The sequence below is a fragment of the Novibacillus thermophilus genome (assembly GCF_002005165.1).
GTDB lineage: Bacteria > Bacillota > Bacilli > Thermoactinomycetales > Novibacillaceae > Novibacillus > Novibacillus thermophilus.
In genome coordinates, this window is record NZ_CP019699.1 from 1,094,397 (window position 1) to 1,152,067 (window position 57,671).

Here is a 57,671-nt window from a genome sequence, read left to right on the forward strand (position 1 = left end):
GAACGCGAGGGGTTTTGGACAAAAGTCAACCGCACGTTTGAAAAGCTGGTGTTCATGTGGATGGATTTACGCGGTATTAAACGCTGGGAGGAATGATGTTGTCGAAAGAGACACGGTATTGTGCCGGGTGTGGTGTTCCGATTCAGACGGAAGACCCGCAACGTTCAGGCTATGTCCCGCCAGAAGCGCTTGAGCGTGAGCATTTAGTTTGCAGGCGCTGTCACCGTATCCGCCATTACAACGAGGTTGGGAAAACTGAGCGGACGGCGGACGATTTTCGTACAGTGCTACAGGAACTCACGACGCAGGAAGCTCTCGTGGTACACATTGTGGACATCTTTGATTTAGAGGGTAGCTGGATTCCTGAATTGTCCCGGTACATCGGCGACAATCCGCTACTCCTTGTGGCGAACAAAGTGGACTTGCTTCCCCAGTCAGTGAGGCCGGAAAAAATCGAGAGGTGGCTTGCACAATTTGTTAAAGGGCGGAAAACAGATCCGGTCGACATCGTCCTGTGCAGTGTTAAGATGAACCTGAATGTCGAACGAGTGGTGGAGAAAATAGAGGAATACCGGAACGGACGGGACGTGTACATCGTCGGGGCCACCAATGTCGGAAAATCATCGTTCATCAACCGGTTGCTGCAACAGTACGGAGACGGTGAAGGGGATGAAATCACGACGTCGTACTACCCCGGGACAACACTCGACGCGATACGCATTCCTTTGGACGACAACCGGGAAATTGTCGATACGCCGGGCATTGTCAACGAAGACCGCTTGAGCGAACGGGTGTCACCTGACGAACTGCGTCTGATCGTGCCGAAAACGGTCATTCACCCGAAAGTGTACCAGCTTAATGACGGACAGACGCTTTTTTTTGGCGGCTTAGGCCGGCTTGACTTCAAACGGGGGCCCAGGCAGCCGTTTGTCTGTTACATGGCGAAAGACTTGTACATACACCGGACCAAAACGGAACGGGCCGATTCGCTTTATGCGGAACACGTGGGGAAGATGTTGTCACCCCCTTTTGAAAAAGGCACACTTCCGCCGATGTGGAAGCAGTCTTTCCATGTGAGAGGGGAGAAGACGGACATCGTCATTTCCGGCCTCGGCTGGGTGACATGTCGGGGAGATGCGGCCGAACTGGACGTTTACGCCCCGAAGGGGATCACAGTCTCGCTGCGACCGGCGTTGATATGAGGACGTCGCGAAAAAGAATGTTCTTATCGAGGGGAGAACTTAAATGGAAATCGGAACACACACGCGCCTTTTGGGTGTCATGGGACATCCTGTTGCCCACTCGAAATCGCCACTCATGCACAACAGGGCGTTAGAAAGTCAAAAGCTCCCGTATACGTACTTGGCGTTTGATGTGCGCCCGGAAGAGCTACCGCAGGCGGTAAACGGAATGCGCGCCCTCGGCGCTCGAGGGTGGAACGTGACGATACCTCACAAAGTGGCCATCATGGCCCTATTGGATGAAGTGAACGATGAGGCCCGTCGAATCGGGGCGGTCAATACGGTTGTGAATGACGGCGGCAAACTGATCGGGATGAATACTGACGGGGCCGGGTATTTGAGATCACTCGAAGTAGAAACAGGTCTTCGTCTGGAAGAACAGCGCGTGCTCATTCTCGGGGCGGGAGGCGCCGCAAGGGGCGTTGCCTACGCGTTGGCGCAGTCAGGCGTTCAGAGTGTCGTCATCGCCAATCGGACTGTGGCAAAAGCCGAACAGCTCCGTTCACTCCTGCAACACCTGACGGACGTCAAAGCGGTTCCTTTGGCAGAGATTGAGAAGTGGATAGATGATCGGACGTTGATCGTCAACACCACATCGGTCGGGATGCATCCCCACGTCGAGGAGACACCTATCCCAGGAGAGTTGTTGCCGGAAGGGGCCATCGTCAGTGATTTAATCTACAATCCGATGAAAACGACGTTACTGAGACAGGCAGAAGGCCGGGGCTGTGTCATACACAACGGATTCGGCATGTTTGTCCACCAAGGGGCGCTAGCTTACGAACAGTGGACAGGGGTTCAACCTCCGCTGGACGTCATGCGCCAGGCGGTATCTACGTAGACAAGGAGTATGAAGATGCGGATCGGAATTATGGGAGGAACGTTTGACCCCATTCACTTCGGCCACTTAATTGCGGCAGAGCGAGTGAGAGACGAACTACCCTTAGATTACGTGTGGTTCATGCCGGCAGCAGAGCCGCCTCACAAACACAGCCGCACCGTTGCAGACCCGATTCACAGGTTGAGGATGGTGGAGAAGGCAGTGGTCGATCATCCGAAATTTTGCGTGTCGAAACTGGAGTTCGAGCGGCAAGGTACATCGTACACCGCTGAGACGATGTCCATTTTGCAGAAGCGCTACCCCGAGCATGAATTCTACTTTATCGTCGGTGCTGATATGGTTCACGACCTTCCAAATTGGTATCGTATCCAACAGTTGATCCAAGACGTGCAGTTTGTCGGATTAAACCGTCCAGGCTACGGCAGACCCGAACTTCCTGATGCCATTGCCAAGCGGGTTCGTTACGTCTCAATGCCGTCGATCGGGATTACGTCGACTGACATTCGCAGGAAAAGGGCGGCAGGGAAATCTGTGAGGTATCTCGTTCCCGAGGGCGTGCGGGAATATATGGAGGCTAATCGGTTGTATGAAACGTGAAAAACTGTTGACCATTGTAAAAAGTGAATTAGATGAGAGCCGGTACCGGCATACGCTTCGCGTGGCAGAAACGGCCGTTCAGCTGGCTCACCGTTTCGGGGCCGATCCAGAGAAGGCTGACGTGGCAGCCCTTTTACACGATTACAGTAAGTGCTGGCCGACAGACAAGCAGCGCCAGTGGATCGTGGAACACAAGATAGGGTATGATTTATTGCAGCACAGTCCAGCCTTGTGGCACGCTTTTGTCGGTGCGGAAGCCGTTCGTGAGCATTTGGGCGTAGAAGATGAGGATATTCTCAACGCCATCCGCTATCACACGTCCGGGCGTCCGAATATGTCCGTACTGGAAAAGGTGGTCTGTTTAGCCGATTATATCGAACCTGGGCGCGATTTTCCAGGAGTTCAGGAAGTGAGGGAACTGGCAGACCATGATCTGGACGGCGCCCTTTACCGTTCGCTGAATAACACGTTGATGCTGCTGATAAAAAATAACCGTAAACTGTACCCGTTGACGGTTGAGGCGAGGAACGATTTGTTAAAGGAGGAGTCGTGACGTTGGATTTAGTGGAAGTGGCGAAGTTGGCTGTACAAGCTGCGGAAGAAAAAAAGGCCGTTCGGCCCGTCATTTTAGACATTCAAGGTCTTTCCGTCATCGCAGACTACTTTGTCATTGCAAGCGGACATTCGGAAAAACAAGTTCAATCTATTGCCACTGGTGTGAAAGACAGTTTAGAGGAAGCAGGCGTACACGTGAGAGGGGTCGAAGGTTATGACCAGGGGCGCTGGGTGTTGATCGATGCCGGCGATGTCGTGATTCACATCTTTCACCGTGACGAGCGCGATTTCTACGATTTGGAACGTCTGTGGGGCGACGCCAAAACGGTTGGAGTTCAATGAGGCGATGGGACGTGAAAACTATCGGCATTTGGCCAGTGTATACGATCGGCTGATGGAAAGCGCTCCGTACGACAGGTGGCTGCAGTGGACGGAAGCACAGTGGAGTCGAATGGGGGTACAACCAAGGACAGTGGTGGACTTGGCCTGCGGTACGGGTACGCTGACGTGGAGGTTGGTCAAAACAGGCCGGACTGTCATCGGGGTGGACCGCTCCGCAGACATGCTGGCCGTCGCCGCTGGTAAAGAGGGACTGCGTCACGGCGCTGGATCGGCTGTCCAGTGGCTGGAACAAGACATGCGCGAACTCATCCTCCCCAGACAGGCAGATGCTGTCGTCTGTTTTTGCGACAGCCTCAACTATTTGTTGACGGAAGAAGACTGGAAAAGAGCGTTTGAGGCAGTGCATAAGGGGCTCGCTCCGAAGGGTGTTTTTTTGTTTGACATTCACAGCCCCTACAAAATCGCGGACGTGTTGGGTGACCAGCTGTTTGCGTGGGAAGAGGCGGACGTGTACTGTGTCTTGAACAATCAGTTCGACCACGAATGCGGCATCGTCAACCAAGCGTTGACGTTCTTTGTTGAACAAAGGGACGGCAAATATGATCGGTTTGACGAGTGGCACCGGCAGAGGACGTTCCCTGTACACACAGTCGTAAAGTGGCTGGAGGAAACCGGATTTTCCGTTCAATCAGTCAGCGCTGACTTTGAAATAGAGGGCGAACCGAAAGAGAACAGTGAGCGGCTGTTTTTCGCGGCGCAAAAGCGCTGAGGGATACTTGTTATAAGAGGGGGCTCCTAGTATCTCACACTCGGATCGGAAAAAAGAGTTGACACAGCCAGGGCCGTTTGCATATAATCAGTATGAAATACGCGGAAAAGTGTTATCGACGATGCCGGGGAGCAGTAGGTTGTATTAAATGTTCAGAGAGTCGGCGGTGGCTGCAAGCCGACGTTGCACACAATCGAACTCGCCCCGTAAGTCGCAGAGGGGAACCGAGTACCTTCTGCCGTTCTGATCCCCGTTACCGGATATTTGAGTGAGTATCTGTTAAAGCTGGTACTAAATAGGGTGGTACCGCGGGAGAATGGTCAACAACCTCTCGTCCCTAGTGATGACACTTGGGGTGGGAGGTTTCATATTTGGGAGTAATTTTTCATTACGTGCAGTTCCAAGGAGGAATGGGTCATGACTCAAGGGTACAATCCACACCAAATTGAACACAAATGGCAGCAGATCTGGGGCGAGCGCCACATCTACCGAACGGTCGAAGAAAGTGACAAACCGAAATTTTACACATTAGAACAATTTCCCTATCCGTCAGGAAAACTGCACATGGGACACATGCGCGTCTACTCCATCGGGGATGTAATCGCCCGCTTTAAACGGATGAACGGCTACAGGGTCTTGCACCCGATGGGGTGGGATGCGTTCGGACTGCCGGCAGAAAACGCAGCGATCAAAAACAACGTACACCCGGCGAAATGGACGATGGACAACATTGCGCACATGAAGGAGCAGCAAAACCAGCTGGGTGTCAGTTACGACTGGGACCGTGAAGTGACGACGTGCCAACCTGACTACTACCGGTTCACCCAGTGGCTGTTTTTACTCTTTTACGAGCGCGGTTTGGCTTACCGGAAAAAGGCGGCAGTCAATTGGTGTCCGGGCTGCCAGACTGTGTTAGCCAACGAACAGGTGGAAGATGGGCGCTGCTGGCGATGCGATACAGTGGTGGAGAAGAAAGAGCTTGAGCAGTGGTTTTTTCGCATTACCGAGTATGCCGACCGCTTGCTGCATGACCTCGACAAGCTCGACGAGTGGCCGGAAAAAGTGAAAACCATGCAGCGCAACTGGATCGGCCGCAGTGAAGGGACGAACGTCACGTTCACAATCCCGGAATTGAATGATGCTCCCGTAACGGTATTTACCACCCGACCCGACACACTGTTCGGCGTCACGTACATGGTGTTGGCACCGGAACATCCCCTCGTCGAACAAGTGATTCGCGGAAAGGCGCAAGAGAGACAGATCCGGGAATTTATCGCGCGCATGCGGAACGAATCGGAAATGTCCCGAACGTCCGCTGATGCCGAAAAAGTTGGTTACTTTACAGGCGCGTATGCGAAGCACCCGCTGACGGGAGAAGAAGTGCCGATTTGGGTGGCCAATTACGTGTTGATGGATTACGGAACAGGTGCCGTCATGGGGGTCCCGGCTCACGACGAACGCGACTTTGCCTTTGCGAAGAAGTACCACCTGCCGATTCGCAAAGTGATCGACCGCCCTGGGGATCCACTCGGTGAGCCGTTGTCCGAAGCGTACGTCGAAGACGGTGTCCTCGTCAATTCCGGCCAGTTTAACGGTATGCCGAACCGCAAAGCGATTGTGGAAATCAGCAAAGCGTTGGAAAGTCAAGGCAAAGGAGAGCGTACTGTCACGTACAAGTTGCGGGACTGGCTCATATCCCGGCAGCGTTACTGGGGAGCCCCGATTCCAATCATCTACTGTGACGCGTGTGGCACAGTCCCTGTACCGAAAGAACAGTTGCCCGTTCTGTTGCCGGAAGATGTCACTTTTGACGGACGCAGCAACCCGCTGACAACGTCCCCTTCTTTTGTTGACACAACGTGTCCCCGCTGCGGTCAGCCGGCACGGCGGGAGACGGACACGATGGATACGTTCATCGATTCCTCTTGGTACTACTTGCGCTATACAGACCCACACAATGAAGAAAAGCCGTTTTCCAAGGAAATGGCGGACAAGTGGATGCAAGTGGACGAGTACATCGGCGGGATTGAACACGCCATTTTGCACCTCTTGTACTCGCGGTTCTTTACCAAAGTCCTGTACGACGCCGGGATGGTGTCGACGGACGAGCCGTTTAAAAGTTTGCTGACGCAAGGCATGGTGTTGAAAGACGGCGCCAAAATGTCGAAATCGAAGGGAAATGTCGTCAGTCCCGATGAGATAATCGAGCAGTACGGTGCGGACACAGGGCGACTGTTCATTCTGTTTGCCGCTCCGCCGGATCGCGATTTGGAGTGGAGTGATTCCGGCGTGGAAGGCAGCTACCGGTTTTTAAACCGCGTGTGGCGGGTCGTGGGTGAACACAAACACATATTTGAAGACAGGCCCCAGGCTGAACCAGACGTTGACAAAGAGAGCAAGGCGCTCAACCGAACTTTGCACTACACGATCAAGAAAGTGACGGAAGATGTCGGGACGCGCTACAACTTTAACACGGCGATCAGTGCGATCATGGAGCTCGTCAACGCAGTACAAAGTTATCCGCAGACGGCCGATCGGGGGACTTTGGCCGATGCAATTGAACATATCGTATTGCTGTTGGCGCCGTTTACGCCACACATCGCCGAGGAACTGTGGCAACAGATCGGCCATAGGGACAGCGTACACGAGCAGGCGTGGCCGACTTTTGACGAAGCGGCCCTCGCCCTGGACGAGGTCGAGCTCGCTGTACAGGTAAACGGCAAAGTGCGCGACAAGCTTACTGTGCCGGCAGGCGCTGACAATAAAGAAGTGGAAGAGATGGCACTGGCGCGGTCCAAAGTACAGCAGCAGTTAAACGGCAAAACGGTGCACAAAGTCATTGTCGTCCCGAAGAAGCTGGTGAACATTGTGGCGAAGTAAGGTGAATTACCATCACTGAAGCCCCCCTTTTCGCGAACGAAAGTCGCGAAAAGGGGTTTTTTTGCCGATATACAATCGTAGAGAGGTTTATTCAGTGGCTTTTAGGTGTGCTCGTAAAACATGCGCTGCACGTGTTGCAAGTCTTTTTCGTGTTTGTGTTGGGTCATGTGAAATAACTGTTGAAAAACGGTCCCCAACTCCTGATCTAGTACGTTTAAACCGTCACGAGTCACACCTCCCGGAACCGCGACGCGCTCCTGTAATGATTCCAGGCTAAACCCGCCTTCTGTCAACAGTTTCCCAACGCCGAGAATCATTTCGTTCACGAGGGAAACGGCGGTTTCTCGTGGGATGCCGGCCACGTCACTGGCTGATTCGGCAAAGCGCTGCATGAGTAAGCAGAGAAAGGCGGGGGCACAACTGGCGAGATCCGAGGAAACGCGTACGTGGGCTTCATTGATTTCAATGGGACGGCTGATGTGGCGAAACAAACGGAAAAGCGTTTTCCGATCGTCTGACGTGAGGCGGGAACCGAACATGACCAAAGCCGCTCCACAAAGCACTGAGTTTGTAATACTGGGGACGACTTTCGCAACTTTTGCCGGAATGCGCTCTTCTATGTCGCGGATCAAGACCGGACTGGTGATGGAGATGACGAGGTGCTCCGGCTGGACCACATCCTGGATGTCGTCCAGGACGTTTCCGTATTCAAGCGGTTTGACACAGATCAATATGATCTCGCTGTTTTCGACGAGGGTCCTATTGTTTGGGGCAATGTGTATGCCCGGATGTCGTGCTGCCAGTTGACGCGCTTTTGCATGGGTACGGTTGTAAATGAAGATGTCGTCCGTTCCCAAGGCACCAGCTTTTAGAAATGCTTCGATCAGGATTTGTCCCATGTTTCCGGTCCCGATAAATCCAATTTTCGCCAAGCGAAATCCCTCCAGTCGTCAACGTGTCATTTATTTAGCCTATGACGGAGGTGAGGCAAATACGACAGAGGATAAACATTCAGTTTTTGGAGGCGGAGGAGTTTGGCAAATTGACGGGAAAGAGGGGGAAGATCGTTGTTTCAAACGTGGTCGAACAGGGAGATAAAACTGATGGCAGTCGCGCTCGTTTGCGTGATTTTGCTTCTCAGCACACTCATGTACTTTCTGTTTACAGACCGGGCTGAAAGTACGGAGGAAATTCCGTTAGGCGACGACCTGCCAGACGGTGGATTCGTGGAAAAGAAAGAGGAGGCGGCAGATGAACCTACGGAAATCGTCGTCGATGTCAAAGGAGCGGTGAAGCAACCGGGGATTTACCGTTTGCCTCCTGACTCCCGCCTTTATCAAGCCATCGAAGCTGCCGGAGGAGCCACTGACGAAGCGAACACGGACCAACTCAATCTGGCTGACTTTTTGATAGACGGAATGGCGGTCATCGTTCCCCGCGAGGGCGAGGAGCTGCATGACACGACACAGGGAACGGGAGGGGAACCTCACACAGGAACCGGGAAAGTGAACATTAACCGGGCCTCTGAAGCGGAGTTGCAGACGTTGAGCGGTATAGGGCCGACCAAGGCGGCCGCCATTGTAAAGGACCGGGAGGAGAACGGGCCTTTTAAAACGGTGGACGATCTGACACGCGTAAGCGGGATCGGAGATAAAACGTTGGAAAACATAAAAGACGACATAACCGTTCGCTAGAAGAAGGGAGCGAGCTTCGTTATACTGGAGATATCTGTCGCTTTGGGTGGGCAAGTCACCCACACGTGCTTGGAAAAATAAAAATGGTGGACAGGGGGTGGGGAGTTGAAGAAGCGCCCGTTCTCTTACGGCAAGATTGTTGCCATCGGCAGCGGTTTTTTTGCGCTGACACTCGTGTGGACTGTGTACAATACGTACATGCCGCTCATTCTAGGTGAGTTTATCGAAAGTCGCGCGATTCGCGGCTCGATTATGGGATTAGACAATTTACTGGCCGTTGTGTTGATTCCCCTCATCGGAGTGTGGTCCGACCGGCTGGATACTCGATACGGCGGACGGCTTCCGTTTCTCATTGTCGGAATGCCGATGGCCGCCTTGTTTTTTGTCCTCATTCCGTTCCTCGGTCGCGGCGCACTCTGGATGCTGTTGTGCGTCGATATCGCATTTCTTCTGGCCATGACGGTTTACCGTGCACCCGTGATTTCGCTCATGCCAGACCATACGCCAGTGGAAAAGCGGTCGACGGCAAACGGTGTCATCAATTTGATGGGCGGGGTGGGGGGACTGCTTGCGTTGTTTGCCCTCGCACCGCTCTACGACCTCTCCCGCTCCTACCCGTTCGTCATCGGCGGGATGATCCTGTGTGCCTCGTTTGCTCTACTTTTCTTCACCGTTGAGCGGCATCCGCCGTACGCTCGTGTCAATATCCAAGACAGCGCTGAAACAGTGCCCCTTCGATCGTTGCGCTCGAATGTAGCCAGGCTTGCTGAACCAACCTTTCGCGGCCATTTTCTCATCCTTTCTGCCATTTTTTTGTACTTTGTCGGCTACAGCGGGGTGGAGGCCCAGTTCAGTGTGTACGCGACTGAACATCTCGGGGCAAGCGGGGGCGAAGCTGGGTTGACCCTCGGTTTCTTCAGCTTGTCCTTTGTACTGTTCGCCCTTCCGGCTGGAATGGTCGGAAGTCGGTTCGGGAAATCGGAAACGATGCTCGCCGGACTGATCGGCTTGCCGGCCCTCTTCCTCATCATGCCGTGGATCACTTCCTTGGCACTGTTGAAAGTGTTACTTTTCGCGGGCGGTATGGCCTGGGCTCTCGTCAACGTACAGGCTTATCCGCTCGTGGCCGATTTAGGGGGCACGAAGAGAATCGGTTTTTTCACGGGGATGTACTACCTGTTCTCCATGGCCTCGTCAGTGGTCGCTCCAGCCGCATTAGGATTTTCGATGGACGTTTTCGGCCACCCCTCCCTTTTTTACACTGCCGCCGCGAGCTTTGCTTTCGCTTTTTTTCTGTTAAGAAAAGGGACGGACCTCGTCAAATCAAAAAAAGTATTTGACGGATCAGAATCAATGCCTATATAATAAATAACAACCTGTACAGGGAACTGAATATTTTGGAGCCTTATCAAGAGTGGTGGAGGGACTGGCCCAATGAAACCCGGCAACCGGTCTTCGCCTTTAGGAGATGCGGTGCCAATTCCTGCAGGACGTTTTCCTGAAAGATAAGGGGAGATTTAGTCTTTTGGTATGAAGCTCTTCCTTATCGGAAGAGTTTTTTATTTATATGTTTGAGGAGGAACCTGACGATGAGTGACGAAAAGCAATACCAGTTTGACACACTGTCCGTCCACGCCGGACAGCAACCCGACGAGGCGACGAATGCCCGAGCGGTCCCGATTTACCAGACGACTTCATATGTCTTCAACGACACGGATCATGCGGCTAACTTGTTCGCCTTAAAAGAGTTTGGCAACATTTACTCCCGGATCATGAATCCGACGAATGACGCCTTTGAACAGCGCGTGGCCGCTTTGGAGGGCGGGGTTGGCGCGCTGGCCACGGCGTCTGGACAAGCGGCTATTACGTACGCGATCTTAAACATTGCCAAGTCCGGAGATGAAATCGTGTCGGCCAGCAGTCTGTACGGTGGAACGTACAATCTGTTTTCCCACACGTTGCCAAAGTTGGGGATACGCGTTCACTTCGTCGATCCGTCCGATCCGGACAATTTTCGTCAAGCGATCAATGAAAAGACCCGCCTCGTCTTTGCTGAGTCCATTGGCAATCCGAAAAATGACGTGTTGGATGTGGAAGCGGTGGCCGCTATTGCCCACGAGAACGGAATTCCGTTAATTGTGGACAATACGTTCCCCACGCCGTATTTGCTGAGGCCCATCGAATTCGGAGCTGATATCGTTGTCCACTCTGCAACGAAATTTATTGGCGGACACGGGACGTCCATCGGCGGCGTCATTGTCGATTCCGGCAAGTTTGACTGGACGAACGGGAAGTTTCCCGAACTGACGGAGCCAGATCCGAGTTATCACGGAGTGGTGTACACAGAAGCACTTGGCCCTATCGCTTACATTACGAAGGCCAGAGTGCAGTTGTTGCGGGATACTGGAGCCGCGCTCTCTCCTTTTAACGCCTTCCTGTTTTTACAAGGGCTGGAGACGTTGCACTTGCGCATGGAACGTCACAGCGAGAACGCGTTGAAGGTGGCTCAGTTCTTACAACAGCACGATGCGGTAGAGTGGGTGAATTACCCCGGCTTAAAAGGCCATCCGTCCTACGAAAAAGCGCAAAAGTATTTGCCGAAAGGACAGGGAGCGATTTTGTCATTCGGGATCAAAGGAGGTCTTGAAGCCGGGAAGAAATTGATCAACAATGTGAAGTTGTTCTCTCACTTAGCCAATGTCGGCGACGCCAAGTCACTGATCATTCACCCGGCCAGCACGACGCACCAACAGTTGACACCGGAAGAACAGCTTTCCACCGGGGTATCGCCGGAATTGGTCCGCCTCTCTGTCGGAATCGAGAGCGCAGACGACATTATAGCCGACCTGGATCAAGCTTTGAACAGAAGTCACGCCTAACGGCAAGGGACCATAAAAACATTTTGATCGCGGAGGCAGCGAAAGCTGCCTCTCTTTACTTGCTAGGCTGTTCATAAAACGTTGCATTTTTTAAAAAAAAGGAGAAACGGGAAAACGGTATAATAGAGAATGGAAGTGAACAGTTGACAGGAGCAGAAGGAGTCGAGACACGTGAAGAAAAGTGTTGTGATGGTAGCGGCTGTTGTTATCATCGGGGTGCTCGCGTTCTTCATGTTTTTGAAAATTTACGGAGACCCGACGGCTTACACGGAGTTAGAACAACGGGTCGAACAGTACTTAACGGAAGAACAGGGCGATGATCCCGATCGGATCGAAAGGATTGAAGTCTTCCGACAAGCGATGAAGCGACCGGGTTATTATGTAGAAGTCGTGTTTAAAGACGAACCTGAGACGGTATATGTTTACTGTGACGAGGGAGGACAAATCGTCCAGTGCGGCAAAAAAGAGACGGGTGCGGACGGAAAGGAGTCCAGTGTCACGCAACGCGAAAATTGAGCGCCGGTTCTATCATACTAGGACAAAGTGTTGTAAAATAGAGCTATTGATTTACCAGTTGGGGGTGGAGATCACGTGACGATTAAATCGGACAAATGGATTCGCAAGATGGCGACTGAGCACAAGATGATCGAGCCGTTCGTCGACCGCAACGTCGGCAAGGGAGAAGCCGTCAGTTTTGGCCTCAGCAGTTACGGCTACGATCTGCGCGTTGCGGATGAGTTCAAAATTTTTCACAACGCGTTAAATCCAGTCATCGATCCGAAAGAAATCAATCTGGACTCTTTTGTTGATTTTAAAGGGGACGTGGCGATCATTCCGCCCAATTCTTTCGCCCTTGCTCGTTCGGTTGAATACTTTCGCATTCCGACGAACGTTCTCGCCATCTGTGTCGGCAAATCGACTTACGCCCGCTGCGGCATTATTACGAACGTCACGCCGTTTGAACCGGGGTGGGAAGGGCATGTCACGTTAGAAATTTCCAACACGACGCCGCTTCCGGCGAAAATTTATGCCCATGAAGGGTTGTGCCAAGTGTTGTTTCTGGAAAGCGATGAAGAGTGTGAAGTGTCTTACCGGGACAAGAAAGGAAAATATCAGCATCAACAAGGTATTACACTACCGCGTATTTAGTTGACAAAAGAGGAATATTGGCAAAAAATGTCGAATACCCACACATCTGGAAAGGGTGTGTGGGTGTTTGCGTTGGTCTGTTTATTGGGTCACTGGATGGGTGACCGGGCTGTGGGTCGGCAGTCTAGGGTGGCTGCCTTTTACCATGTGGTGTTTGTCGCTGGCCGCTGTGTCCGTCGTTGGGGTGTGGCAGCTGTACAGGAGATGGCACGGCTTCCGCCCATTTGTGGCTGCAGTCGCTTTTTTGTCGGCTGCCGCTTACATGACCTGGACCGATGACCACAACCGCTCGGTCTGGCCGGAACACGCCCGCGAGTGGAAAGGCAGCATCACGGGCCGGCTCCTGGAACCTCCTGTGGTGGACGGGAACAGGGTGGACATCATGTTGCGGAGTGAGATGTGGCACCAGGGAGACGACACGTTTTCCACTGGGGGAGAAAAAGTGCTCGTCCGGCTCTATTTAGAAACTTTGGCGGAGCGAGATTACATTTACACGTTCCGGCGCGGCGACTGGGTGCGGGTTGACGTTAAACTGGAGAGGCCAGACGTTGCCCGGAATCCCGGAGGCTTTGATTACCGCCAACATCTGTACAGGCAACACGTGCACTGGATTGGGCGTGCCCAAGACGCCGGTGCTGTGGAACGCCTCACGTCTTCTCGACACGGGCTGGAGTTACTGGATCGTTTTCGGACCTATTTGGGCCAGCGGATCGATTCTGTTTATGAACATCCTGCCGCCGGTCTCGTGCGGGGGATGATTCTCGGTGAGCGGGAAACAGTAGATTTACAAGTCGAACGTCAATTCGCCACCCTCGGCCTGCTTCACTTGCTGGCCATTTCCGGCCTGCACGTGGGAATCGTCCTCGCCATCTTCTACGGGGGTTTAAAGTGGATGGGGGTGACCCGGGAGAGAGCTGCCGCTTTCGCTTTGCTCTTTTTGCCGTTTTACGCGCTGTTGACCGGGGCGAACCCTCCCGTTATTCGCGCCGCCATCGTCGGAGGGCTTGTCCTTCTCGCCGTCATCTACCGCCGCTGGAAAAACAGTGTCCACTTTCTCGCCTTGGCGGCGTCTCTTATGTTGCTCTTCAACCCGTACTGGCTCTTCAGCGCGAGCTTTCAGCTGTCTTTTACCGTAACCGTCGGCATCGTGGTCGGTGTCCCGCTCTTATGCAAGCGAATGCCGAAGCTCCCCGCTTTTCTGAGGGAGACCGTTGCCGTGACCGTTGTGGCGCAACTGTGTTCGTTTCCTCTCATCATTTACTATTTTAATCAGTTTTCTCTCTTGTCCGGTTTGGCCAATTTAATCGTCGTACCCTTCGTCAGTTTCATCGTCATTCCGTTAGGGTTTGCCACTGTTCTGCTAGCAGGCATTGCAGTTCCGCTGGCGACGTTGCCTGCCAAAGTGAACGAATGGGCCGTAGATGTGGTCTTGACAGTGGCCGAGATGTTGACGGACTGGGAGCCGTTTCATCTCGTATGGCCGACCCCGCCCATTCCGTGGGTGTTCGTTTACTACGCCTTGTTGGGAGCGATCGGCAAGTTTTGGCTGTGCAGCGATGTACGCGTTCCCCGGCGGAGGCGTGTCGGCTTGTCGTTAGCCTTTGTCTTCGTCGTCATCTTCGCTCACTCTCCTTTCCCGTGGTGGAACCGCCCGCTCACTGTCACGTTTCTAGACGTCGGACAAGGGGATGCCATCGTCGTGGAGACGCCGCAGCGCCAGACGATAGTAGTAGATGCAGGGGGCACGGGTTTTTTTGAACGAGAGCCCTGGCAAGTCCAGAGAGATCCGTTTGACGTCGGGGAAGACATTGTTCTCCCTTTTTTGCGGCACAAGGGAGTTGCCCGAATCGACTATCTCGTCATGACTCACGGCGATGCCGACCACATCGGCGGCATGAAAGCGTTAGTGGAGAACCTCCCCGTCCGCTACTTTGTGCGCGGGGCGGACACACACAACCCTTCAGAACTGGAGCGAGAGCTCCTGTCTTCTCTTGAAGCTGCCGACGTTCCCGTTTACCGGGTGACGAGTGGAAGCGGATGGCAATTAGAGGACGGGCTCTACTGGCAGTTTGTCCAGCCCGAGCCGGAGGACGTGCCGTCAGACGAGCGCAACGCCCAGTCGGTCGTAGTCCTTCTTTCGTATCAAGGGCGGTCCTTTTTGCTGACGGGGGACGCCGATCAAGAGGTGGAAGAACACATTGTGAACACGTGGGACATCCCGCCCGTAGACGTACTCAAAGCCGGACACCACGGGAGCGATACGTCGACGGGGGATGTGTTGTTACAAACCGTCCGTCCGAAAGTGACCGTGTTGTCTGTCGGAGAGAACAACCGGTACAACCACCCTCACCCTGACGTCATCGAAAGGTTACATCAGGCGGGAAGCTCTATTTTCCGCACTGACCGGCACGGCGGCATTACGGTCCGCGTCCACCGCGACGGTCACCTGTCAGTTGAACAGAGTATCGTTGATTAATGTCCTGTTTCAGATTACTCTTTCCATGTAACTGATTCGATAGTTGTGCCTATTAGTAGTTCACGTAGAGAGGGTTGGAGCAGTGACTGGAAAGCTGTGACGATTATCTTATGCGTAGTGGGATTCCCGTCAATAGCGGTTGATTCACACCAAACGGAGAACGAGGCTGTGTCTAGTGCATCAGCTTTTACTGACTTTCTAGACAGCTGAACGAAGATCGCCAAGGGTATCCTAGTCTCCCCAGACTTCGGGATTAATGAGATTCGGCGGTTTAATTCCGTTTAAACCCGCTTCAAGATTTTTGGCTGCTAGCTGAGACATTTTCAATTCCGTTTCATGTGTAGAAGAGCCGATGTGGGGTGTTGTGACCACATTTTGCATCTTTAAGAGCGGATTGAGCGGATCAACGGGTTCTTGTTTGTATACGTCTAATCCAGCAGCAAGTATTTCTCCTTTTTCTAAAGCATCGATTAAATCTTCCTCGACAACCGTTCTGCCGCGTGAACCGTTAATGAATATGGCCGATTTTTTCATCAATTTAAACTCCCTTTTCCCGATAAGCCCTTCTGTTTCAGGAGTAAGGGGAGTTATGAGACAAACAAAATCGGAATGAGCGAGTAACGCGTCAAGCGTACAAAATGTCGCGCGATACTTTGTGTCAACTTCAGGTTTTCTCGTACGTGAGTGATACAGTATCTCCATGTCGAACCCAAAGTGAGCCCTTTGTGCGATGGCTTGTCCTATTCTCCCCATTCCGATAATCCCTAATTTTTTATGGTGAACATCAACCCCGAATTGTTCCGGCACTAAAAACTCCGACCATTGGCCGCGTTTTACGAAATGGTCTAGCTCGGGGATGCGTCTGGCTGTTGCGATGAGGATACCGAAAATAGCGTCAGCAACCGTGTCTGTCAGGACATCCGGTGTGTTTGTTGCCATAATGCCCCTTTTCGTCAACGCTGTAACGTCTAAATTGTCGTAACCGACGGATACGTTGCTGACAATTTTTAGGTGAGGAGCGCGGTCTAACAGCATTTTATCTACTTTTAACTCTAAGCCGATAATTCCTTCGACTTGATGTAAATATTGCAAAAATCGCTCATCGTTCCTCGTATCGACGTGCTTAAAAAATTCGACCTCATATTTTTGCTGAAGGTCGTGTAGGACAGGCTCAGATACCCGGTTGTATGCAAGGATCTTCTTTTTTGTCATGTCATCATATTCCTTCCGTGCTTATTTTTTGTCGACAATCGACAATATCGTTAACTATAAAATATCGGGAACATAATCAGATGTCAATAAGTAGGTTCACAAAAATTAAAATTAAAAAATGCTTGACAATAAAAAATAAAGCGTATATGCTAAATTTAGTCGATTGTCGACAATCGACGTATTACCGTATAAGCGTACGACTTGTACAGATGAGGGGAAGAAATTCGATGGATCAACCGCTTGTCCACAAATCTCTCAGCCAATTTATTGCCGACCAATTACGCCGCGGTATATGGAACCGGGACATTCAGTTTGGTGAGCGTTTGCTTGAAAGTGAGTTGGCTGAAAGGTTTGAAGTCAGTCGCAGTTCAGTAAGAGAAGCGCTCATGATTCTCGAGCATGAAGGTCTCGTTAAGAGCAAGACGAGAAAGGGAACTTACGTCACCGAGTTTTCTGCTGAGGATCGACAAGAAATTTTGGAACTGAGGACATTGCTGGAGACCTATGCGTTTAAACGTGCGTTGCCTCGGTTAGAGGAAAAACACATAGAAGACCTTGAAAAAATACTTGAACGCATGAAAGTGAAGACAACAGAAAAAAATTGGAGTGACCTGTTTGATCTCGACATGCAATTTCACCACTACATTGTAAAAGTTTGCGGAAACTCACGACTTATCAGTATATACGACTCCATCCATGTCCAAATTAGAACATTTCTCGCCCACCTTGATCAGTATTACTCGAGTCACGAGTCGTTTTACGAAGAGCACAGGGAGTTGTTGGACGCCCTCTTAACACGGGATTCCAACATCATTGACAAAGCGGTTCGACAGCACATTGAGTATGTCGAAGAACAACTGCTCAACTTGTAAACAAGATCAAACTAATCAAGATCAGTATTGGAAGAGTTGACAGCGGTTATTTTCCTTCTGCCGTGCCGGATAGGGCGATCATTGAAGAATGGAGAATGCCCGTGGAACTTTCCGGCTGCCATGCTCACGCGCAAAATGGGACCAGCCCTTGCGGCGGGGTGTACGGTTGTTGTTAAACCTTCGAGTGAAAGCCCTTTAACAGCCGTTAAACTGTTAGAACTGTGTGAGCAAGCTGGTTTCCCCAAGGGCGTCGTCAATCTTGTGACGGGATCCTCCTCTAAGATTGGGAAAGCCATCATGGAAAACAGAAAAGTCCGTAAAATTACGTTTACTGGTTCGACTGAAGTTGGGAAAACATTGATCAGACAGAGTGCTGATCAAGTCAAGCGGTTGTCCCTGGAACTCGGTGGGCACGCCCCGATGATTGTCTTTGATGATGCTAATTTAGATGTTGCTGTAAAAGCTGTCATCGCTTCGAAGTTTAGAAATACCGGACAAACGTGCATTTGTGGTAACCGCATATATGTTCAGTCGGGGATATACGAAGCATTTTTGGAGAAATTTGCCGATCGTGTGAATCAGTTGAACGCGCGTCATTGAACAACTGGACTTTGGCATCGTTGGTTGGAATGACGGGACTCCTTCTGCCGCCCAAATTCCATTCGGAGGGATGAAGGAGAGCGGTATCGGCAGAGAAGGGGGACATGAGGGGATTGAGGCGTTCCTGGAAACTCAGTATGTATCAATAGGGATTTAAGAAAAAAAAACGGGAGGAACAACGGCATGAAGAAAACGTAGGAGTACATTTTCTAAATTCCACGTATTTCCCCAGTTTGGGGAAATAGCGAATTGAGAACTCGTGAATGGAAAGGGGGATAGTATGAGCCAGGAAAAGAGTTGGATACTTTCGAACGATTGACTTAATGTTCATTCTTCATATACAAGCTTAACTAAATAAACCTTGAAAAGAAAATGTTGTAGGGGTCCAAAAATTAGAGATTTTTACTCGTAGCATAGGGGGGATAATATGGCAGCTTATATAAAAACAGAGTGGACGGATCCTGTCACAAACGCAAAAGGTTACTTGGTAATTGATACATTAAAAGGCGGCATCGCTAGTGGCGGAACTCGTATGAGAAAAGGACTAACACAAAAAGAGGTGGCACGTCTGGCTCATACGATGACACTTAAAATGTCTACATTAGACTATCCAATTGGCGGAGCAAAAGCAGGGATTGATTATTCTCCGTCTAATCCAGACAGTTATGGAGTATTAAAAAGGTTTTTGGAGGCCCACAAACCTTATTTAGAGCAAGTGTGGATCACAAGTGATGATTTAGGCACGAGATTGGAAGACATCGCGAGAGCATTGAATGAAATAGGTTTAAAAACGGCTAACGCCTATTTAAATCAATATCCTGAAGCTGAGAATCTAATCGAGAATTTAAATAAAGCATTAAAATTAACGGTTAACAGTGTACCGCTTATTCACATGATTACTGGCTACGGTGTTGGAGTAACGACGCAGAAAGCTTTGGAATGGTTAGGGAGAGAAGTGACAGGGGCGACTGTTTCCATCCAAGGATTTGGAAGTGTTGGTGCGAGCGCGGCGTCATATTTTTCAAATGCAGGAGCAAAGGTTGTAGCGATTGCAGATATAGAAGGGACTGTTTTCTGTGAAGACGGTTTAGATATACCGCTACTCCTAAAGGCAAAAGACGAATATGGTTATATCGATCGATCTAGATTACCAAAAGCTTATTTAAACTTAACGAACACTGACTGTCTCACGTTGAATGTCGATGTGCTTGTTCCAGCTGCCGTTGCAGACGTTATTAATAAAGAAAACGCGCAAGATATTAAGGCGAAGCTAGTCGTCGAAGGAGCAAATATTCCGATAACAACTGAAGGGGAGAAAATTTTAACTAATAAAGGGATTTACGTTATTCCTGACTTCATTGCAAATGTGGGCGGGCTTGGTATGTTTGGAGCTATATTGTTTAAAAATTTGCCTCCAAATGCAGAAAAGATTTTAGACTATTTAAAAGAATCCCTAGAAAGAGCAACCATACATGCTCTTTCTCAAGCGAATGAGGAGGGAATTTCCCCAAGGGAAGCAGCCTACAGATCCTATAAGACAGAACCTATAAGATCATAGAAACTAGATAATTCCAATTATTAGAGGAGGAATTTTCATTATGGAACGTCTAATCGATTATATTGTCGCTGTATCTGATTGGATTTGGGGGCCACCCATGATTATATTGTTGTTTTTAAGTGGGATTTTTTTAACGATCCGTTTAGGTTTTTTCCAGTTCAGATATGCCTTTTATATAATTAAACAGACAATCGGAAGGGTTTTCAAAAAAACAAATGGGGAGGGGACGATATCGCCTTTCCAAGCCCTCACATCGGCTCTTGCCTGTACTATTGGTGCTGGGAACATTGTAGGTGTACCAGCCGCCATCATGTTTGGGGGCCCTGGGGCTATTTTTTGGATGTGGATGATTGCTTTGCTAGCGAGTGCTATTAAGTTCTCCGAAGTCGTGTTAGCTTTAAAATATAGGGAGAAAAATGCGAGGGGCGAGTTTGTTGGAGGGCCCGTCTACTACATGGCCAAAGGGTTGAATATGAGGTGGCTTGGCGTTTGGTTTGCGATAGCTTTAATGATTGAAGTTATTCCGAGTGTCATGGTACAAGGCAATTCCTTAGCCGCAACTGTTCAGGAAACGTTTAATGTGAATCCGGTCATGACGGGGATTGTATCGATGTTAATTGTCGGATTTGTCATTATCGGTGGAATCAAAAGAATTGGAAAGTTTACAGAGAAATTTGTCCCACTTATGGTTGGTTTGTATTTGTTTGGGGCTTTGATAATAGTGATAATGAATTTTTAACATGGTGGGGGAAGTTCTTTCATTAATTTTCACATATGCGTTTCAGCCGATGGCGGCGGTAGGAGGATTTGGTGGAGCAGCTATAGCACAAGCCATTCGCTGGGGATTTGCCCGCGGAGTGTACTCCAATGAAGCTGGAGTAGGAACCGCTCCAATCGCTCACGCATCCGCAACAACAGATCATCCAGTCAGACAGGGTTTATGGGCGGTAATGGAAGTTGTCATCGACACGGTAATTGTTTGTACAGCAACTGCATTTGTTGTGTTGTCTACCGGGGTTTGGAAAAATGAAGGGGCAGGCGGGAATCCTTCCGCACTGACAACAGAAGCGTTTTCTGTAGCTTTAGGTCAAACAGGTGGACTAATAGTTACCATTGCTCTCGTGTTTTTTGTCATATCTACTGTAATCGTTTTATCTTACTACGGCGAAAGACAAGCGGAGTATTTATTTGGGTTGAAAGGCGGAAAAATTATGAAGTTTGTATATGTATTGTCCGTTTTTGTTGGGGCGATCGGCGGTGCGCAAACAATTTGGAGCCTTCTGGACATCAGTTTGGCTGCCATGGCTATTCCAAATATTATCGCCCTAGTGTTGCTTAGCAAAGAGGTTGTCGAAATGAAGCGGGAATTTTTTGCGTCTGAAAAATATTATTTGCTAGATATTAAAAATCAAAACAAAGGTATTTCTTCATAAATAAATATTTGCTGCGTTGATAGAAAAGAAATTTTGGATCTCACAATGCTCAAGACGACGAATAAAATTAATCCTCCTACGACAGTGACGTCAGTAACGACCGATAAACGTGAGTTTAAAGGGGAATGTATTGTGAATAAAATACTGTTTAACGATCGAATCATTGAAAGAGAAAACGTCATCGATATAGAGGATCGAGGATATCAATTTGGAGACGGAGTTTATGAAGTCATTGGTGTATATGGCGGCAAGATGTTTATGTTAGACGAGCATATGGAGCGTTTAAAACGTAGCGCAGATGAAATTCAGTTAAAAATCCCTTTAATAATAAATGATTTAAAAAATAAGCTAAGGGAATTAGTGCTGATTAATAACTTGGAAGAAGGAATAATTTATTTACAGATTACCCGTGGAGTTGCCCCTAGATGGCACACATTTCCGGACGAAACGGTGTCACCCGTCACGATTGCTTACGTTCGATCGCTGAAGCGAATGACTGACTTAGAGAAAAACGGTGTTTCCGCAATTCTTACAGAGGATATTCGGTGGTTGAGATGTGATATTAAAACACTTAATCTGCTTCCAAACGTTTTGTCTAAGCAAAAAGCGGTGGAAAATAGCGCTTTTGAAGCTATTATGCACAGAAAAAATATTGTGACTGAAGCCAGTTCTTCAAACGTATTTATTGTAAAAAATGAAGAATTGTTTACTCATCCGGCAAACAATTTTATTTTAAACGGCATAACCAGAAAAAAGGTCATTCAATTGTGTGAGGAATTAAACCTCAAAGTGAATGAGGAAACTTTTACAGTTGACACTTTACTACAGGCCGACGAAGTGTTTATAACGGCAACGAAATTAGACATTATACCGGTCGTAAAGGTTAATAATCAACCCATTGGAACAGGCAAACCTGGAAATGTTACAAAAAAAATACTACACAAGTTTCAATCCCTCATTCAACCAGCCACGCAGACATAGGAGTACGGCAACGTGTGTGAGCATGCAAGCGAATAAGGTCGGCAAGCAGATAAGTATTCCGTACAAATAGACATGGAGATCTCACAAAAACCTAAAAAAACACCGCCTTCAGTGACGTCTCTGCCTATTAAGCCTTGACGCGCACGTGGAACTTCAGGATAAGGTCAATTCAACCAAAGTTTGATAGAATGGGATGTATCGAACGCATTGCCGATTGGGGGAACGGTCCTTGTATAGGGAGATCGCGAAACAAATTCAACAGGGAAAATGGCGCCCTTTTTACGTGCTGTGCGGCACGGAGACGTTTCTGATGGAGGAAATGATCGCCCACATGAAAACACACGCCTTGCGTGATGCGGATGACACATACAACTACAGCGCTCTCGACTTGGAACAGGTACCGGTGGAATCATTGGTGCAGGAGGCGGAGACGTTGCCGTTTATCGGAGAGAAGCGCCTCGTCGTCGGCCGTAACGCCTGGTTTCTCACAGGTTCGACAGGGAGGGCTGAAGTGAAGCACGATGTGGACGCCCTTCTGGCATACGCCCAATCCCCCCTCGACAGTTCGATCGTCGTCCTTACGGTTCCGCACGCTAAGCTGGACGAACGAAAAAAAGTGGTAAAGCAGCTAAAAAAATGGGCGACTGTCGTCCGATTCACCCCGCTGGAGAGGGGGGAGCTAAGGGCGTGGATCAAACGCAAAGTGTCGCAGTTTGGGGCCCGTATTGAAGCAGATGCGGTAGAAAGGCTGATTCAACTCGTTGGAACTGAATTGCGGCTCATCTATCAGGAATGCATCAAGCTGGCGACATATGTGGGCGAAGGAGGGGTGGTGACTTCACGGCACATAGACGACATCGTGCCGCGTTCACTGGAAGAAGACATTTTTAAGCTGGTCGATTGCATCGGAAGAACAGATATTGAAGGGGCCCTCGGGGTATTTTACGATTTGCTAAAAAAGCGGGAAGAGCCGCTGAAAATACTGTCTCTCATCGCCAGGCAGTTTCGGATCATGTTGCAAGTGAAAGAGCTCTCCTCACGGGGATTTTCGCAAAAACAAGTGGCCTCGATGCTCGGGTTGCACCCTTACCCGGTTAAAATCGCTTCCCAGCAGGGAAAGTTGTTTTCCGAGCAAGCACTGAGGGCGTTGTTGCTGGAAGCGAATCACGCGGATTACGCCATTAAGTCAGGCTACAAAGACAAAACGCTCGCCGTGGAGTGGTACATCATGCGTGTGAACCGTTGGGTGAAGGCTTAACGGCCTCATCTGTAGTTTCAAATTTTCTCCATTACAGGAATACTCCTTTTCTAACTAAGCTAATCATGTTAAGATCGAAAAGAACACATCGCTTCTTAGAAGAAAAAGGAGGGATAAGTTTTAGCTTGTCTTCTTCCTAGAAGACTTTCAATTTCACTTGTAAATTACTAAGTTTGAAAGCGCTCCCCGTACTTTTCGAGAGGGAATCAACGCATATTATTCCTTTCAAAGAATCATTGTTAAACGCGCTTTTACGACTATACACTGGGAGGAGAATACAGTGGACGAAGCAATGTTTGCCCATTACCCTCAGCAGCCTCACGGCGGCAAGCTCGTGAACAGAGTTTTAACCGGGAGGGAAAGGGACGAGGAACTGGCCAGAGCCAAAGAGTTGCCTATGATCGTCGTTGATTTAGAAGCGGTGATCACCATCGAAATGATTACAACCGGTGTCCTATCCCCAAATGAAGGTTTTATGAATGAATCGGACTATAAGTCCGTCCTTCAAAACGGCCGCCTGAGTAACGGCCTCATTTGGCCTGTACCATTAAGTTTTGCTCCAATAGGAAAGCGCAATCAAGAAGTCATTCAATCGCTGGCGGTCGGAGACGAAGTGGCCCTTGCCGATGAGACGAAGGAGCCCGTTGCCATCCTTAAAATTGAAGATATTTTTGCCTATGATAAAGAAGAACGCGCCCGCCATCTCTTTGGGACGAACGATCGCAATCACCCCGGTGTCGATTCAATTTACAGACGCATGGGAGAGTATGCGCTGGGTGGACCGTTAAAACTGTTGCGCCGAGCGCATTGGGGCCCTTTTGAAAAACTGCGCATGGAGCCGAAAGATACGTGGCGTCTATTTTACGAAGAAAAGAAATTTCGTTCCGTCGCCGGGTTTATTACGGGGGCGAACCCACTGCACCGGGGACATGAATATATTCACAGAAATGCCCTCGAAGAAATTGACGGTTTACTGCTTCAGCCTCTCGTAGAAATGGCGAAGCGCGAATACACCCGCCACGAATTTCGCATGCTGGCTTATCGAAGTGTACTTGAGACGTATTATCCGAAAGAGAGGGCCATTCTCTCTCCTCTACGGGTGACGTACATTTTTGCCGGTCCTCGCGAAGCCGTGTTGCATGCGCTGATCATGAAAAATTACGGTTGCACCCATGCACTCATCGGCCGGGACCATGCGGGTATTGGTGATTATTACGACAAGTACGCCAGCCATTCCATATTTGATGAATTCACCCCGGAAGAAATGGGCATCGACATTCGACTGTTCCATGAAGTGTTTTACTGCCTGCGCTGTGACAGTCTGGCGACCGTGCAAACGTGCCGCCACGATGACAGTCTGAGAATTAACATCTCGGGAACCAATATTCGGGAAATGCTCCGCCACGGCATTTTACCGCCAAAAGAGATCGTACGGCCAGAGTCTGCTCGCATCGCCATGCAGGGAATTCAGCCTAAAGGTGTTGACGAAAACAGACAATCGATCTCCCCTGTTGGAAAAATTATTAAAGGAACCTTCCCCTTCTATCTGGAAAGAACGAGACTCGGCGGTCCGAAGCGCGATGTTCCGTTAAAGCCTGAAGAGCTTAACATCCGTGACTTGGAAGCTGTGGTGATGGATGTCCGACACAATGCTGATCGAGTCTACCGTGATGTGTTTGACGAATTCAGCTCGATTGGAGATACGAATCGCGACTTGCATCCAGAATGGAGGAAGCAGGCCCGCGATGCCATGAGATCCCAACAAAAAATGGTCGTAGAGGATTTGGAAGAAAAAGTGAAACAAGCGCCTGCCGTTGCCTCAGATGAATTCATGTACCAAGACAAGGAAGAAGCGCAACGGGAGCTCGCAGCGGCGAAAAAGATTCTCGATGAAATTCCGTCGACACTTCGCAATGAAGATTTAGAGTACCGGACGTGGAATCCGTTGCCGTACGCGCGTTACAGAGGCAGCGATGAACCAGCCAAAAAGAAAGAAAGTGTAAAACCGTAAGATTTAATATTAAGGACTTGCCGCTCGTAGAGCAGCAAGTCCTTTAAACGGGATGCTGTGACACTGTCATTTCTGTAAAGCAAATATAGGATAGAACCTGTAAGTGAGCAGAAAAGAACGGAAACGTATCAACGTTATTGATCGCCGGATTCAAGGTTCTATCACACGAGTGAAAGTTGAGATTGACAGTGCATTTTTTATCGCCATACTGTTGACAAGTCAACGATATTGTAATACAATGCGTATGAAGTTGATTAGTCAACTATAAGAGCGGCTTAGATTTGAAAAGTGGAAAGGAGTATCCCATGATTCACAATCTGTCACGAGAGGAAAAAGGTGTTATCTTAATGCGCCTGATGATGTTCACGGTCACGCTGTCATCGCTCAACGCCCTCACGTTTAATGTGGTCATTCCAGAAATTAGTGAGGAGTTCAATCTGACCCTGGCGCAAGTGAGTTGGCTGTCATCCGCATATACGCTTATTTATGCGTTTGGAACAGTGACGTATGGCAAGCTTTCCGATCGAATTCAATTGAAAAGTCTGCTGACATTCGGACTGTCTGTGTTTGCAGCGGGTTCGCTGATTGGATTCATTTCTCAGACTTTTTGGGTTGCACTGCTTGGCAGGTGTTTGCAATCTGTAGGGGCTGCGGCTGTACCGGCAATCGCATTGATCATTCCGGTGAGATATTTCACACCTGGAAAGAGAGGAACTGCCTTGAGCATGACTGCTGTCGGTGTCGCACTTGGGGGCGCTTTGGCACCTGTCGTTTCTGCGCTTGTCGTCAGCTTTGCGAACTGGAGATGGCTATTTCTCCCCTCTTTACTGTTATTGCTGTTGCTTCCGCTATATCGTCAATATTTGGAACATGAACCGAAAAAAGATTCGCCCACACTATTCGATTGGCTTGGCGGCGGCTTGCTCGCTGCATCTATTTCCCTGCTGTTACTCGGGGTGACGAATCAAGTCTGGTCCTATCTTCCCTTTGGGTTCATCACTTTAATTCTTTTCATTGTGCGAATCCGCGCTGTAAAAGAAGCATTTGTCCAGCCACAGTTGTTTCGAAACAAACAGTATGCCGTCGCGCTGTTCATGTCCTTCACCATTAGCAGCATGGGGATATCTTTATATTTTTTAACGCCGATTTTGCTGTCAGACGTGTATCGTCTCAGTTCCAGTTGGATCGGTTTTGCCATGGTTCCTGCGGCGGTCACCGCTGCCATACTCGGGAGAAAGGGTGGCAAACTGGCGGATCGGAAAGGCAACCGTTATTTGTTCTCCGTTGCTTCAAGTTGTTTAATGACGTGTTTTGTCTTACTGTCCACCTTTACCGGGGCTTCGCCGTTTTTGATCCCTTTCTTCTTGATTTTCGGAAATGTCGGCCAGTCTTTCATTCAAATTGCGATGTCCAATTCCATCTCAAGAACGTTATCCAAAGAGCAGATCGGTGTAGGGATGGGATTTTTTTCTATGGTCAATTTTATTGCCCAAGGAATGGCGGCAGGAATCTATGGGATGATCGCGGAACAGGGGGCATCCTTCCACTGGAATCCATTGCACGTCGCTCAACAAGGCGGTCTTTTCAGCAATATTTACCTTACGCTTGCTGTGTTACATTTAGCGATATTGTTGATGTATCGCGCGTATCTCCACCCCAGGAATTCAAGGTATTCAGCCGAACTATCAAACAACTGATGGGAAATGAAAGAGGCGTTGTAAGGAGGTGAACCTACGTGACAACGATGAACCAGATCATTACTGAACAACTTTTGAAGTGGCCAAATGTAACCCTTAAACCTCACCGGTTTGGCGGGGTCGCCTTCCTCTATAAAGGAAAGGAAATCGGACATCTGCATGGAAATGTTCTGGTCGATATCCTGATGCCAAGGTCGCTTCGCGACCCATTCATTGCGTCAGGACGTGTTCATCCCCACCACATATATCCATCTTCCAGCTGGGTCTCAATCTATTTGAGATCAGAAGAGGATGCAGCCAATGCCGTAGAAGCTCTTCGAGCGAAGTACGAATATTTACTGGAGAACAGCTGACATGTCAACACTTTATATGATAAAATGCTTTCCAGTCGCAGGCAACATGGATTGAGGGGTAAAACAAGTGGAAAGTATTGCGAAATGGATATCGGTGCTGCACCGTCAATTCCAAATTTATTTAAACAGGGAACTGAGGGACTACGACATTAACTCCTCAGAGTATATTTTTCTCGTGAACCTTTATGAAGAAGACGGCGTATCACAAGAAAAGCTTTCCGCAAGTTTGTTTATCGACAAAGCTGCCACGGCACGGGCAATGCGCAGACTGGAACAGCTGGGCTACGTGAATCGAAAGCGCGACCCAAACGACAGCAGGAGCAATCTTGTAACCCTTACGAGCAAAGGAATGGAAATGAAAAAATTTATAAAATCAAAGTTAACCTACTGGACACAAACCATTTCCGAGGGACTTACAGATGAAGAGACAGAAGAAATGGTTAAAAAAATCAAACACATGTCCAGAAATGCACTCATCGAAACAAATCGAAATGACAGCATCAAAGACTGACACGTCTATTTTTCGTTCGCCGTGCACCATCAAAGTGTGACGCTGAATGGAACAGACGCTGTATGTTCACTGGCGCTTGACAATTGTTTTATGGCTTTTATGGCATCTTGCAAATGCTTGAGGAGCGTGATAGACTATTCGTGTTGTTCTTTGAGCGCATTGAACAATCCGGGAGGTGAAATGGATGCCGAACATTAAATCCGCCGTGAAACGGGCGAAGACGAGCGAGAAGCGCCGTGCGTTAAGAGCTTCGCAAAAGTCGGCTCTCCGTACAGCGATCAAAAAATTTGAACAAACTGTTGCCAACGCGAGCAGCGAGGAAGCGCAGGCGGCCTACAGCCAAGTGCAGAAAAAGCTGGACAAAGCCGTGACGAAAGGCCTGTTGCACAAAAATGCAGCTCGACGCCAAAAGTCTCGCCTGGCGAAAAAGATACACAACGCATAAAAAAACGACCCGCGGTGGGTCGCTTTTATTTTGGCTCAGGACAATCCCATCTTCTCTTTTACATCTTGCAGTGTCTGATGCGCAATTTCCTTTGCCCTCTCCGCGCCTTCCGCCAGAATGGCTTCCACTTCGCCGCTGTTGCGAATGTCCTCATACCGTTTTTGGATCGGTTCGAATTCGCCCACGACGACGTCGACGAGGTCTTTTTTCAGACGGCCGTACCCTTCACCCCTGTACATGCGTTCCAGCTCTTTGATCGACTTCCCCGCGAGTAAACTGTAAATCGTCAGCAAATTGCTCACGCCTGGCTTGCGTTCGGGATCATACCGTATCTCGTTCTCCGAATCTGTCACCGCCCGCATCAATTTCTTCTGGATGACAGAAGGGGGATCCAGAACTGCGATGTTGTTCCACTCTGTTTTTGCACTTTTGCTCATCTTTTTCGTCGGGTTGTCGAGGGCCATAATGCGGGCGCCGACTTTTTCGATTTTCGGCTCCGGCACTTTAAACGTTTCCCCGAAGCGCTGGTTGAAGCGGTTGGCCAGATCGCGGGTCAGTTCGAGGTGTTGTTTCTGGTCTTCGCCGACGGGGACATAGTCAGTTTGGTAGAGCAAGATGTCGGCCGCCATTAATACAGGGTAGGTGAACAGACCGACTGACACAGAGTCCTTCCCTTCGCTTTTTTCTTTAAACTGGGTCATCCGGTTGGCTTCTCCCATGTATGTGACACATTGCAACATCCAAGCGAGTTCCGCGTGGGCCGGGACATCAGATTGGACAAACAGAACCGATTTCTTCGGGTCGAGCCCGATGGCCAGGTACAGAGCCGCCAATTCCAACGTCTTTTCCCGCAGTTCTTGAGGATCGTGGGGAACGGTCATGGCGTGGAGGTTGACGACACAGTAAAACGCTTCGTTCTCCTCTTGGAACTGTTTAAAGCGCTGCAAGGCCCCGATGTAGTTACCGAGGTGGATGCGTCCAGATGGTTGCACACCCGAAAAAACGCGTTTCATGTCTCACCACTCCTTGATCGTGTACTGTGCGTTTCGGTATGGACAAAAAAACTTTCCCGTCCATCCAAGGGACGAGAAAGTTGCTCGCGGTACCACCCTCGTTCGTTTCGTTGGAAACGCCCTCACTCATAACGGCGTCCGCCGTCCCTCTCCTGTGTCACACACGGGAAAGGAATGCTCCCGAATCCCAGTTCCCGCGGGGGCCGGACCGGCTTCCCAGCTTCCGCCGGCTCTCTTCACGCGGCTGAATCCCGCAGTACTTCCATCCGTTCGACGCATTTTCCGTATTCAGGTTGCATCTTAGTTTACTTTGTCCTCCCCCTGTTGTCAACCGTGACTGAATAAAGGGACGGCATGTTTGGAATAAATAGGAGTAGCCAATATGGGCATACAGGGGGGCTGTGTGATGCCAAACGGTCAATTGGATCTCAGTCAGTATACCGTTCGAACGGATTTAGCACTGGAAGCACACGAAATGGCGGCACAAAAGCATGGTGACAAGCGTGACATTCCCGGTGTGCACATTGATGAAACTGAAGAAGACGGCATTACTGTCAGCTGGATTACGGTCGAGGACGATCAAGGCGGCGAGGAGCTCGGAAAGCAGCCCGGAACGTATTTAACGCTTGAAGCACCGGGTCTCAGGAGTAAGGACTCCAATTTGCAAAACCGCGTGGCGGCTAAGTTTGCCGAGCAGTTTGAACGCTATCTGAAGCTGATACATATTGATGACAGCGCCAAAATACTCATAATCGGTCTCGGCAACCAGCGTGTGACCGCTGATGCGTTAGGACCTTCTGTCGTGAACAACCTCCTCGTCACGCGTCACTTGTTTGAGCTAATGCCTGATCAGGTAGAAGACGGGTACCGGCCCGTGAGTGCCGTGTCTCCAGGGGTTCTCGGGACGACGGGCATCGAAACGAGTGAAATCGTGTTTGGCATCGTCGAACGTACACATCCAGATGTGGTCATTGCCATTGACTCTCTTGCGTCTAGGGCGTTGCAACGGGTCAACACGACCATCCAGGTTGCTGACACGGGCATTCACCCTGGCTCTGGCATCGGGAATAAGCGCAAAGCCTTGACCAAAGAAACGATAGGCGTTCCCGTTATCGCCATCGGCGTACCTACGGTTGTGGATGCGGCGACCATCGCCCACGACACGATCGACTTCGTATTGGCGAATGTCAACCGGGAGATGACCCAAGAGAAACCGAGTAACCCCCTCGATCCGTTCAACCGTCCGAATGTAAAAGAGTTGCAGTCTCAAGACGTGCCGGAAGAAACGCGTTCGAAAATGATGGGGATGATCGGAACGTTAAACGACGAAGAAAAACGCCGGCTCATCCACGAAGTGCTCAGCCCCCTTGGACAAAATTTAATCGTTACGCCGAAAGAAGTCGATGCCTTCATCGAAGACATAGGGAATCTGTTGGCCAACGGGTTGAACAGCGCCTTGCATCAATCGGTCAACTTAAAAAACGTGGAGGCGTACACCCATTAATTGATGGACAGCGGTTCTACTCTCTCTCGTCTTTTCATATAGGTGAGATAGACAAGCTCGAGAGAGGATGAGCCTTGATGCGCCGGACGTTTCGAGTCGTAACGTTAAATGTGACCGGCCCTGCCATGCGCCGCACATTTGTCATGTTGTGTTTAGGAACGGCCATCATGTTCGTGTTTACCGGAGTGATCGCCATGTTCCAGGCAGAGCGCGAAGCGAGTCCGGGCTCTGAATGGCGCAAGTGGACGTCTGGATTAACGGTCGGAACACTGTTAAGTGTCGTGGGACAAGAAGTCCCCTTTTTGTCCTCAAGTGTACAAGCTTCCGAACCCGTTTCGGTTTCCGGCATACTGTTCCAAATGACGACGAGCATCAACCCGGAGGATCCGCGCAGTTTTCTCGGCAGAGAACTGCCGGGATTCGAGTTGTTTGATGGCGACTTTCTCGTAAAGGGCGACGGGATCGACTATACCGATGCGCCGGTGGAATCTCCTCCCCCTCCACCGGACATGGAGCCGCCAGAGGTGAAACAAGGTGCTGAGAAAGAGGACAAGCCTGAAGAAGGGGAACAAAAGGCGTCTGATGCACCTGAACAGACGACGGATGGAAAAAAACGCGTCTTTATTTACCACACACACTGGAATGAATCGTTTTTGCCCCACTTAAAAACAGACGATAAAAATCTCGCCTTTCATCCAGAAGAAAACATAACGAAAGTAGGGAAGAAGTTAGCGGAAGAGTTGGAGAAAGTGGGAATTGGGGCGGAAGTTTCGGACAAAAGCTATGAAGACCGGACGACAGCGTACTCCGAATCGGGAAAAACGGTGCAGGCAGCGATGGCCAGAGATGATAATTTACAGTACTTCTTTGATATTCACCGCGATGCACAGCCATTGGATAAAACGTCAATTGAAATTGACGGACAAGAGTATGCCCGCGTGATGTTCGTGATCGGCAAAGAAAACAAAAACTATGAAAAAAACTACAAGTTGGCGAAAAAGTTTCACGACACGTTGCAAGAGATGTATCCAGGATTGTCCCGCGGCATTTATTCACCGAAAGGAGAGGGGGTGAACGGCGTGTACAACCAAGACATTTCTCCCCGGGCCCTCCTCATTGAGATCGGCGGTGTAGAGAACACGTTTGAGCAATTGAACCGCACGGCGAGAGCACTGGCTAAAGCGTTTGCCGAAATATACTGGGAGGCCGAACCCGTGGATGCCTCGGCAGATGAATGAAAAATTTAACGGGAGGAAAGACGTCATGCGCTGGATGATCCAACTGTCGATCCTCTGCCTAGCCTTGTTGATCGGCGTGTTCATCGGGATCGACCGGGCAGAACACAACATGCAGGAAATACAAGGGGCAGAAGGGGCGGGGAAGGTATTTGAAGTGTCTATCCCTGAAGAAGGAACGATGGAGATCTCCGTCTTAGGCGAAGAGTACGAAACAGTGCAGCCGATCAGCGAGGAACGCGTTGAAGAGAGCAAGAATGTCCTCGCACACCTTGGAAACAAGGCCGGGGAAGCGTTGGAGTGGGGAGCACGCAAAATTTTGGAGAGAATCTCCGAAATTGTAGACAAATTGACGTCGTAGGGCGTGTTACAGTTTTAAACCGCTGCGACTTTTAAACCGCCTGAGCAGGACGTGGCTTTCCACCCGCGTAATGCCCTGCACCGAATACAATTCCTCGTTAATGAAAGTTTCCAGCTTTCCGAAGTCCTCCACGAGCACGTGCATGTGTAGCGTACTCGGCCCCGTCATTTGGTAAATGCTCGCCACGTTGGGGTTGTTCGCTAAGTTTTGAGCGACTTCGACCAACTGTTTCGGTTCAACGTCAACCTCGAAGAACGCTGACACCTGTTTCCCAACTTTTTCGGAGTTGATCACTGCCGTAAATTTCTCGATCACCCCCCTCTCCATCAACTGGTCCACACGGTCGCGCACCGCTACGCGCGACAAGTTGACGCGTTTCCCCAACTCCACGTACGACAGACGCCCATTCTCCACAAGCAGTTCAATGATTTTGCGGTCGATATCGTCGAGCTTCATTCTTTCACATCCTTGTCAGTGATTTGACAGCTAACCGTATCATACGACATAATTGAACATATAGAAAGTATTATATTTAAAGTTCTTTATTAATGAAAGTCATTATGTCCAATTTTGTACATAATGATAAGAAAACTACCGGGGGGGAGAAACGCATGCGGCACCTTGATCCTTTGTTCCAACCTTATCCGATGGCGATAATGCCTGTTTACGCGAAAAAAGGGATGGTGGCCACTTCCCAGCCCCTTGCCGCCCAGGCCGGTCTGGATATGTTGAAACAGGGGGGCAATGCGATTGACGCCGCCATTGCCACGGCTGCCTGTTTAACAGTTGTGGAACCTGTGTCCAACGGGATCGGAGGGGATGCTTTTGCCCTCGTGTGGACCGGCGGCAAACTCTACGGTCTCAATGCGAGCGGCCCCGCACCGCAAAATATCACGATTGACAAAGTGAAACAGAGAGGGTACGACGCCATGCCCAGTTACGGGGTGTTACCGGTAAACGTTCCCGGCGCCCCGGCGGCGTGGGCGGCGCTGTCCGAGCGGTTTGGCAAACTGCCCTTTTCTAAGTTGTTAAAACCGGCGATTCAGTACGCCGTAGAGGGCTACCCGATCTCCCCTGTTCTGGGGACATGTGGCGCCGTGCGGCAGATGTGTTCCGAAAAAAACTGCGGGGGGAAGAATTTTCCCACTGGTTTGACACGTTTACTCCCGGGGGAGAATGTCCGCACATCGGTGACATGTGGCGTTCTCCCCGACACGCAGAAACGTTGCAGTCCATCGCGGACACACGAGGGGACTCGTTTTACCGCGGAGAGTTGGCGGAGAGAATCGACCGGTTTTTCCGGCAACATGGCGGGTTTTTAAGGGCCGAAGACTTGGAGCGTTACACTCCGGAGTGGGTGGAGCCGATTCACATCCGCTACCGCGGTTACGACGTGTGGGAAATGCCGCCCAACGGACAGGGACTAGTGGCGTTAATGGCGCTCAACATATTAAAAGGGTTTGATTTTGCAGACCGGGACACCCTCGATACGTTCCATAAGCAAATTGAGGCGATCAAGCTCGCATTTGCCGACGGCCAAACGCATATTACAGAGCCCGGCAAAATGGCCGTTTCTGTCGACGACTTGCTATCTGACGCGTACGCTGAGGAAAGGAGAAAACAGATAGGCGAATCGGCTTTGGAACCGCTACCCGGGAAGCCGTTAAGCGGTGGTACCGTGTATGTGGCGACGGCGGATGCGGAGGGAAATATGGTGTCCTTCATTCAAAGCAATTACGAAGGATTCGGGTCTGGATTAGTCGTGCCGGATACGGGAATCAGTCTGCACAACCGCGGACGGAATTTTTTGCTGGACGTAAACCACGTCAACCGGCTTGAGCCCGGAAAGCGACCGTACCATACGATTATTCCTGGGTTTCTCAGCAAGGGGAGTGAGCCAGTCGGCCCCTTTGGGGTGATGGGCGGTTTCATGCAGCCCCAGGGACACGTCCAAGTGGTCATGAATACGATCGACTTTCATTTGAATCCGCAAGCGGCTCTCAACGCCCCCAGATGGAAGTGGGTAGGAGGGAAGAGGGTAGAAGTGGAACCGGCTTTTCCGCACCATCTGGCTTTGTCTCTTGCTGCAAAAGGACACGACGTAAAAGTTGCCTTAGATGCGACAGGATTTGGCCGGGGACAAATCATATGGAGAGATGCGTCGTCCGGAGTTCTCGTCGGAGGAAGCGAAGCGCGCACAGACGGAACGGCAGCCGTGTGGTGAATGGCGTGATGATGAAACACTGGCACTTGTTTTTAGCTTTTTTTCGCGTCGGGATCTTGGGATACGGCGGGGGCCCCTCTTCTATCCCCCTCGTGCAAAAAGAAGCCGTTGGCAGGTACAGATGGCTCAATGACGAAGAATTCGGGGACATTCTGGCACTGGGAAACACCTTGCCCGGCCCGATTGCGACCAAAATGGCAGGTTACATCGGGTACCGCGTGGCAGGTGTTTTCGGCGCTGTGACGGCAACGTTCGCGACAGTGTTGCCGACGGTGTGTTTGATGGTGGTACTGTTGACGGTTTTTACCTCGTTTAAGGACCTGACGTGGGTCGCGGGGGCGACGAAGGGAGTGACGCCTGTCGTCGGGGTCATGCTGGCCATGCTCGCCTTCGACTTTTTTAATAAAGCCCGTACTGGCGGACTAGGCTTGAGAAATACTGTCATCCTCTTGCTGGCAAGTTTTGTCGCCCTGACAGTGTTGCGTGTTCACCCGGGCGCACTCATCGCAGGGTTACTGCTGTTGGCCATCGTTCAACCTGATAAAGAGAAATAAGTCATCCAACGAGCGAGGAGTCTAACAGATGATTTACTGGCACATTTTTTCCGCTTTTTTTATTGCCAATATTCTCGGTTACGGCGGCGGACCGGCGACGATTCCCCTTGTGCAACGTGAAGTCGTCAACCGTTACGGTTGGATGAACACTGAAGAGTTCGGAGAAGTTTTAGCTTTGGGAAACGCGCTGCCGGGCCCCATTGCAACCAAGATGGCAGGTTACATCGGGTTTGAGCAGGCCGGCCTGTTGGGAGCAGTCGTCGCGTTGTTTGCCACAGTAGCGCCGTCCCTTATGATCATGATCGCCTTCTTGCAGATTCTCCACCGTTTTAAAGACTCGCCGAAAGTACAGCGGATGTCGTTGTGGATTCGTCCGACGATCGCCATCCTTCTAGGCTGGATGGCTTACGATTTTTTTTACAGCGCGTACACGGATATAGGCTGGGTGCACACACTCGTTTTACTGATCATGAGTTTTTACTTGTTGGAGCGAAAGAAAGTTCATCCGGCCTTTGTCATCGTCGGCGCTTTAGGGTACGGCGCTGTCTTTTTAGGAGGGTGAGAGGGTGAGTGATAAGTGATCGATGTCGACAGCTCGTATTTTTGTTTCCGATGCGGTACGTCAACATGAGGCTGAACTTGTGCATGCCCAACATGAGCACTCCCCCCATGAGCTGGTCCAGTTCCCTGCTCCACGGAAAAGGAAGAAGAGAGCTTGGGTGTGTTTGTTGTGGAGGCAGGCAAAGTTCAGTTGTCAGCTGTGAAAGGTAAGGGTTGTTCAAACCGCCCATCAAGGCGCCTGCGATAAGGAGGAGGCAGGCCGGCATCAAGATCAGTCCGCTCAGAATGGCGTACCGCTTTTTCTCCCTTTTGCCCAAGGGTGCTGCTGGATCTGGTGCCGCCACCGGGTTCCACATGGGAAAAGCCAAGGCGAACATGGACACGAGATACCACCGGTGAAGCGGGGGGTGTTGGATGAGAAGGGTTAAGACGAACGGTATGTGATAGCACAAGAACAGAACGGAAAATGAGCCCAGGGCAAAGGTTGACGTGTGTACGCCCCGACAACGCCCCTGCCCATCCGTCCCATTCTGCAGGCGTTTTGGAAAAAAAGGGGCGCCGACTGTCCTGGCCGTTTTTCCCAAGTGTTGACGTAATGGGCGGGGAATCCCTGCTAAAATTAAGGGAGGCACGATAAAGTAAAGGACACTCATGTGAATCATGTGCGAACTAAACGTGAGGTGACTGACGGATGACAACGGGCTGCCCGCCGTTAAGTACAGTAAGCCTAACCCGAGGAGAAAGGGAAAGGACTGCCTTTGAAAAAAGCCCACATTCGTCCAGCACTTGACGAGATAGACGTACAGAGCGGCTGTACACAGCAGAGCGACGAGCAGTGGCACGTTCCACACCAACTGCCCTTCGAATCTCAAAATGTCCAGTAACATCTCTGTCCCCGCCTTTCAAGCGTACATTGTCATCCCTACATAATTACGTTGGGGGTCTGGATTTATCACCAGATGTTGCAAAAGGCCATTTCGTGTGCGGCCCTCGTGGAACGGGGTATACGGCCGGCCGAGTGCAATTGATGGCGTCTGACCGGACTGGTATAATATATAGCTGTTACTGGTTGGAACGGAGCAGCGGGAGGTTCGACATGGACGAGAAGAGGCAGCACAACATACGCAACTTTTCTATTATCGCCCACATCGATCACGGAAAGTCGACCTTGGCGGATCGACTTTTGGAGTACACGGGGGCGTTGACAGAGCGGGAAATGTCGGAACAGTTTCTCGATCAGATGGACCTTGAGCGGGAACGAGGCATTACAATTAAAATGCAAACGGTCCGCTTGAACTATAAGGCGAAGAACGGGAAAGTGTACCAACTGAACCTCATTGATACACCTGGTCACGTCGACTTTAGCTACGAAGTGTCCCGCAGCCTGGCAGCTTGTGAAGGAGCGCTCCTCGTAGTCGACGCGGCCCAGGGGATTGAGGCGCAGACGCTGGCTAACGTCTACTTGGCTCTGGAGTCAGATCTGGAAATCATTCCTGTCATTAACAAAATTGATTTGCCCAGTGCAGAGCCGGAACGGGTCAGGCAGGAAATCGAGGATGTCGTCGGGTTAGACGCCCGGGACGCTGTTCTGGCTTCAGCAAAAGAAGGCATAGGCACTGAAGACATCCTGGAACAGATTGTACATAAAGTTCCCCCGCCGAGCGGAAATTCGAAGGCGCCGCTAAAAGCTCTCATCTTTGATTCCGTTTACGACGCGTACCGCGGCGTCATTACACACATTCGCGTCGTCGACGGTTCCATTAAAAAAGGCATGAAAATTAAAATGATGGCGACCGGAAAAGTGTTTGAAGTGGATGAGGTCGGCATCTTTGCGCCGCACCCGGTTGAAGTAGAAGAACTGTCGGTCGGCGATGTCGGGTACGTCGTAGCCGGTATTAAAAATGTCGGCGACACGCGTGTCGGGGATACGGTAACGGACGCCGAACGGGAAGCAGACGAGCCGCTTCCCGGTTATCGAAAAATTAACCCGATGGTGTTTTGCGGACTGTATCCAGTGAACAGCGACGATTTTAACGATTTGCGTGACGCGTTGGAAAGATTGGCGCTAAACGATGCCTCCCTTCGCTTTGAACCAGAAACGTCCACAGCCCTCGGGTTCGGTTTTCGCTGTGGTTTCCTCGGCCTTCTGCACATGGAGATCGTTCAGGAACGGCTTGAGCGGGAATACGGTATACCGCTGATTACGACAGCTCCGAGCGTCGTGTATCGCGTGACGAAAACAAATCAAGACGTGCTCCACGTCGAAAATCCGACCAACTTGCCGCCTGTACAAGAAATCGAGTCTGTAGAAGAGCCGTATGTGAAGGCGTCCATCATGGTACCGAGCGACTTCGTCGGACCTGTCATGGAATTGGCGCAAGAAAAGCGCGGCCACTTTCTCGACATGCAGTATATAGATGAAACGCGCGTGAATATCGTGTACGAATTGCCGCTATCGGAAATCGTCTTCGACTTCTTTGACCAGTTGAAATCCAGGACGCGGGGATATGCGTCGTTTGATTACGAATTAATCGGATATCGACCGTCGAAGTTAGTTAAAATGGATATTTTGCTTAACGGAGAAGTGGTAGACGCACTGTCCACGATTATTCACCGGGACAAGGCGTATTACCGGGGCCGGGCGTTAGTCGAAAAACTGAAAGAACTCATCCCGCGGCAACAGTTCGAAATTCCTGTTCAAGCTGCGATCGGAAACAAAATTATCGCCAGAGAAACGATACGGGCGTTGCGCAAAAATGTTCTGTCCAAGTGCTACGGCGGAGACATCACCCGCAAACGGAAACTGCTGGAAAAACAAAAAGAGGGCAAAAAGCGGATGAAAGCTGTCGGCAACGTAGAGATTCCGCAAGAGGCGTTTATGGCTGTGCTCCAAATCGATGAGAAAAAATAGGGAAGAGTGGTGGCGATGCAGCCGAGATCGGTTTACGTGCATATTCCGTTTTGTATGAAAATGTGCCATTACTGTGACTTTGCGACATACACAGTGAAAGGGCAGCCTGTCGACGCGTACCTTGATGCCCTGGAGGCGGAAATGCACCTCGCCTTGCACGGCTCTCCTGCTGGTGAAGTGCACACTATTTTTGTCGGCGGCGGCACGCCGACGGTTTTAACCGCTGCCCAAATGGAACGGTTGCTGTCGATCGTTGGGAAGTATTTTCCGCACCGGTCAGACGACCTGGAATTTACAGTTGAAGCGAACCCGGGAACTGTCGACCTTGAAAAGCTGGCTGTCATGCGCGACGGAGGTGTCAACCGCCTCAGCCTTGGAGCCCAGTCTTTCGACGATCGCCTGTTACAGGCGATCGGGCGGGACCACGATGCGCGAACTGTCATCGAAAGCATTGACGTTGCAACATCGGCTGGTTTTCACAACATCTCGCTGGATTTAATGTACGGTTTGCCGGGACAAACGGTCGACGTGTTAGATGACACGCTCGAGGCAACCCTCCGCTTAGGCTTACAGCATGTTTCGGCGTACGCTCTCAAAATCGAAGAAAACACCCTCTTTTACTCGCTCCAGCAGAAGGGGCAATTGAGTCTTCCCACGGACGACGAAGAGTACGAGATGTACCAGTTGGTGCGCCAGCGAATGGCCGAAAGCGGGTACGTACAGTACGAGGTCAGTAATTTTAGCCTGGACGGATTTGAAAGTCGTCACAATCAAACGTATTGGCGGAATGAACCGTACTACGCCTTCGGTGTCGGCGCCCACGGATTTACCGACGGCGTTCGCTTTGCCAATGTGCGTGGGCTAAAACCGTATATCCAAGCGGTGAAGGAAAAACGCCTTCCCCGGGCAGACCAGTACAAAGTCAGTCGGAAAGAAGACATGGAGAACACGGTCATTCTCGGACTGAGAATGAGGGAAGGAGTTTCCACCTTGCGGTTTGAGCAGCGTTTCGGGGTTCAGCTAGCGGACGTTTACGGCGACCACATGAAAGAGTTGGAACAAAAGGGGTGGTTGACGCAAGATGAACGTTCCGTCCGGTTGACGGAGAGCGGCTTGCTCTGGGGAAATGAAGTGTTTGCCCGTTTCATCTCGTGAACGACGAGGCTTAAGATTGCGTCAATATTGACAACTGGTCCTGTACTTTGGTACGTTTATGTTAAAGGTTTAGCACTCGAATGGATTGAGTGCTAACAAGTGGGTGATGATCATGTTGACGGAACGTCAACAAAAAATTTTGGCCAGCGTTGTAGAAAGTTTTGTGCGAAATGCAGAGCCAGTCGGATCTCGAACTATTTCCAAGCGCGGTGACATCCAGTACAGCGCTGCAACGGTGCGTAACGAGATGGCGGACTTGGAAGAAATGGGCTTTTTGGAACAGCCGCATGCTTCGGCTGGGCGCATCCCGACAAATCAGGGATACCGGTACTATGTGGACCATTTAGTGCAACCTCGCTCATTGGACCTTGCAGATATTAATATGATCCGGCAGTACTTCACAAAGAGGATTAACGAACTGGAACAAGCCTTTCAACAAATCGCCGTGATTATCTCTCAGCTGACGAATTATACGTCTATCGTGCTCGGTCCGGAAGTGCATCAATGCACTTTAAAACACCTGCAGATTGTTCCGCTGTCCGACCACAAAGCTGTGGCGATTATGGTCACTGATACGGGGCACGTGGAGAAGCGCGGCATTTCTGTCACGAATCCCACTGTGTTAAAGGACTTGGAAAAACTGGTCAACCTCTTAAACGACAAACTGTCAGGCGTGGCGTTAAACGACGTCCGGGAGAAGATGTACTCTGAAATCTTCAGAGAACTGTCGAAACATACGGAACAATACGAAGACTTGATGCGCATTGTGGATCAAATTTTGAAAGCGAATGAACGTGATCGCATTTTTATGGGCGGGGCTACCAATTTGATGAATCAGCCCGAGTTCCACGATGTGCGCAAGGTAAAGCTAATATTTGATCTGTTTGAAGATCAAGACGTGTTGAGGCGACTGTTCGATTCAGAAAAAGCGGGCATCCGCGTCACGATTGGCAATGAAAACGAACTGGAAGCTGTGAGCAACTGCAGCATTATTACCTCGACGTTTACAATACAAGGGCGATACGTGGGCAGCATCGGAATATTGGGTCCTACGCGCATGGACTACGGCAAGCTCATCGGCCTTATCGATTATTTGTCCCAAGATTTTCCCCGCTTGATTGACCGACTGTACGATGCTTCGTTGTGAATCGCGGGATTGAATAAAGTACAAACTTCACCTTGAAGGTTGAAATGAGGTCGATGTGTCACGTACACTGTACAGGGGGTGAATTGAACGTGGAAGATAAAGAAGCAGCACATGTGGAAAACGGCGCTGACGAAGTAAATGAGGCAGAAGACGGACAATCAGAAGCCCCTCCTTCGGAAGCGGAAAGTGGTGCATCTCCTGAACGGGAAGAGGATAAAACACCACATCGTGAGCGCTTGGAAGAACTCGAAAAACACGTCTCCAAGTTAGAACGTGAACTGTCTGAGATGAAAGACCGCTACTTGCGTGTGCAGGCCGATTTGGAGAATTTCAGGCGGCGAACACGTAAAGAAAAGGAAGAACAGGCGAAGTATGCGGCACTGCCAGTTGTAAAAGCCCTACTTCCTGCGCTGGATAACTTGGAGCGGGCACTGGATGCAGCCCGGAGCGAAAATGCGTCGTCAGATGGGCTCGGGCAAGGTGTGGAGATGGTAACCAAACAAATGTTTGATATACTGAAAGAATTTGGGCTCGAGTCGATCCCGTCAGTAGGTGAACCGTTTAATCCCGAATTTCACGAAGCGGTCATGACGGTTGAAAGTGAGGAGCATGAATCGGGAACAGTCGTAGAAGAACTGCAAAAAGGGTATTTGTTGAAAGACCGCGTCATCCGACCTGCTATGGTTAAAGTCAGTCAATAGCGGAAAAAGTAGTTTTAGTGATATGCCATGTACACGTGTTGTTGACAATGAGGAGGTAATGGAACATATGGGAAAAGTCATCGGCATCGACTTGGGAACGACTAACTCTTGTGTCGCCGTCATGGAAGGCGGTGAAGCCACCGTCATACCGAACCCGGAAGGGAACCGCACGACACCTTCTGTCGTCGCTTTTTCTAAAGAAGGCGAGCGGCTTATCGGCGAAGTGGCGAAACGTCAGGCCATTACGAACCCGGAAAAGACGGTTATTTCGATAAAACGTCACATGGGCAGCGACTATAAGGTGAAGATAGACGGAAAAGAGTATACACCGCAAGAAATTTCCGCCATGATTTTGCAAAAGCTGAAGTCGGACGCCGAGGCGTATTTAGGAGAAAAAGTGACAAAGGCGGTCATTACGGTACCGGCTTACTTTAATGACAGCCAACGGCAGGCGACAAAAGACGCCGGCAAAATTGCCGGTCTTGAGGTCGAACGCATTGTCAACGAGCCGACGGCGGCAGCTTTGGCCTACGGACTGGAGAAAGAGGAAGACCAAACGATTCTCGTCTACGATTTGGGAGGCGGGACATTCGACGTGTCCATACTCGAGCTGGGTGACGGCTTCTTTGAAGTTAAAGCGACGAGCGGGGACAACAAACTCGGCGGAGACGACTTCGACCAAGCCATCATCGACTATCTCGTAGAAGAGTTTAAGAAGGAGAACGGCATTGACTTAAGTCAGGACAGGATGGCCATGCAGCGGTTAAAAGACGCTGCAGAAAAGGCGAAAAAAGATTTGTCCGGCGTGCTGACGACGACCATTTCTCTACCATTCATTACGGCTGACGCGACAGGGCCGAAACACCTGGAAGTTAATTTGTCCCGGGCAAAATTTGAAGATTTGACCAGCCACCTCGTCGAGCGGACGATGGGGCCGACTCGGCAAGCTCTGAAAGACGCCGGGTTGGAGCCGAGTGATGTCGACCGCGTCATTTTGGTCGGAGGGTCGACCCGCATCCCGGCTGTTCAGGAAGCCATTCAGAAATTGACGGGGAAAGAACCGCACAAAGGGGTGAACCCCGACGAAGTCGTCGCCCTCGGTGCAGCAGTGCAGGCCGGTGTGCTCTCTGGAGACGTGAAGGACGTCGTGTTGCTTGACGTCACACCGCTCTCCCTCGGAATCGAAACGCTCGGAGGCGTGTTTACGAAACTGATCGAACGCAACACGACGATCCCGACCAGCAAGTCGCAAATTTTCTCCACGGCTGCCGACAATCAGACGTCTGTCGACATTCACGTTTTACAAGGGGAACGGGAAATGGCCGCTGACAACAAAACGTTAGGGAGATTCCAGTTGACGGACATTCCCCCGGCGCCCCGCGGTGTACCTCAAATTGAGGTGACGTTCGACATCGACGCTAACGGGATCGTCAACGTATCGGCGAAAGACAAGGGCACTGGAAAGAGTCAAAAGATCACCATTACGTCCTCCAGCGGCCTCTCAGAAGAAGAAATTGAACGCATGGTGAAAGAAGCAGAAGCCCACGCGGAAGAGGATAAAAAACGGCGCGAGCGAGCTGAACTGCGCAACGAAGCCGACCAGCTGGTGTTCACGACCGAGAAGACGTTGAAGGACTTGGGCGACAAAGTGGACGAAGCGGAGAAGAAAAAAGCAGAGGACGCCAAGGACCGATTGAAGAAAGCTTTAGAAGGCGACGATGACGAGGCGATCAAGAAAGCGAAAGACGAACTGCAGCAAATCGTCCAACAGTTGTCCGTAAAACTGTACGAACAAGCTGCGCAGCAGGCGCAGGCAGCGCAGCAAGGCAGTGCAAACCAAGGTGATGAGAAAAAGGAAGAGGACAACGTCGTCGATGCCGACTATGAAGAAGTAAAAGACGACGAAAACAAGTAAACGTGGACGAATCAATGCTAAACGATGGTTTACAAGACGGTGAGAGCCAGAAAAGCTTCTTGGTTCTGACCGTCTTCATCCGTTATAGAGGCGTTGTCCGTTTGTCGAAACCGGCAGTCACTGTTAACATAGATGAGGCGAACGAATTTGAAGGGGTGAACCCATGAGCAAGCGAGATTATTACGAAGTATTGGGCGTGGACAAGAACGCGTCAGAAGAAGAAATCAAAAAAGCCTACCGCAAACTGGCGCGAAAATACCACCCCGATGTGAACAAGGCGCCCGATGCTGAGGAGAAATTTAAAGAAGTAAAAGAAGCGTACGATGTGCTGAGCGACCCCCAAAAAAAAGCTCAATACGATCAGTTTGGACATGCAGATCCCGGTCAAGCAGGAGACGGTGGATTCGGCGGATTTTCGGGTACAGACGATTTCGGAGGGTTCGGCGACATATTCGATATGTTCTTCGGTGGCGGCAGCAGACGCCGTGATCCGAACGCACCGCGGCAAGGAGCGGATCTGCAGTACAATCTGACAGTGGAGTTTAAAGATGCCGTTTTTGGGACAGAGGCCAACATTGAAATTCCCCGAACGGAAACGTGCGATACGTGTCGCGGAAGCGGAGCGAGGCCGGGAACGAAACCGGAGACGTGCTCAGTCTGTCATGGTACAGGTCAACAGGAAGTCGTCCAAAACACACCGTTCGGACGCATCGTGAACCGCCGCGTCTGTCAAAACTGTCGGGGGCAAGGAAAGATCGTCAAGGAAAAGTGCCCCACCTGTCACGGGTCCGGTCAAGTCAAAAGACGGAAAAAGATCAATGTGTCGATACCCGCTGGCATCGACAACGGGGCAAAGCTGCGGGTGAGCGGAGAGGGAGAGCCTGGGATTAACGGCGGTCCCCCGGGGGACTTGTTCATCATCATCCATGTGAAACCGCACGAATTTTTCGAACGGGACGGGGATGACATTTACTGTGAAGTCCCCATCACGTTTACCCAGGCTGCCCTTGGCGACGAGCTGGAAGTCCCTACATTGGACGGCCGGGTGAAGCTGAAAATTCCTGCGGGAACACAGACGGACACGTATTTCCGCTTGCGCAACAAAGGCGTGCCCCGACTGCGGGGGTACGGTCAGGGCGACCAGCACGTTAAAGTTGTCGTCGTCACTCCGACAAAGTTGACAGAGCGGCAGAAAGAGTTGCTAAGGGAATTTGGGGAAATCGGCGGTGAAGCGACAGAAGGCGAACCGGCTACTTTCTTTGAGCGGATGAAGAAGGCTTTTTCGCGGGACTGACCGGAGAGAAAAGCGGGGGAGCGGTCAACAGTGAAATGGGCGGAAATTAGTGTGTACACGACAAACGAGGCGGAAGAGGCAGTCGCTAACATTTTGCATGAAACAGGAGCAAAAGGCGTGGTTATCGAGGAAGTCCCGTCAGATGAGCAGGATGACCGGGCTCTGGAGGACACCCCTCAAACCCGTCTTGTCTTAAAGGCGTATCTTCCTGTCAACAGCGCGATAAATGAAACGGTTGACACGATACGGCAACGTGTACACGCATTGAGAGCATTCCGCTTGGATGTCGGTTCCGGCAACGTCACCGTTCAAGAAGTTGATGCTCAAGATTGGGAATCTGCGTGGAAAAAATACTTTAAACCTGTTCGCGTGACAAAACGCATCGTGGTAAAGCCTTCGTGGGAGTCATTTGACACAGAGAACCCGGAGGACATCGTCATTGAATTGGACCCGGGAATGGCTTTCGGTACGGGAACGCATCCTTCCACGATATTGTCTCTTCGAGCGTTAGAGGAAACTGTTCACGGCGGTGAACAAGTAATAGATGTCGGATGCGGAAGCGGCATTTTGAGCATTGCGGCCGTGAAACTGGGAGCACAGCACGTCTTGGCCTTAGACATCGACGAAGCAGCGGTTAAAGCGACGAAGGAGAACACGGCGGTGAACGGTGTTGAAGCCCACGTGACGACACGCCAGAACGACTTGCTGCACGGTGTGACACACACCGCGGACATTGTCGTCGCCAATATACTGGCAGATGTGATCACGTCTTTCGTTCCCGATGTCGCGAAGGCGTTGTCCCCGGGCGGTCTCTTCATCTCGTCCGGCATTATCAAGGCGAAGGAATGGATGGTGCAAAAAGCGTTGATTGAGCAGCACTTTGTCATTGCCGCCTCACGTGAGCAGGAGGACTGGGTCGCGATCACCGCCAAAAAGCGTTAAGATAAGAGAAAAGGTGGTTGAAGGGTGCAACGGTATTTTGTCCTGCCGGAACAAATACGAGAAGGACGCGTCACGATTAAAGGCGGCGATGCCCATCACATTGCCCGCGTGATGCGGTACAAGGCGGGGGATGTCATCATCGTTTGTGACAACACGGGAAGAGAGCTAATCGTGCAGTTGGAACACGTGTGGGGGAACGCAGTGACAGGTCGTGTCACGACAGAGCGAACGGCATTGTCTGAACCGCGCCTACGTGTTACGCTCGCCCAGTCACTGCTCAAAGGGGATAAGTTCGACTGGGTCGTTCAGAAAGGGACGGAAATGGGCGTGTACCAATTTTGGCCGTTTCACGCCGAAAGGTCTGTCGTCCGCCTGAGCGACAGCAAAGCGGCGAAACGCCGCGAACGGTGGCACAAAATTGCCAAAGAAGCCGCCGAACAGGCGAGGAGAGGACGTATCCCGGAAGTGAGCAACCCTGTTCGTTGGCGCGACGTCCTAGATCACATCCCGTTGTTTGACGTTGCCGTCATACCGCACGAACGCGAACGGAACCAATCTCTCCCCTCGCTGTGGCAGTCGCTTTCGCGTGTGGAGACGTGCTTAATTATCGTCGGCCCTGAAGGCGGATTCGAGGCAGAAGAAGTAAACGAGGCGCAGCAAGCCGGCGCCTATCCAGTTTACCTCGGGCCGCGCATTTTACGGGCAGAAACAGCAGCTTTGACGACTATCGCCTGCACGATGTGGGCAGGCGGAGAAATGGAGGTTACGGCAGAATGAGCACTGTCGCATTTCATACATTAGGTTGTAAAGTGAACCATTATGAGACCGACACGATGTGGCAACTGTTTAAAAAGGCCGGGTACGAGAGAGTAGATTTCGACGACAAGGCGGACGTGTACGTCATTAATACGTGTACAGTGACAAACACCGGAGACAAGAAAAGCCGCCAAGTCATCCGTCGCGCCGTCCGCCGTAATCCTGACGCCGTCATCGCCGTAACCGGTTGTTACGCCCAGACGTCTCCCGACGAAATTGTGGCCATTCCCGGTGTAGACGTGGTCGTCGGAACGCAAGGACGAGACAAACTGCTGGAACATATCGAAGAGCACCTGCAGACGCGCGAACCGGTCAACGCCGTGAAAAACATTATGAAGAACCGCGAATTCGAAGAATTGGACGTTCCGGCGTACTCGGAGCGCACGCGGGCGTCGTTAAAAATTCAGGAAGGGTGCAACAACTTTTGTACGTTTTGCATCATTCCGTGGGCGCGGGGACTGATGCGCAGTCGCAAACCTGAAAACGTGCTGAAACAGGCGCGTGAGTTAGTGTCCGCCGGGTACAGGGAAATCGTGCTGACGGGCATCCACACGGGTGGATACGGCGAGGACTTTGACGACTACAAACTGGCCGACCTGCTCTGGGATTTGGACAAAATTGAAGGGTTGAAACGCATACGCATCAGCTCCATTGAAGCGAGCCAAATTGACGAACGCGTGTTGGACGTGCTGAACGAGTCAGACAAGATGTGCCGTCACTTGCACATCCCGATCCAGGCAGGGGATGATGCGGTTTTAAAACGAATGCGACGCAAGTACACAGTGGCCGAATACCGGGAGAAAATTGAAAAAATCCGCGAAGCGCTGCCCAACCTGGCCATTACGACAGACGTCATTGTCGGCTTCCCGGGTGAGACGGAGGAGATGTTCGCCAACACGTACCGTGTAATTGAAGAACTCCAGTTTGCCGAGTTGCACGTATTTCCGTACTCCAAGAGAAGCGGAACGCCTGCTGCGCGCATGACCGACCAAGTAGATGAACAAGTAAAACAAGACCGCGTCCAGAAACTGATCGCCCTGTCCGAGAAACTCAGCTTACAGTACGCGCGCCAATTTGAGAAAGACGTGCTGGAAGTCATACCAGAGCAGCCGTTTAAGGAAGCGCCAGAGTCGGGGCTGTACGAAGGACACTCCGACAACTACTTGAAGCTGGTTTTTCCTGCCGATGAATCACTCGTTGGCAAACTGTGCAAAGTCCGCTTGGACAAAGCGGGAGTCGAGTACTGCGAAGGAACGTTCGTCCGGGAAATGGACAGCGTGGCAGATGTCAGCTAAAGGGAAAGGTGGAAAACGGTGAAGGAGATTTCAGCGGGCGGAGTTGTGTACAGAAAAGAAGGCGACCGCCTGGAATTGCTCATGATTGAGGACCGGTATGGCAAGTGGACGCTGCCTAAAGGCAAGCAGGAAGCCGGAGAAGAGGTAGAAGAGACGGCACTAAGAGAAATACGGGAAGAAACTGGGCTCCGTGGGCGCATCGTCCGCCCTTTGATGACGGTAAACTATCAGTATGACGACCCGGAGGGGGAACAGTCGACAAAGACGTGCATTACTTTCTTGTGCAGTGCACCGCAAGAGATGCCACCCCTCAACTTGAAGAAATCTGCCGGCTGGAGTGGCTGGCGCCGGAAGAAGTGCGAGAACGGCAGCAGCAATACGGGTACCCTAACAATGACGCGGTGCTGGAGCGTGCGCTACAACTGGTGGAACACCAGTGAAAGGAGCTGCGGAGATGACGGAACCGTCTTTAGCCTCCATCATCGATCATACGCTGTTAAAACCGGACGCCACTTCGGATCAGATTGACACCCTCTGTCATGAAGCCCTCACTTACCAATTTGCTTCAGTCTGCGTCAACCCGGTGTGGGTGGCCCAGTGCGCCGAGCGGCTGCGAGGGTCGAGAGTCCGCGTGTGTACCGTCGTCGGCTTTCCCCTCGGTGCCACAACGACTGCAGTCAAAGCGACCGAAACGGAGGACGCGGTCCAAAACGGGGCGGCAGAGATTGACGTAGTCCTCAACATCGGGTGGCTGAAGTCCGGTTTCTTTGAGCGAGTGGCAGCTGACATTACCGAAGTGGTACGGGCAGCGGGTACGAGTGTCCCGGTGAAAGTGATCCTCGAAACGGGGTTATTGACAGATGAAGAAAAGAAAACGGCGTGTCGAATCAGTCGAGAAGCGGGGGCAGCTTTTGTGAAAACTTCAACTGGATTTGCCGGCAGCGGAGCGACCGTTCGGGACATTCGCTTAATGCGTGAGGCGGTCGGTCCCCGGATGGGGGTCAAAGCTTCTGGAGGAATTCGCGATTACGACACGGCTATCGCGATGGTGCACGCCGGTGCTTCGCGTATCGGTTCTAGTTCGAGTGTGGCGATTATCAGGCAAAAGTAATGTTTGAAGACATTTTAACGGTCAGGAATTAAAAATCGGACCACACGCGCAATAAAACTACAAAAGGGAAGGAGTGCGAGGGCACTTACGAGGTTGAAGCCCGTCTGAAAGTGGGCGATTTGAGCGTGGCGAGAAAGGCCTGTCAAGGCTATCCAATCGCTTAACCACGTGATCAATGGATAAAACGCGACGAGGCCAGCGACATTGATCAACAGGTGGGCCATGGCCACTTGTTTTCCCGTTCGATTGCCGCCGACGGAGGCTATCCAGGCCGTAATGCATGTGCCGACGTTGCTGCCGAGTACGGCTGCCAATGCAAACGTCAAGGAAACGGCCTTGACGCTGTACAATCCCATCAACAGCGCCACAGCTGCGCTGCTGCTCTGGATGATCGCGGTCAACAGCGTCCACGTCACAACTCCCCAGCCGACACTGTCATAGGCGGAGAAAAACTCCAACATTCCCAGTTGATCAAATGATCGTGCAACGCTTTCCATCGTCTGCATTCCGAGGAATATACACCCCAGCCCACCTAGCGCGAGGCCGGTGAAGCGCAATATGTGAGACGGCATGAGCCAACAGAGGGCTCCGGCTAACAAGAGCGTCACCGTGTAATCTTCAACGGAAAAAGCGAGCAGCTCCGTCGTGATGCACGTTCCGAGATTCGTCCCGAGGATGAGGCCGATGCAGCGCGAAAAGTGCAGCGCTCCGCTGTTGACTAAACCGATGGCCAGCACTGTGACGGCACTGCTGCTCTGGAGAACCGCGGTCGAGATTAGGCCCGTCATAAAACTGATGAATGGCGTTTGGGTAAACTGATGCAGCCAGTACCGCATGCGCTCTCCCGTTAGCGCATGTAAGCCGATTCGGAGGACCTGCATACCGAAAAGGAAAATAGCGAGACCAGTGGCCAGCGGAATGACGAATTCCCGCATACACGATGCACCTCCACCATACTACCAACATATGGTGGTGCCCGTACAAGCATGACAAGTCCCGCCATCTCAAAAAATCATCACTGGCGCACAAGCGTGAAGTGCATGCATGAACATCCATGTGCGGACTGAATGAGTTTCAGCCCGCACTTAAGGTGCCACGAGGCTTTTTGTCAATCGCTTTTCTTCCTTTGTTTTCCGCTTTTCGCTGGCGGTCCGGAGAAACCCGGATCCGGGGAGGGAAAGGTGGCGGAAATCCCCTTTCGTCTGGCCAGGCGTCTTTTCGTTGTCCAGATGGCGGTTGCGGGGGAAAAGGGGGGTGGTTGAACCCTTCTCTAAACTCCGGCGCGTTGTAGCCAGATGTCATATTGTCTGTCCCCTTCCCTGAATGCCGTTCGTAACCTTCTTCTTCGCTGAAGTGGGGAAAGGGCTCACGTCTCATCGTGTAATGGCCGGTAGAAAATCGCGGATCTAGATCAAAGTTGTCAGAGCGGGAAGAGGCATGGTGGGGATCGTTTGATTTTAGCGTTTTGCTTAGTTCTTCTTGCACCATTTTGCGGATGAGCGATCGCAATTTTGCATAGGCCGATTTGTTCGCCACGGTGATTCACTCCTTTCGGCATGACGTCACAGATGTTGTATTATATGTTCACGAGAAAAAAAGGTTAAGCGCCCGGATGAAAATAGGCGTCTGACAGTTTCTGTCGGACAAAACCGGACATACGGTATTGTGAGAGTTCCGGGGAGGTTAGCCTCTGTGCACACACTTCCGCACTACGACATCTTCGTTTCTCCTCATCATCTGGCTATATTAAATCAAAATGTTTGGAGAGAAGAGACAGTACCGGCGTACATCGACTATGGCAAAGGCCCGAGACCAATTCAGTTAAAATACCGGGGTGCCCACTCGCGGTTTTATGACAAAAAGTCGTTTTACATCAAAATGAACGAACGTGAATGGCATTTAAATGCAGATGCCGTCGACCCGTCTCACATTCGCAGCAAATGGTCATTCGACTTGTTTGCTGCTTTATCTGTCCTTTCACCAAAAGCGGCGCACGTGACCGTATCGTTAAATGGACAACTGCTGGGAATATACACATTGCTGGAATCGGTCGATCGCAAGTTTTTAGCCCGCCGCCGTCTTCCGGGCGGTGATGTGTACTACGCCGTCGACAACAGAGCAAATTTCAGTATTGCGTTGAGTGGCAGTGGAAAAAAACTGAAACATGCGTTGACGGAAGGCTATGAGTTGAAGGAAAGGATCAGTCCACTTCCTTGGCGGTCGTTAGCCCGCTTTGTTTGGGAACTCAATACACTGCCAGATTTGCGGTTAGCGTCTTGGCTCAAGACGTACGTAGACGTGCCTTATTACTTGCGTTGGCTGGCAGGTATCGTGCTCACAGGCAATTTGGACGGATTTATCCACAATTACGCGTTATACCGGGACTTAAGGCGGGGAAAATGGCGGATCATACCGTGGGACTACGACGGCACGTGGGGAAGGGACTGTTACGGCAAACGTGCAGATGCTTCCCAAGTCCCGCTGTTCGGGTACAATCGCCTGACGGAACGGGTGCTGTCAGTTCCACCCTTCCGGCGCCACTATTTGAAACTCATGGCCGCCTTACTAGACGGTTACTTTACGCCCAAGCACATGATGCAGCACGCTCTCTCGCTCATGTCGAGAGTCCGTCCAGCCGTTAGCAACGCAGCGGGCGGCAGAAGGGAGATCGTTCAGCGCTTTGATGCCGAAGCTGACGTGTTCCGCTCTTACATCATCCAACGTCGTCAATTTTTAAAACGCGAACTGTCAAAACAGATGTCAATAGGATAGAGACGTGTTTTAACATCCCCCACGGTATGGTATACTCCCAAATGAGACGAGGCAAAGGGGGGATGTTTGTGAGTGATTGTGTATTTTGCAAAATCGTGTCCGGAGAGCTGCCGAGTCAAAAGGTGTACGAGGACGACCGAGTGCTCGCCTTTGAAGACATTTCACCTGCCGCACCTGTCCATGTCTTGATTATTCCAAAGAAACACATTCCATCGATTATGCACCTGAAGGAAGAAGACCTTCCGCTCATTCAAGACATTCACCGGGTGGGGCAACAGGTGGCAGATCAATTAGGCGTCTCCCAAAAAGGCTTCCGCCTGGTGAACAACTGTGGCGAAGACGGTGGGCAGACCGTCGATCACCTTCACTACCACTTGCTGGGAGGACGTCACCTCAGTTGGCCGCCGGGTTAAAGGATTGTTGACACTTTATTAACATTGTGTCTATAATATACTGGATATATTGTGGAATCGAGGGGCACAGTGGCAAAACGCTTGTAAACGATTTGCTGGTGGTCTCCATGCGGTTTCCCACGGAGGGAGGTAATATCATGGCTGAGACACGAGTTCGTAAAAATGAGTCGCTCGACAGCGCCCTTCGCCGCTTCAAAAGATCTTGTGCCAAGTCCGGGGTTATGTCAGAAGTGAGAAAGCGCAAATACTACGAAAAACCGAGTGTCAAGCGGAAGAAGAAATCGGAAGCGGCGCGCAAGCGCAAGTTTTAGGAGGTAAACGGCTTGTCTCTTTCGGAACGTCTCGTACAGGACATGAAGGCGGCGATGAAGGCAAAAGATAAAGATACGCTGAGTGTCATTCGCACTGTTCGCGCTTCGATCAAGAACAGAGAAATTGAACGCGGAAGTGAATTGAGCGACGAGGACATTACGGACGTGCTCTCCCGCGAATTAAAACAGCGTAACGATTCCCTCCAAGAATTTAAAAAAGCTGGAAGAGAAGATTTGGTAACTAAAACGGAACGGGAGATCACCGTTTTAAAATGTTATCTGCCGGAACCGTTGAGTGAGGAAGCTTTGCGCAAGCTGGTAAAAGAAACGGTGAAGGAAGTCGGTGCCAACACGAGAGCGGATATGGGGAAAGTGATGTCCGCCTTGATGCCGAACGTAAAGGGCAGGGCGGACGGAAAGCTCGTTAACCGCCTTGTTCAAGAAGAACTGACGAAATAACGGGTTCGAAGTGACAAGAAACGGAGAGGATTTTCTTTCTCTCCGTTTTGTTATACTAAATAAAGGCGGTGAAACGTTTTAACGGGGTGAACGTATACCCTGTTGGGGGTGACAACATGGGGAAAGCGCGGCTGTGGACATGTCTGTGTCTCGTCATTTTTTCAGGGACCGTAATGCTGGGACAAGCTCAATCGCAAGGCGAAGGAAAGACTGGTTTGGTCTACTGGATTCCTCTTAACCAAACGATTGAACAAGGTTTGACAGCTTACTTAGAAAGGACGTTCTCTGAAGCGGAGGAAGCGGCGGCTGACGCGATTGTCGTTGAAATGGACACCCTCGGCGGTGAAGTGAACGCCGCTTTAGACATCGGAAAGCTGATCGGACATTCTGACATACCCGTCTCGATGTATATCAAAGGAGAGGCCATTTCAGCGGGAGCTTACATAGCGTTAAACGCCGACACAATCTTCATGACGCCGTCGAGTGCCATTGGCGCGGCAGAACCGCGCCTCATAACCGGTGAAACGGCAGATCCGAAGACAGTCGCGTTTTGGGCATCCAACATGCGTGCGGCCGCAGAGGCCAACGGGCGAGATCCCGACATCGCTGAAGCAATGGTTGACCGGAATATCGCGATTGAAGGGTTGACGGAAAGAGGAGAGTTGGTCAGCCTCTCAGCCAACGAGGCAGTGGAGTACGGAATGGCCGACAACATTGTCCAAAATCAACAGGACGTGCTGGACGAGATCGGGTATCCTAAAGCCAGTGTTGTGGAGATGGACATGACTCCCGCCGAGCGGCTGGCGCGAATTCTGACCAGCCCGTATGTCGTGCCAATCCTTTTCCTCATAGGATTAATCGGGATCGGGATCGAACTGTTTACGCCCGGCTTCGGATTTCCTGGCGTCCTCGGTCTGTTGGCGTTCGGGTTGTACTTTTTCGGTCATTTTATTGCCGGCTTTGCCGGTGTCGAAACAGTCGCTCTTTTGGTCGCCGGGATTGTCCTCATTTTGCTCGAGCTGTTTGTCCCCGGCGGCATACTAGGCGTCCTCGGGTTTATCGCGCTCATTACAGGTATCATCATGGCCGCTTTCGATGCGATGTTTGGGATCGTCTCGCTCATGATCGCCATGGTGGTGTCTGCGGTCATTCTCGTGCTGTCTGCGAGGTACTTCGGCACGCGGGGGACGTGGCGCAAACTCACCCTCACTGACCGACAGCAAAACGAAGCAGGGTACGTCTCTTCCCGCTCCTATAAGGAGTTGGAAGGGAAGAGGGGCATGTCTGTCACACCGCTGCGTCCTTCCGGCATCATGATGTTAGACGGAAAACGGTACGACGTTGTCAGCGAAGGGGCGTTTGTCGCTGCCAACCAACCGGTGGTGGTCGTTCAGGTAGAGGGATCCCGCATCGTCGTTCGACCGTCAGGCGAAACGGTACAATTTCACCACAACGAATCATAGGAGGTTTTTGTTCATGGGTTCAAGTTTGCTCGTCGTTCTCTTTTTTGGAGCCCTCGCTATTATCGCGTTGGGCATCTTGTTCACGTTTGTCCCCGTCATGTTGTGGATTTCAGCCCTCGCGTCGGGTGTTCGGGTGGGCATCTTTACACTGGTCGGGATGCGTTTGCGTCGGATTGTGCCGTCGCGTATCATTAACCCGCTCATTAAAGCCTACAAGGCAGGACTGGACATTACCATCAACCAATTGGAAACGCACTACTTGGCGGGCGGCAACGTCGACCGCGTCGTCGACGCCCTCGTCGCTGCCCAGCGGGCGAACATTGACCTTATGTTTTCCCGTGCGGCAGCCATTGACCTGGCAGGCCGAGATGTTCTGGAAGCCGTGCAGATGAGCGTCAATCCGAAAGTGATTGAAACTCCGAAGGTGTCAGCAGTGGCGAAGGACGGCATCGAAGTCATCGTCAAAGCGAGGGTGACCGTGCGTGCGAACATTGACCGATTGGTCGGAGGAGCCGGCGAAGAGACGATTATTGCCCGTGTCGGCGAGGGAATCGTCACGACAAACGGTTCCGCGGAGTCGCATAAAGACGTGTTGGAAAATCCGGACCTGATCTCAAACACGGTGCTGGAAAAAGGGCTGGATTCTGGGACGGCGTTTGAAATTTTGTCCATAGACATAGCAGATGTCGATGTCGGGAAAAATATCGGAGCCAAACTGCAAACAGACCAGGCCGAAGCGGACAAACAAATTGCACAAGCAAAAGCGGAAGAGCGCCGTGCCATGGCGGTCGCCAAAGAGCAGGAGATGAAAGCTCGCGTCGAAGAAATGCGGGCGAAAGTCGTTGAAGCTGAAGCCCTTGTACCAGAAGCGATGGCTGAAGCGCTGCGCTCCGGAAAACTCGGTGTCATGGATTATTACAACATGCAAAACATCATGGCGGACACAGATATGCGGGAAGCGATCGGCCGTGGGGACAACAGCGACAACGGGGAAGACAACGGTCAAATAACTTGAGGTGACGCGCTGTGTTAGACTTTTTTCTGGACAATTGGCTCGTGACGCTCATCATGCTCTGGTTCCTGTTCGGCTTGTTCGGCCAAGGGAATCGTCAAAAAGCTGAGAGACAGCACCAACACCCCGCAGCCGAAAAAAGGCGCCGCGAACTGCAAAAACAACAAGATGTGCTGCGCACTGAAGCTGAGCGCAAGAAGCGTGAGATTACCGAAAGTGTGAAGCGTGTGGCCGAGCAGTTGGAAGGCCGTATGGAGGACGCGCGGGAAACACTTGAGGTGCAGTCACAAGAAACAGAGGAAACAGAAAAATTAACGGACGACGATTCACGTTACGTGAGGGAAGACCCAAAACCGTATCAGCTGGAAACGCCTTCCCCTTATGAACAGAAAGTGGAAAAACCTTATCGCCGGCCCAATACCCATCCTTACCGCCCCGAGCGTCAAACGGTTGTCAACGCGTTTCCGATCGACTGGGATTCGCTGAAACGAGGGGTCATTTGGGCGGAAATACTCGGCAAGCCGCGGGCAAAACGTCCGTACCGCCCCCCTTACGTAAGCCGAGATTCTCTGCGTTGACTGTCTTGTCTGTCCTGCTGCAGTTACAAATTGCCTCGCCAGACAACAATTGTCCTGATGTTCCCCCTTCCTGCGACTCATACTAGGAGCAGAGGGGGTGAAGAGATGCCGCGCAGTACGAACCGGTTGTTAGTGCCGGGTGCGGAGCAAGTCATTGAACAATTTAAGGTCGAGATAGCGTCCGAATTCGGTGTCCACCTCGGGGCAGAGAGTACGTCTCGGGCGAACGGCTCTGTCGGAGGGGAGATGACGAAACGGCTAGTCCAACAGGCTGAACAACAACAAAGTGGGTCATAATTGCTTTACTGGAAAAGTGGTCCAATTGTCGGGCCGCTTTTTTTCATAAATGCTGTCACTTACGCATATGGGTAAGGAGACGGGGAGGAATGTGCGATGCGCTCGTTTAGACGTAAAGTGCGTCAGTTGACATCGGAACTGTTCGATCTTCCACAAGACGTCGCGTTAAACGTTCCCAGAATGACGTTGGTCGGTTCCGTACAGCTGTACGTTGAAAACCACCGCGGCGTGTCACACTTCTCCGATCGCGCTTTACACGTGAAAATCAATAACGGCGAATTGAGAATTTTGGGAGAACAGCTCAAAATTCGTGCCATTTATCCTGAAGAAGTGTTAATCGAGGGGCGAATCACGAGCCTTTCGTTTAAAGAGACGGGACAAGGAATGTAACCGAAAAACGTTGGGCGAAAGCATAAAGGGGAGAGTTAGGTTGCGCGGGAATAAGTTGACCTCCTTCTTCAACGGGTACGTCACGGTTGAACTAATTGGCGGCAATGTCAGTGCACTGATCAACGCCGCTCAGGCAGCCGGTGTCGTCATTTGGGATATTTCATGGCAAAAAAAGGGACACGCTGTCTGTTCTTTGCCAGTGCGCGATTTCCGTCGGTTTCGAAAAATTGCCCGCTCCGCTGGAGTAAAATTCCACATTTTGCACAAACACGGTTTTCCTTTTATTCTCGTCAGACTTGAAAAACGAAAGTTTTTTGTATTCGGCTTTATTATATTTCTCATCGGCCTTGTGGCGGCAAGTAATGTGGTGTGGGATGTGGACGTCGAAGGGAACGACACAGTTCCCGATGAGGAAGTCATTCGTTTAGCCCGGGAAGCAGGCGTTTACCCAGGGCAGTGGCAATTTCGCCTCGAAGACAACGACACGATCCAGCGAAAGTTAATGCTCGAACTGAGTGACGCGTCGTGGGTGGGTGTCCGCATTCAAGGGACGAGGGCCATTATTACCGTTGTGGAAAAAAGAAAAGTCGACGATCGAGAGCGAGAAGAGAACAGCGGCGGACCGTACGATTTAGTCGCCAGTCGATCGGCGACGATCGCCGACTTGTCTGGTGTTCAGTCCGGAAGAGTGCTCGTCGAGTACAATCAGGCCGTAAAAAAGGGACAAAGGCTCGTCTCCGGTATCTACGGCAACGATGAGAGTGAGTCCCAAATGATAGCCGGAGCGAAGGGAGTCGTGATCGGAGAGACGTGGTATGAGACGACAGTCGCTGTTCCGCTGCAGCAGGAGAGAATAGTGTACACAGGCGAACGCGAGATCAGC

General features: G+C 51.0%; 56 protein-coding genes, 3 pseudogenes, 1 riboswitch and 2 other annotated features (2 of these 62 cut by a window edge). Of the genes and pseudogenes, 52 read left to right on the forward strand and 7 right to left on the reverse strand.

Annotated elements, in window-relative coordinates; translation table 11 throughout:
• The 8 genes from B0W44_RS05440 to leuS all read left to right on the forward strand — a co-directional run.
• Window positions 1-96, forward strand: the 3' portion of a protein-coding gene (locus B0W44_RS05440) for a YqeG family HAD IIIA-type phosphatase (RefSeq protein ID WP_228441547.1). The gene continues 417 nt to the left of window position 1, outside the view; 96 of the gene's 513 nt are visible here — the last part of the coding sequence; its start codon lies beyond the left edge, outside the window; its stop codon occupies window positions 94-96.
• Window positions 96-1,202, forward strand: coding sequence for a ribosome biogenesis GTPase YqeH (gene yqeH / locus B0W44_RS05445; protein ID WP_179947380.1), 1,107 nt, complete (start codon window positions 96-98; stop codon window positions 1,200-1,202). The genes B0W44_RS05440 and yqeH overlap by 1 nt, the downstream gene beginning before the upstream one ends.
• Before the next feature lie 43 nt (window positions 1,203-1,245).
• A complete protein-coding gene (gene aroE, locus B0W44_RS05450) occupies window positions 1,246-2,082 on the forward strand; it encodes a shikimate dehydrogenase (RefSeq protein WP_077719133.1) in 837 nt (278 codons plus the stop codon).
• A gap of 15 nt (window positions 2,083-2,097) precedes the next feature.
• On the forward strand, window positions 2,098-2,679 hold the full coding sequence (locus tag B0W44_RS05455) for a nicotinate-nucleotide adenylyltransferase (RefSeq protein ID WP_077719134.1): 582 nt from the start codon (window positions 2,098-2,100) through the stop codon (window positions 2,677-2,679).
• On the forward strand, window positions 2,669-3,232 hold the full coding sequence (gene yqeK, locus B0W44_RS05460; protein WP_077719135.1) for a bis(5'-nucleosyl)-tetraphosphatase (symmetrical) YqeK: 564 nt from the start codon (window positions 2,669-2,671) through the stop codon (window positions 3,230-3,232). The genes B0W44_RS05455 and yqeK overlap by 11 nt, the downstream gene beginning before the upstream one ends.
• 2 nt (window positions 3,233-3,234) lie before the next feature.
• A complete protein-coding gene (gene rsfS, locus B0W44_RS05465; protein ID WP_418304075.1) occupies window positions 3,235-3,576 on the forward strand; it encodes a ribosome silencing factor in 342 nt (113 codons plus the stop codon).
• Window positions 3,577-3,580: 4 nt separating this feature from the next.
• Window positions 3,581-4,345: a class I SAM-dependent DNA methyltransferase gene (locus B0W44_RS05470; RefSeq protein ID WP_077719137.1), complete on the forward strand. Its 765-nt coding sequence runs from the start codon at window positions 3,581-3,583 to the stop codon at window positions 4,343-4,345.
• Between the two features lie 112 nt (window positions 4,346-4,457).
• Window positions 4,458-4,687: a binding site (T-box leader), on the forward strand.
• Window positions 4,688-4,762: 75 nt separating this feature from the next.
• A complete protein-coding gene (gene leuS, locus B0W44_RS05475; RefSeq protein ID WP_077719138.1) occupies window positions 4,763-7,225 on the forward strand; it encodes a leucine--tRNA ligase in 2,463 nt (820 codons plus the stop codon).
• 101 nt (window positions 7,226-7,326) lie between these two features.
• Here the strand turns inward: leuS and comER are convergent, their stop codons facing one another.
• Window positions 7,327-8,157 carry a late competence protein ComER gene (comER, locus tag B0W44_RS05480; protein WP_228441550.1) on the reverse strand — a complete coding sequence of 277 codons (831 nt, stop codon included), beginning with the start codon at window positions 8,155-8,157 and terminating at the stop codon, window positions 7,327-7,329.
• Between the two features lie 135 nt (window positions 8,158-8,292).
• On the opposite strand from comER, the gene B0W44_RS05485 reads away from it, so the two are divergent.
• The 6 genes from B0W44_RS05485 to B0W44_RS05510 all read left to right on the forward strand — a co-directional run bounded on the left by B0W44_RS05485 (window position 8,293) and on the right by B0W44_RS05510 (window position 15,423).
• Window positions 8,293-8,919: a helix-hairpin-helix domain-containing protein gene (locus tag B0W44_RS05485; protein WP_077719139.1), complete on the forward strand. Its 627-nt coding sequence runs from the start codon at window positions 8,293-8,295 to the stop codon at window positions 8,917-8,919.
• A 105-nt stretch (window positions 8,920-9,024) separates the two neighbouring features.
• Window positions 9,025-10,284, forward strand: a complete 1,260-nt coding sequence (locus B0W44_RS05490) for an MFS transporter (RefSeq protein ID WP_077719140.1) — start codon at window positions 9,025-9,027, stop codon at window positions 10,282-10,284.
• 37 nt (window positions 10,285-10,321) lie between these two features.
• Window positions 10,322-10,431: riboswitch (SAM riboswitch) on the forward strand.
• Window positions 10,432-10,508: 77 nt separating this feature from the next.
• On the forward strand, window positions 10,509-11,798 hold the full coding sequence (locus tag B0W44_RS05495; protein WP_077719141.1) for a homocysteine synthase: 1,290 nt from the start codon (window positions 10,509-10,511) through the stop codon (window positions 11,796-11,798).
• A 171-nt stretch (window positions 11,799-11,969) separates the two neighbouring features.
• Window positions 11,970-12,314, forward strand: coding sequence for a DUF3139 domain-containing protein (locus B0W44_RS05500; protein WP_077719142.1), 345 nt, complete (start codon window positions 11,970-11,972; stop codon window positions 12,312-12,314).
• Window positions 12,315-12,389: 75 nt separating this feature from the next.
• The gene (gene dcd / locus B0W44_RS05505; protein WP_077719143.1) at window positions 12,390-12,947 is read left to right on the forward strand and encodes a dCTP deaminase; all 558 of its coding nucleotides are present in this window, start codon (window positions 12,390-12,392) and stop codon (window positions 12,945-12,947) included.
• A gap of 67 nt (window positions 12,948-13,014) precedes the next feature.
• Complete coding sequence (locus tag B0W44_RS05510; protein ID WP_077719144.1) at window positions 13,015-15,423, forward strand: DNA internalization-related competence protein ComEC/Rec2; 2,409 nt, start codon at window positions 13,015-13,017, stop codon at window positions 15,421-15,423.
• 231 nt (window positions 15,424-15,654) lie between these two features.
• Here the strand turns inward: B0W44_RS05510 and B0W44_RS05515 are convergent, their stop codons facing one another.
• Complete coding sequence (locus B0W44_RS05515; protein WP_077719145.1) at window positions 15,655-16,635, reverse strand: 2-hydroxyacid dehydrogenase; 981 nt, start codon at window positions 16,633-16,635, stop codon at window positions 15,655-15,657.
• A gap of 227 nt (window positions 16,636-16,862) precedes the next feature.
• Between B0W44_RS05515 and B0W44_RS05520 the strand changes: the two genes are divergently transcribed.
• The 11 genes and pseudogenes from B0W44_RS05520 to rpsT all read left to right on the forward strand — a co-directional run bounded on the left by B0W44_RS05520 (window position 16,863) and on the right by rpsT (window position 28,354).
• Complete coding sequence (locus B0W44_RS05520; RefSeq protein ID WP_228441501.1) at window positions 16,863-17,507, forward strand: GntR family transcriptional regulator; 645 nt, start codon at window positions 16,863-16,865, stop codon at window positions 17,505-17,507.
• A 99-nt stretch (window positions 17,508-17,606) separates the two neighbouring features.
• Window positions 17,607-18,264 (forward strand): annotated as a pseudogene (locus B0W44_RS05525) (aldehyde dehydrogenase family protein); the annotation flags it as partial.
• Between the two features lie 270 nt (window positions 18,265-18,534).
• The gene (locus B0W44_RS05530; protein WP_077719146.1) at window positions 18,535-19,665 is read left to right on the forward strand and encodes a Glu/Leu/Phe/Val dehydrogenase dimerization domain-containing protein; all 1,131 of its coding nucleotides are present in this window, start codon (window positions 18,535-18,537) and stop codon (window positions 19,663-19,665) included.
• Between the two features lie 40 nt (window positions 19,666-19,705).
• Window positions 19,706-21,098: pseudogene (locus tag B0W44_RS05535) on the forward strand (alanine/glycine:cation symporter family protein).
• 132 nt (window positions 21,099-21,230) lie between these two features.
• Complete coding sequence (gene dat, locus B0W44_RS05540) at window positions 21,231-22,079, forward strand: D-amino-acid transaminase (RefSeq protein WP_149026939.1); 849 nt, start codon at window positions 21,231-21,233, stop codon at window positions 22,077-22,079.
• A gap of 229 nt (window positions 22,080-22,308) precedes the next feature.
• The gene (holA, locus tag B0W44_RS05545) at window positions 22,309-23,337 is read left to right on the forward strand and encodes a DNA polymerase III subunit delta (protein WP_169835432.1); all 1,029 of its coding nucleotides are present in this window, start codon (window positions 22,309-22,311) and stop codon (window positions 23,335-23,337) included.
• Window positions 23,338-23,617: 280 nt separating this feature from the next.
• On the forward strand, window positions 23,618-25,348 hold the full coding sequence (locus B0W44_RS05550; protein WP_228441553.1) for a sulfate adenylyltransferase: 1,731 nt from the start codon (window positions 23,618-23,620) through the stop codon (window positions 25,346-25,348).
• Between the two features lie 359 nt (window positions 25,349-25,707).
• A complete protein-coding gene (locus B0W44_RS05555; protein ID WP_418304088.1) occupies window positions 25,708-27,045 on the forward strand; it encodes an MFS transporter in 1,338 nt (445 codons plus the stop codon).
• Between the two features lie 47 nt (window positions 27,046-27,092).
• Window positions 27,093-27,398, forward strand: a complete 306-nt coding sequence (locus tag B0W44_RS05560; protein WP_077721269.1) for a luciferase domain-containing protein — start codon at window positions 27,093-27,095, stop codon at window positions 27,396-27,398.
• A gap of 67 nt (window positions 27,399-27,465) precedes the next feature.
• A complete protein-coding gene (locus B0W44_RS05565) occupies window positions 27,466-27,909 on the forward strand; it encodes a MarR family winged helix-turn-helix transcriptional regulator (RefSeq protein ID WP_077719150.1) in 444 nt (147 codons plus the stop codon).
• A 184-nt stretch (window positions 27,910-28,093) separates the two neighbouring features.
• On the forward strand, window positions 28,094-28,354 hold the full coding sequence (gene rpsT, locus B0W44_RS05570) for a 30S ribosomal protein S20 (protein WP_077719151.1): 261 nt from the start codon (window positions 28,094-28,096) through the stop codon (window positions 28,352-28,354).
• A 35-nt stretch (window positions 28,355-28,389) separates the two neighbouring features.
• Here rpsT and trpS read toward each other — a convergent pair whose 3' ends face one another.
• Window positions 28,390-29,367: a tryptophan--tRNA ligase gene (gene trpS, locus B0W44_RS05575; RefSeq protein ID WP_077719152.1), complete on the reverse strand. Its 978-nt coding sequence runs from the start codon at window positions 29,365-29,367 to the stop codon at window positions 28,390-28,392.
• Window positions 29,368-29,431: 64 nt separating this feature from the next.
• Window positions 29,432-29,650 (reverse strand) — a binding site (T-box leader).
• A 123-nt stretch (window positions 29,651-29,773) separates the two neighbouring features.
• Between trpS and gpr the strand changes: the two genes are divergently transcribed.
• The 3 genes from gpr (at window position 29,774) to B0W44_RS05590 (ending at window position 32,467) form a co-directional block, all read left to right on the forward strand.
• Window positions 29,774-30,871 carry a GPR endopeptidase gene (gene gpr, locus B0W44_RS05580; RefSeq protein ID WP_077721270.1) on the forward strand — a complete coding sequence of 366 codons (1,098 nt, stop codon included), beginning with the start codon at window positions 29,774-29,776 and terminating at the stop codon, window positions 30,869-30,871.
• A 77-nt stretch (window positions 30,872-30,948) separates the two neighbouring features.
• Window positions 30,949-32,109 (forward strand): stage II sporulation protein P, encoded by a 1,161-nt coding sequence (gene spoIIP, locus B0W44_RS05585; RefSeq protein WP_077719153.1) that lies wholly within the window; start codon window positions 30,949-30,951, stop codon window positions 32,107-32,109.
• Window positions 32,102-32,467, forward strand: coding sequence for a DUF3679 domain-containing protein (locus B0W44_RS05590; RefSeq protein WP_169835433.1), 366 nt, complete (start codon window positions 32,102-32,104; stop codon window positions 32,465-32,467). Before spoIIP ends, B0W44_RS05590 begins: the two co-directional genes overlap by 8 nt.
• 6 nt (window positions 32,468-32,473) lie before the next feature.
• Here B0W44_RS05590 and B0W44_RS05595 read toward each other — a convergent pair whose 3' ends face one another.
• Window positions 32,474-32,923: an Lrp/AsnC family transcriptional regulator gene (locus B0W44_RS05595; RefSeq protein ID WP_077719155.1), complete on the reverse strand. Its 450-nt coding sequence runs from the start codon at window positions 32,921-32,923 to the stop codon at window positions 32,474-32,476.
• 155 nt (window positions 32,924-33,078) lie between these two features.
• On the opposite strand from B0W44_RS05595, the pseudogene B0W44_RS05600 reads away from it, so the two are divergent.
• The 3 genes and pseudogenes from B0W44_RS05600 to B0W44_RS05610 all read left to right on the forward strand — a co-directional run bounded on the left by B0W44_RS05600 (window position 33,079) and on the right by B0W44_RS05610 (window position 35,807).
• A pseudogene (locus B0W44_RS05600) lies at window positions 33,079-34,691 on the forward strand (gamma-glutamyltransferase family protein).
• An 8-nt stretch (window positions 34,692-34,699) separates the two neighbouring features.
• On the forward strand, window positions 34,700-35,245 hold the full coding sequence (locus B0W44_RS05605) for a chromate transporter (protein WP_335582656.1): 546 nt from the start codon (window positions 34,700-34,702) through the stop codon (window positions 35,243-35,245).
• A 28-nt stretch (window positions 35,246-35,273) separates the two neighbouring features.
• Window positions 35,274-35,807, forward strand: a complete 534-nt coding sequence (locus tag B0W44_RS05610; RefSeq protein WP_077719156.1) for a chromate transporter — start codon at window positions 35,274-35,276, stop codon at window positions 35,805-35,807.
• On the opposite strand, the gene B0W44_RS05615 is transcribed toward B0W44_RS05610, so the two are convergent.
• Window positions 35,761-36,693 (reverse strand): cytochrome c oxidase assembly protein, encoded by a 933-nt coding sequence (locus B0W44_RS05615; protein WP_077719157.1) that lies wholly within the window; start codon window positions 36,691-36,693, stop codon window positions 35,761-35,763. The two genes, B0W44_RS05610 and B0W44_RS05615, sit on opposite strands and share 47 nt — an antisense overlap.
• A gap of 209 nt (window positions 36,694-36,902) precedes the next feature.
• On the opposite strand from B0W44_RS05615, the gene lepA reads away from it, so the two are divergent.
• From lepA to deoC, 11 genes are all read left to right on the forward strand, one after another.
• On the forward strand, window positions 36,903-38,717 hold the full coding sequence (gene lepA, locus B0W44_RS05620) for a translation elongation factor 4 (RefSeq protein ID WP_077719158.1): 1,815 nt from the start codon (window positions 36,903-36,905) through the stop codon (window positions 38,715-38,717).
• Window positions 38,718-38,732: 15 nt separating this feature from the next.
• Complete coding sequence (gene hemW, locus B0W44_RS05625) at window positions 38,733-39,872, forward strand: radical SAM family heme chaperone HemW (protein ID WP_077719159.1); 1,140 nt, start codon at window positions 38,733-38,735, stop codon at window positions 39,870-39,872.
• An 85-nt stretch (window positions 39,873-39,957) separates the two neighbouring features.
• Entirely contained in the window at window positions 39,958-41,019 is a 1,062-nt protein-coding gene (gene hrcA, locus B0W44_RS05630; protein ID WP_335582657.1) for a heat-inducible transcriptional repressor HrcA, read from the forward strand.
• 89 nt (window positions 41,020-41,108) lie between these two features.
• Window positions 41,109-41,720 (forward strand): nucleotide exchange factor GrpE, encoded by a 612-nt coding sequence (gene grpE, locus B0W44_RS05635; protein WP_228441555.1) that lies wholly within the window; start codon window positions 41,109-41,111, stop codon window positions 41,718-41,720.
• A gap of 67 nt (window positions 41,721-41,787) precedes the next feature.
• Window positions 41,788-43,635: a molecular chaperone DnaK gene (dnaK, locus tag B0W44_RS05640; protein WP_077719162.1), complete on the forward strand. Its 1,848-nt coding sequence runs from the start codon at window positions 41,788-41,790 to the stop codon at window positions 43,633-43,635.
• A 163-nt stretch (window positions 43,636-43,798) separates the two neighbouring features.
• Window positions 43,799-44,929, forward strand: a complete 1,131-nt coding sequence (dnaJ, locus tag B0W44_RS05645; RefSeq protein ID WP_077719163.1) for a molecular chaperone DnaJ — start codon at window positions 43,799-43,801, stop codon at window positions 44,927-44,929.
• Window positions 44,930-44,959: 30 nt separating this feature from the next.
• On the forward strand, window positions 44,960-45,871 hold the full coding sequence (gene prmA / locus B0W44_RS05650) for a 50S ribosomal protein L11 methyltransferase (RefSeq protein WP_077719164.1): 912 nt from the start codon (window positions 44,960-44,962) through the stop codon (window positions 45,869-45,871).
• A 24-nt stretch (window positions 45,872-45,895) separates the two neighbouring features.
• Window positions 45,896-46,648 (forward strand): 16S rRNA (uracil(1498)-N(3))-methyltransferase, encoded by a 753-nt coding sequence (locus tag B0W44_RS05655; protein WP_077719165.1) that lies wholly within the window; start codon window positions 45,896-45,898, stop codon window positions 46,646-46,648.
• Window positions 46,645-47,982: a tRNA (N(6)-L-threonylcarbamoyladenosine(37)-C(2))-methylthiotransferase MtaB gene (gene mtaB / locus B0W44_RS05660; protein WP_077719166.1), complete on the forward strand. Its 1,338-nt coding sequence runs from the start codon at window positions 46,645-46,647 to the stop codon at window positions 47,980-47,982. The genes B0W44_RS05655 and mtaB overlap by 4 nt, the downstream gene beginning before the upstream one ends.
• 18 nt (window positions 47,983-48,000) lie before the next feature.
• Window positions 48,001-48,510, forward strand: a complete 510-nt coding sequence (locus tag B0W44_RS05665; protein WP_077719167.1) for an NUDIX hydrolase — start codon at window positions 48,001-48,003, stop codon at window positions 48,508-48,510.
• Window positions 48,437-49,093, forward strand: a complete 657-nt coding sequence (gene deoC / locus B0W44_RS05670; protein ID WP_077719168.1) for a deoxyribose-phosphate aldolase — start codon at window positions 48,437-48,439, stop codon at window positions 49,091-49,093. The genes B0W44_RS05665 and deoC overlap by 74 nt, the downstream gene beginning before the upstream one ends.
• A gap of 14 nt (window positions 49,094-49,107) precedes the next feature.
• Here deoC and B0W44_RS05675 read toward each other — a convergent pair whose 3' ends face one another.
• Complete coding sequence (locus B0W44_RS05675; RefSeq protein WP_077719169.1) at window positions 49,108-50,028, reverse strand: Na/Pi cotransporter family protein; 921 nt, start codon at window positions 50,026-50,028, stop codon at window positions 49,108-49,110.
• A 139-nt stretch (window positions 50,029-50,167) separates the two neighbouring features.
• A complete protein-coding gene (locus B0W44_RS05680; protein WP_077719170.1) occupies window positions 50,168-50,629 on the reverse strand; it encodes a hypothetical protein in 462 nt (153 codons plus the stop codon).
• 156 nt (window positions 50,630-50,785) lie between these two features.
• Here B0W44_RS05680 and B0W44_RS05685 point away from each other — a divergent pair, with 156 nt between their 5' ends.
• The 10 genes from B0W44_RS05685 to yqfD form a co-directional block, all read left to right on the forward strand.
• A complete protein-coding gene (locus B0W44_RS05685; protein WP_169835434.1) occupies window positions 50,786-51,865 on the forward strand; it encodes a CotH kinase family protein in 1,080 nt (359 codons plus the stop codon).
• A 62-nt stretch (window positions 51,866-51,927) separates the two neighbouring features.
• A complete protein-coding gene (locus B0W44_RS05690) occupies window positions 51,928-52,278 on the forward strand; it encodes a histidine triad nucleotide-binding protein (RefSeq protein ID WP_228441557.1) in 351 nt (116 codons plus the stop codon).
• 137 nt (window positions 52,279-52,415) lie between these two features.
• Entirely contained in the window at window positions 52,416-52,589 is a 174-nt protein-coding gene (gene rpsU, locus B0W44_RS05695) for a 30S ribosomal protein S21 (RefSeq protein ID WP_077719173.1), read from the forward strand.
• A gap of 12 nt (window positions 52,590-52,601) precedes the next feature.
• Window positions 52,602-53,048, forward strand: a complete 447-nt coding sequence (locus B0W44_RS05700) for a GatB/YqeY domain-containing protein (RefSeq protein ID WP_077719174.1) — start codon at window positions 52,602-52,604, stop codon at window positions 53,046-53,048.
• A 68-nt stretch (window positions 53,049-53,116) separates the two neighbouring features.
• Window positions 53,117-54,511, forward strand: coding sequence for an NfeD family protein (locus tag B0W44_RS05705; protein ID WP_169835435.1), 1,395 nt, complete (start codon window positions 53,117-53,119; stop codon window positions 54,509-54,511).
• Between the two features lie 13 nt (window positions 54,512-54,524).
• Window positions 54,525-55,526, forward strand: coding sequence for a flotillin-like protein FloA (gene floA / locus B0W44_RS05710; protein WP_077719176.1), 1,002 nt, complete (start codon window positions 54,525-54,527; stop codon window positions 55,524-55,526).
• Window positions 55,527-55,537: 11 nt separating this feature from the next.
• Window positions 55,538-56,101, forward strand: a complete 564-nt coding sequence (locus B0W44_RS05715; protein ID WP_077719177.1) for a hypothetical protein — start codon at window positions 55,538-55,540, stop codon at window positions 56,099-56,101.
• 105 nt (window positions 56,102-56,206) lie between these two features.
• Window positions 56,207-56,398: an alpha/beta-type small acid-soluble spore protein gene (locus B0W44_RS05720; protein WP_077719178.1), complete on the forward strand. Its 192-nt coding sequence runs from the start codon at window positions 56,207-56,209 to the stop codon at window positions 56,396-56,398.
• A 96-nt stretch (window positions 56,399-56,494) separates the two neighbouring features.
• Window positions 56,495-56,788 (forward strand): sporulation protein YqfC, encoded by a 294-nt coding sequence (gene yqfC, locus B0W44_RS05725; protein ID WP_077719179.1) that lies wholly within the window; start codon window positions 56,495-56,497, stop codon window positions 56,786-56,788.
• Window positions 56,789-56,828: 40 nt separating this feature from the next.
• Window positions 56,829-57,671, forward strand: partial view of a sporulation protein YqfD gene (gene yqfD, locus B0W44_RS05730; RefSeq protein WP_169835436.1) — the 5' portion only. The gene runs 384 nt beyond the window's last position; 843 of the gene's 1,227 nt are visible here — the first part of the coding sequence; it begins with the start codon at window positions 56,829-56,831; its stop codon lies beyond the right edge, outside the window.

Bases quoted from the DNA above. Each gene is read 5' to 3' on its own strand.
- rpsT (WP_077719151.1), top strand. From the start codon at position 28,094: ATGCCGAACATTAAATCCGCCGTGAAACGGGCGAAGACGAGCGAGAAG.
- B0W44_RS05515 (WP_077719145.1), bottom strand. From the start codon at position 16,635: ATGACAAAAAAGAAGATCCTTGCATACAACCGGGTATCTGAGCCTGTC.
- B0W44_RS05455 (WP_077719134.1), top strand. From the start codon at position 2,098: ATGCGGATCGGAATTATGGGAGGAACGTTTGACCCCATTCACTTCGGC.
- B0W44_RS05560 (WP_077721269.1), top strand. From the start codon at position 27,093: ATGAACCAGATCATTACTGAACAACTTTTGAAGTGGCCAAATGTAACC.
- B0W44_RS05530 (WP_077719146.1), top strand. From the start codon at position 18,535: ATGGCAGCTTATATAAAAACAGAGTGGACGGATCCTGTCACAAACGCA.
- yqeH (WP_179947380.1), top strand. From the start codon at position 96: ATGTTGTCGAAAGAGACACGGTATTGTGCCGGGTGTGGTGTTCCGATT.
- B0W44_RS05590 (WP_169835433.1), top strand. From the start codon at position 32,102: ATGAATGAAAAATTTAACGGGAGGAAAGACGTCATGCGCTGGATGATC.
- mtaB (WP_077719166.1), top strand. From the start codon at position 46,645: ATGAGCACTGTCGCATTTCATACATTAGGTTGTAAAGTGAACCATTAT.
- B0W44_RS05675 (WP_077719169.1), bottom strand. From the start codon at position 50,028: ATGCGGGAATTCGTCATTCCGCTGGCCACTGGTCTCGCTATTTTCCTT.
- B0W44_RS05555 (WP_418304088.1), top strand. From the start codon at position 25,708: ATGTTCACGGTCACGCTGTCATCGCTCAACGCCCTCACGTTTAATGTG.
- floA (WP_077719176.1), top strand. From the start codon at position 54,525: ATGGGTTCAAGTTTGCTCGTCGTTCTCTTTTTTGGAGCCCTCGCTATT.
- yqeK (WP_077719135.1), top strand. From the start codon at position 2,669: ATGAAACGTGAAAAACTGTTGACCATTGTAAAAAGTGAATTAGATGAG.
- B0W44_RS05595 (WP_077719155.1), bottom strand. From the start codon at position 32,923: ATGAAGCTCGACGATATCGACCGCAAAATCATTGAACTGCTTGTGGAG.
- deoC (WP_077719168.1), top strand. From the start codon at position 48,437: ATGACGGAACCGTCTTTAGCCTCCATCATCGATCATACGCTGTTAAAA.
- B0W44_RS05690 (WP_228441557.1), top strand. From the start codon at position 51,928: ATGTTTGTGAGTGATTGTGTATTTTGCAAAATCGTGTCCGGAGAGCTG.
- B0W44_RS05610 (WP_077719156.1), top strand. From the start codon at position 35,274: ATGATTTACTGGCACATTTTTTCCGCTTTTTTTATTGCCAATATTCTC.
- hemW (WP_077719159.1), top strand. From the start codon at position 38,733: ATGCAGCCGAGATCGGTTTACGTGCATATTCCGTTTTGTATGAAAATG.
- gpr (WP_077721270.1), top strand. From the start codon at position 29,774: ATGCCAAACGGTCAATTGGATCTCAGTCAGTATACCGTTCGAACGGAT.
- dnaJ (WP_077719163.1), top strand. From the start codon at position 43,799: ATGAGCAAGCGAGATTATTACGAAGTATTGGGCGTGGACAAGAACGCG.
- spoIIP (WP_077719153.1), top strand. From the start codon at position 30,949: ATGCGCCGGACGTTTCGAGTCGTAACGTTAAATGTGACCGGCCCTGCC.
- B0W44_RS05720 (WP_077719178.1), top strand. From the start codon at position 56,207: ATGCCGCGCAGTACGAACCGGTTGTTAGTGCCGGGTGCGGAGCAAGTC.
- leuS (WP_077719138.1), top strand. From the start codon at position 4,763: ATGACTCAAGGGTACAATCCACACCAAATTGAACACAAATGGCAGCAG.
- B0W44_RS05470 (WP_077719137.1), top strand. From the start codon at position 3,581: ATGGGACGTGAAAACTATCGGCATTTGGCCAGTGTATACGATCGGCTG.
- dnaK (WP_077719162.1), top strand. From the start codon at position 41,788: ATGGGAAAAGTCATCGGCATCGACTTGGGAACGACTAACTCTTGTGTC.
- B0W44_RS05520 (WP_228441501.1), top strand. From the start codon at position 16,863: ATGGATCAACCGCTTGTCCACAAATCTCTCAGCCAATTTATTGCCGAC.
- B0W44_RS05615 (WP_077719157.1), bottom strand. From the start codon at position 36,693: ATGTTACTGGACATTTTGAGATTCGAAGGGCAGTTGGTGTGGAACGTG.
- aroE (WP_077719133.1), top strand. From the start codon at position 1,246: ATGGAAATCGGAACACACACGCGCCTTTTGGGTGTCATGGGACATCCT.
- yqfC (WP_077719179.1), top strand. From the start codon at position 56,495: ATGCGCTCGTTTAGACGTAAAGTGCGTCAGTTGACATCGGAACTGTTC.
- rpsU (WP_077719173.1), top strand. From the start codon at position 52,416: ATGGCTGAGACACGAGTTCGTAAAAATGAGTCGCTCGACAGCGCCCTT.
- B0W44_RS05605 (WP_335582656.1), top strand. From the start codon at position 34,700: ATGATGAAACACTGGCACTTGTTTTTAGCTTTTTTTCGCGTCGGGATC.
- trpS (WP_077719152.1), bottom strand. From the start codon at position 29,367: ATGAAACGCGTTTTTTCGGGTGTGCAACCATCTGGACGCATCCACCTC.
- B0W44_RS05495 (WP_077719141.1), top strand. From the start codon at position 10,509: ATGAGTGACGAAAAGCAATACCAGTTTGACACACTGTCCGTCCACGCC.
- lepA (WP_077719158.1), top strand. From the start codon at position 36,903: ATGGACGAGAAGAGGCAGCACAACATACGCAACTTTTCTATTATCGCC.